This window comes from Terriglobales bacterium (genome assembly GCA_035691485.1).
In the GTDB taxonomy this organism is placed as follows: Bacteria; Acidobacteriota; Terriglobia; order Terriglobales; family Acidobacteriaceae; genus JAIQGF01.
In genome coordinates this window covers 1-42,156 of sequence record DASSIZ010000051.1, presented here as the reverse complement: position 1 = coordinate 42,156, position 42,156 = coordinate 1, and the positions used below count along the sequence as shown (strand labels likewise).

Here is a 42,156-nt window from a genome sequence, read left to right as displayed (position 1 = left end):
CGAAGGCAAAATCACGGATGTGAACCGGGCCACGGAAGCGGTGACCGGCATCTCCCGCGAGCGACTGCTCGGCAGTGATTTCTGCGATTACTTCACCGAACCTCAGCAAGCGCGCGCCGGATACCAGCAGGTGTTTGCCGATGGATCGGTGCGGGACTACCCATTGGCGATCCGTCATGCCTCGGGGCGGTTAACGGAGGTGTTGTACAACGCGAGCGTGTTCAAAGACGCGCGAGGGGAGGTTGCCGGCGTGTTCGCGGCGGCGCGCGACATCAGCCAAAGGAAGCGGGCCGAGGCCGCGCTGCAGAACAGCGAGGAGCGCTATCGCTCGCTGGCGGTTGCAACCGCCCAGGTGGTGTGGTCCACGAACCCGCAGGGGGAGGTGGAGGACATGCCCATGTGGCGGGCGATCACCGGCCAGAGCATAGAGGATGTGCGTGGCTGGGGATGGTTGCAAGCGGTGCACCCGGAAGACCGGGAGCGCACGCACGCGGTGTGGTCGGACGCGGTACGGACGCGCACGCTGTACAACGTCGAGTATCGGGTGCGACGTTGGGACGGCCAATACCGCCATATGTGGGTGCGCGGGGTGCCGGTCATGGAAGCCGATGGCGAGACCATCCGGGAATGGGTCGGCACCTGTAACGACATCACGGAGCGCAAGCAGGCGGAAGAGGACATTAAGCGCTACGCGGCCGAACTGGAGAGGAGCAATGCCGAGTTGCAGGACTTCGCCTCGATTGCCTCGCACGACCTGCAAGAGCCGCTCCGCAAGGTGCTGGCCTTCGGCGAGCACCTGCGCGAGCACTGCGAAGGCAAGCTCGACGAGTTGGGTTTGGATTTCCTGGCGCGCATGCAAAATGCGGCGAAGCGGATGTCGGTGCTGATTGAGGCGCTGCTGGCTTACTCGCGGGTGGCGTCGCGAGCCCAGCCGATGGAGCCGGTCGACCTGCTGAGCGTGCTTTTCGGAGTGCTGCCGGATCTGGAAGAGCGGATTGCGAAGACGCACGCTCGCATCGAATTTGCACCCTTGCCGAAAGTTATGGCGGACCCGATGCAGGTGCGGCAAGTGATCCAGAACCTGTTGGGAAACGCGCTCAAGTTCCAGGCGCCGGGCACGACGCCGCAGGTGGAGATCACCGGCAAGATCAATGAGAGAGGCTGGTGCGAACTCAGTGTTCGCGACAACGGTATCGGGTTCGACGAGAAGTACCTGGACCGTATTTTCCGGCCCTTCCAGCGGCTGCACGGGCGCAACGAGTATGAAGGCAGCGGCATGGGGCTGGCGATCTGCCGCAAGGTGGTAGCGCGGCATGGAGGAACAATCACGGCCCACAGCCGGCCCGGCGCCGGGGCGACGTTCGTAGTAACTCTGCCGGCCAAGACTGAAGCAGCTGAGCCCGGCGAACCCGAGAGGAGTGAAGCATGGACTACGGAAATGAAAATGGCGGCGAGCTAGTACGAATCCTGCTGGCCGAGGATGACGACGACGATTTTTACCTTACCGACCGGGCGCTCAAGGAGAACCGTCTGCGCAATGAAATTTCCCGGGTCAAGGACGGGGAAGAACTGATGGAGTACCTGCGGCACGAAGGCAAGTTTGCCGGAAGCAACGGCTTTCCGGCGCCGTCGCTGATCCTGCTGGACCTGAACATGCCGCGCAAGGATGGCCGGGAGGCGCTGAAGGAGATCAAGTCGGACCCGAAGCTGCGGCATATTCCGGTAGTGGTGCTGACGACGTCGCGCGCCGAGGAAGACGTAGTGCGGTCGTACCAGCTGGGGGTGAATTCCTTCATCACCAAGCCGGTCACGTTCCTGGGATTGGTGGAAGCGATGAAGGCGCTGGGAGAGTACTGGTTTGAGGTGGTGGTGTTGCCCAGTTAGGAGGCGCGATGGCGACGGAAAAACTTCAAGTCCTGGTCGTCGAGGACGATGAAGACGATTTTCTGCTCCTTCGGCAATTGCTGAAGAAGACGTTGGGCGACGCGGAGGTGGAACGGGCCGCGACCGCGGATGCTGCCTTGGAAATGGCGCGCGACGAGCGCGACGACCTCTGTTTCCTCGATTACCGGCTGGGAGAAAAGGATGGGCTGGAGGTCCTGCGGGAGCTGAAGAAACGCGGTTTGGCCGCGCCTGTCATTTTCCTTACCGGGCAGGGGGATGAGGAGGTGGCGGTGCAGGCGATGAAGGCGGGGGCGACCGACTACCTGCTGAAATCGAAGTTGACGGTGCCCTCGCTGGAGGCAGCGGTCCGTTATGCGCTGGCGTTGCGTACCCAGGAAGAGGCGGTACGGACGGCACGGCGCGCCTTGCATGCCAGCGAGCAGCGCTTCCGGGCGCTGGTGGAGAACAGCTCGGATGCAATCGTGCTGCTGGATGCGGAGGGAATCATCCTGTACACCAGCCAGTCCATGCGCAGCTGCCTGGGATACGCGCCGGAAGAGCTGGTGGAAACCAGCGTTTTCCAGCAGCTCCATCCGGACGATCGGGCGTGCGTGCGCGAGACATTCCTGGCGATGCTGCACACGCCCGGCCTGCCGTGCCGCCTGGAATACCGGTGCCCGCATAAGAACGGAGAACTGCGTTACCTGGAGGCCGTCTGGGTGAATCGGCTTGCAGAACCGGCGGTGGGGGCGGTGGTGATCAATGAACGGGACACCACCAAGCGCAAACGGGCCGAGGAAGCGCTGCAAAAATTGTCGAGAGCGGTAGAGCAGTCGGCCGACATCGTGGTCATGACGGATCCGCAAGGAGTGATCGAGTACGTTAACCCGGCGTTTGAAACGCTGACCGGCTATACGCGGCAGGAGGCTAGAGGCAGGACGCCGCGCATCCTGAAGTCAGGCCGCCAGGACGCGGAATTTTATCGGAAGATGTGGGGCACGCTGCTCCAAGGCAAGGTCTTCCGCGACGTTCTGATCAACCGCAAGAAGAACGGCGAACTGTACTGGGCGGAAAAGACGGTCACCCCGATTGTGGACGAGCGGGGAGAGGTTCGAAACTTCATTTCCAACGACCGGGACATCACGGAACGGCGCGCACTGGAACAACAGCTGCTGCAGTCACAGAAGATGGATGCGGTGGGACAGCTGGCGGGCGGGGTAGCGCACGACTTCAACAACCTTCTGATGGTGATCAGCAGCTACGCTGAGCTGCTCTCGGACTCTATCTGCGCGACGAATGCCAAGGCCCATCACCAGGCACAGGAGATTCTAAAGGCGGCGCGCCGGGCGGCAGCCTTGACGCAGCAACTGCTGGCCTTCAGCCGCAAGCAGGTGATGTCGCCGCGCATGCTGGACCTGAACACGGTGCTGGGCGAAATCGGAAAAATGCTGCCCCGCCTGATCGGAGAGGACATCCAGGTAATGATACGGCCAGGCGCAGCGCTGTGGAAGGTCAAGGCTGACCCGGTGCAGATCGAACAGGTGATCATGAACCTGGCGGTGAACGCGCGCGATGCCATGCCGCGCGGCGGACAACTGGTGTTGGAAACATCGAATGAACGGCTGGACGAGGACTATTGCCGTTTGCACGTGGGCGTCTCGCCGGGCGAGCACGTCATGCTGACGGTCAGCGACACCGGGTGCGGGATCGCGCCGGAAATCCAGCCGCGCATCTTTGAGCCGTTTTTTACGACCAAGGAGCGGGGCAAGGGAACAGGGCTCGGGCTGCCCACGGTGTACGGCATCGTGAAGCAGAGTGGCGGATCGGTGTGGGTGTACAGCGAAGCGGGACATGGAACCGTAATCAAGGTCTACCTGCCGCGCGCCGATGCGGTGGCGGGCAAGGACGACGAGCAGCCGGCGGCAGCGCCTCCGCCACGGGGATCGGAGACCATCCTGGTGGTGGAAGACGAGGAGGCGGTGCGCGAGTCCATGTGCGAATACCTGACTGCGCGCGGCTACACCGTCTTACAGGGAAAAAACGGCGCCGATGCCAAGGAGGTGCTTGCGCACACCAGCGACAAGGTTCACCTGCTGATCACCGACGTGATCATGCCCGGCATGAGCGGGGCGGAGCTCGGCAGATGGGTCCGAGAAGTGAGAGCGGAGACGCGAATTTTGTACATCTCCGGGTATACCGAATCGATGGTGGTGCGGCAAGGGATCGAATCGACTTCCGGATTCCTGCAGAAACCGTTCACGCTGACCGCGCTGGCGAATAAGGTCCGCCAGGTGCTGGATGCGGACGCGACGCAGGCCAAGGCGTCGGACGCGGAGATGGCGGCAGCAAAGTGATCTGCGGTTCTCACCTAAAAGATGGTCTGCTACACTTTGTGCGGCGATGGAGTTCGCCTTAACCGCCTTGCTGCAAGGCTGATAACTCCTACCATTCCGGCCCGAGCCGAATTGAAGGAGAACTCCAGCGTGCTTGCCGTCTTCTGGATTTCCCTGGGCGCCGTGATCGGCGCCAACGCCCGTTACTTTCTGAGCCGACTCATAACCCGCCACATGGACGTGGCATTTCCCTTCGGAACGTTGCTTATTAACGTTACGGGAAGCCTGGTGCTCGGATTCTTCATGATCTGGACGACTGAGCGCGTGCTGGCCGACCCGCGATGGCGGTTGCTGATCGCAATCGGGTTCTGCGGCTCCTATACGACATTTTCCAGCTACGCCTTCGAGACATTCGCCTATTTCGAACAGGGACATTTGCCGTTGCTGGCGATGAACGTGATCGCCAACAACCTGTTCTGCCTGGCGGCGGTGCTGGCGGGTGCGGCGCTGGCGAGGGCGCTGTAGAATGCTTGCCCAAATGGCAGTTCAAGTCACCATCTACCTGAATCAGGCCGACGAGTGGCAGCGCCGCCCTTTGCACATCGAGCTGCTCAATTACTTGCGGCAGGAAAATGTTGCTGGGGCAACGGTGCTGCACGCGGTGGCCGGGTTCAACGGGCGGCAGCGGGTGCACACCTCAACCCTGGTGGACGCTGGAGGAAAACTGCCGCTGGTGCTGACGTTCGTGGACACAGACGAACACGTGCAACGAGTGTTGCCGAAGCTGCGCGAAATGGCGGCGCATCGGCTGATCGTGCGCGAGAACGTGCACATCGAGCAAGGGCTCGATTAGCCGGGCCGACCGGTGGTAGCAATCATCCTCCGGGATGATGCCTTGATTCGGCCCCGCTGATCCGCATCTAACCCCCAGCATGGCTGACGGCGAAAGCGTTTCCATCGACACATCCCGCCCCCAAGTCCACGAAATCTTCGGGCAGGCGGCCGAGAGCGGCCGCGACGAACTCCGGCGCAGCTCGCGCGCCCTGGCGATTTCGGGGTTGGCAGGCGGCTTCACCATGGGTTTAACGGGAATGTCGGTAGCCATTGCGCGCGCGCTGCTGCCCGCGGGGCCGATGACCGATTTCATTTCCTACGTGCTGTATCCGTTGGGTTTCATCGCCGTGATTATCGGCCGGCAACAATTGTTCACGGAGAACACGCTGTATCCTGTCGTGCTGGTGCTCACCGAACGGCGCCACGTCGGTAACACGTTGCGGCTTTGGGGGGTGGTCTTCACGGCGAATGTGGCGGGCGCGTTCCTGTTTGCTGCGCTGGCCGTGCTCACTCCGGCGCTGGAGCCGAAGGTGATGGAAGAACTGGTCAAGCTGGGCACGGACATGGTTGCGGCTTCGACAAGCAACGTCTTCTGGAGCGGTGTGATCGGAGGATGGATGATCGCGCTGGTGGCATGGATTGTGACCGCCAGCCAGTGGACCATCGGCCAGGTGGCGATGATCTGGCTGCTGACCTTCGTTGTCGGGGCGGGCCACTTCTCGCACTGCATCGCCACCAGCAGCGAAATCATCGCTGCCTCGCTCGCCGGGCCGGTGCCGATAAGCAGTTTCTTTCACTGGCTGTTGTTCGCGACCATGGGAAATATTTTAGGCGGAGTGACTATCGTCAGCTTGTTGAACTGGGGCCAGGTGCATGCGGGGAAGGACGAATCGAAACCGCAGCCGAAAAAGTCGCGGCGCGCGGCATGATGGAGCAGACTATGAAAATCAAAAAGACATTGCGGCGGATGGCATGGTTGGGAGCGGCAGGCGCAGTCGGGACGGCAGCGGCCGGCGTGGGGGTTGGGCTGCTCGGCCTGAGCGCGTGGCGTCGGATGACGCGCGGTGAGGAAGTACGAGGCAAGGTGGCGCTGATCACGGGCGGGTCGCGCGGCTTGGGCCTGGCCATGGCTACCGAACTGGCGGCGCAAGGCGCAACGCTGGTGATCTGCGCGCGCGACCTGGACGAACTGGAATGGGCACGCGAGGAACTGGCGCGCACCGGCGCGGAGGTGCTCGCCATCCAGTGCGATGTCGGCAGTCACGACGACGTGGTGCGCACGGTGCGGCAAGCGATGGACCGTTTCGGGCGCATCGACATCCTGATCAACAACGCCGGTGTGATCACGGTCGGGCCCCTGCCTTCGCAGTCGCTGACCGATTACCAGGAAGCAATGGACACCATGTTCTGGGGCGTGGTGTATCCCACTCTCGCGGTGCTGCCGCACATGATGGAGCGGCGCAGCGGGCGGATCGCAAACATTACCTCCATCGGTGGGAAAATCGCGGTGCCCCACCTTCTGCCATACACCGCGGCGAAGTTTGCGGCGGTCGGATTTTCGGAAGGGTTGCACGCGGAAGTGGCGAAGTACGGGATCAAAGTCACGACGGTGGTGCCGGGGTTGATGCGCACCGGTTCGTTCGTGAACGCGTGGTTCAAGGGACAGAACCGCGCCGAGTACGGGTGGTTCAGCCTTTCATCCGCCATCCCGGTGTTGGCGATGAACGGACGGCGCGCAGCACGAAAGATAGTATCGGCCATACGTCGCGGTGACGCCGAGATCATCCTGACGCCGCAGGCGCGGCTCCTGGCAATCCTGAACGGGCTGGCGCCGGGCACGGCGTCGGAACTGATGGCGGCGGTGAATCGCCTGTTGCCGTCACCGGAGAAGACGGACCAGCAGCGGCATCTCGGAAAAGACAGTGAATCCGCGGTATCCGACTCCGTGCTCACCAGCTTCGGCCGGCGCGCCGCCAGGGAGTTGCACCAGTATCCCGAGCGCAGACGGAACGGAGAAGAGCCACTGCGACCGGTCGGACATCCCGCGTAAGGCAACCTGCGCTCGGCGTCTTCGCTCTACCGAAGCAGGCGTTTCGACCCAGGAATGCCGGCTGCTTGCCCATGTCTGCCCGATCGCAATCGCGCGTCTTCGACGCCATCAGGAAATCCGTGCTCGAGTACCTGGTCCTGCTCGCCGTGTGGATGCTGTTCGTCAGCATGATGAAGCGGCAGGAGTTCATCGCCGGGGCGCTTGCAGCGCTGATCGCGTCGGTGGCTGACGCCTCGATCAAGTCCGCGAAGTTCGCCAGGTTCAAGCCAAAAATGCAGTGGCTGCCGCTGATCTTCTGGGAGGCATGGTACGCGCTGGATGGCAGCTGGGCGATTATGGCCGCCATGGTCAAGCATATCGCCGGCAAGAAATCGGAGGCGGAGTTCGTCTCGATCCGCATGCAAGCCGGCGGTGACGACGCGGAAAGCTGGGCGCGGCGCACGCTGATGACCGCCTACCTGACGATCCCGCCGAATTTCATCGTGCTCGGGATCGACATCAAGGAACAGCGCATGCTCGTGCACCAGGTCTCTAAAACCGGGGTTCCGCTGATCGCGCAAAAGCTCGGCGCCAGCAAAGAAGCAATTATGGAGGCGCCGCAAGCCCGGGGTCCCCGGCACGCCCGGCGTGACGGGGTGGAAGCGTGAACGCCTGGCTCATCGCCGCGGCTGCCCTCGTGTTCGCGCTGATTCCGTGTGGAATCGTGTGCTTCAAAGGGACGGCCATGGACCGGATCGTAGGCCTGGAGATGGCCGGAATCCTCGATTGCCTGATCCTGCTGCTGCTGGCGCAGGGGATGAGCAACCCTAACTTCTACGATCTGGCGGTCGCCTTGGCGTTGCTGACGCTTGGGGGAGGCCTGGTTTTCGTGCGTTTCCTGGAGAGGTGGCTGTGAGCGCCGCAACCATTGCGGTGGAGGTGTTGCTGGGGATCGCGGTGGTGGTCGCATGGCTGTGTTGTCTCGGCATTCTGGTCATGCCGAATTTCTATGAGCGGCTGCACTACCTGTCGACGGTGACCACGATTTGCGCTTTTGCCATCCTGGCCGCGGTTGTGATCGAGGAAGGTTGGGGCCAGGCGACGGTGAAAACCATTTTTGTGTGCCTGGTCCTGCTGCTGATTAACGCCATCGTTACACACGCCACGGCCCGGGCCGCGCGCGTCAGGACGCTGGGACACTGGTCGTCGAACCCGTATGAGCAGCTGCCGGGAACCCACGGACGCGGCGGCGCCGAAAGCGACCGGCACCGCCAGGAGAACGAATAACCGTGCTTCTGCTGCAAATCACGATTCTGCTGATGGTGGGGATAGCCGGTACGGCGGTCGTGCTCACGCGCGATCCTGCCCGGCAGGCGATCGGACTTACCTATTACGGGCTCATACTGGCGCTGATGTTTTTTATCTTCCAGGCGCCCGACGTGGCGCTGTCGCAGATTGTCATTGGAGCCGTTGCATTGCCCTTGATGATCCTGCTGACGCTCGCCAAGGTGCGGCTGAACAGCCAGATTGCGGAGTTTCAGGACAAGCAGAACAAGCCGAAAGAAAAGTCCGAAGGCAGGGAGGCGGCGTGACCCGCAGCGCGCGACTGATCGTGTTTACCGTCTCGGCATTCGGGCTAATCCTGCTCTACCTGTGGGGCGCTAGCGGCCTGCCGCCATTGGGTCATTACCAAGGGCCGTACGGCGACCTGATCAACCAGGTAGGCGTCTATGAGCGCCACGCAACCGACTTGGTGACAGCGGTCAACTTCGATTACCGGGGATTTGACACCCTGGGAGAAGAATTCATTTTCTTCGCCTCCGTGATAGGAGTCCTGACCCTGCTTCGTCACCAGCGTGAAGAGTCGAAGCAGGAAGACGAAGCCTTCGCCCGTGACGACCAGCAGCCCGGGCGCCATGCACCTGAGCCCAGCGAAGCGCTCAAGGTGACGACGCTGGCGCTGATCGGGCCGCTGGTTGTTTTTGGAATCTACATCGTGAGCCATGGACAAATTACGCCCGGTGGCGGATTCCAGGGCGGAGTGATCCTGGCCACCGCGCCGTTGCTGGTTTACCTGGCCGGAGATTACAAGACGTTCAAGAAAGTCGCCGCGCACACGCTGCTGGAAGTTGGCGAGGCAATTGGCGCACTGGGATACGCCGTGATCGGATTGCTGGGAATGATCGCCGGGGGAGTGTTCCTGCAGAACGTATTGCCGCTGGGAACAACCGGCAATATCAACTCCGCCGGAACCATTGCGGTGATCAGCGCAAGCGTCGGGTTGGAAGTTGCAGGCGGATTCGTATTGCTGATGCACGCGTTCCTTGAACAAACGTTGGAGCTGCGGCTCCGGGGGCCACAATGACCTTTCTTCCCTACGCGATTGCGGCATGGCTGTTCATCATCGGCCTCTACGGCGTAGTGACCAGCAAGAATTTCATTCACCTCATCATGTGTATCGTGGTGGTGCAATCGTCAACCTACGTGTTGCTGCTCGCAATCGGATACAAGGTCGGCGGAGTGGCTCCCGTGTTTGCCGGACCGCCTGTGGGAACGCCGGCGGTGGATCCGGTGGTGCAAGCGCTGATGCTGACCGATATCGTCGTGGAGGCGACGGTCGCCGCGCTGCTGCTGGCGCTCGCGCTGCAGGCGCAGAAGCGGTTCCGCACTCTAAATCCGGACAAGCTGCAGGAGCTGCGCGGATGACCAGTCAACTTGCGCCGCTGCCGGTGGTGATCCCGCTGAGCGTGGCCGCGATTCTCGCCGGCGCGAATAAGATTGTTCCCCGGCGCGTGGCGGATGGCGCCGCGTTCCTGGCCAGCGCATCGGTGTTGGGAATCTGCCTGGAACTGATGCGAATGGCGGCGCGGCAACCGCTGGAGTACTGGTTTGGCGGGTGGACGCCGCGCGCCGGCGTCGCGCTCGGAATTCTCTTTTCCATCGATACGTTCGGCGCGGGCCTGGCATCGTTTGCGAGCCTGCTGGTTATCGCTGCCTTCATTTTCTCCTGGCACTACTTCGATTCCGTGGGCACGCATTTTCATGTGCTGATGCTGGTGTTCCTGGCGGCGATGTGCGGCTTCAGCCTGACCGGTGACCTGTTCAATATGTTCGTCTGGTTCGAGCTGATGAGTGCCTGCGCGTTCACACTGTGCGGGTATAAAGTCGAGGAAAAAGGGCCCCTGCAAGGCGCGCTCAACTTCGCGATCACGAACACCATCGCCGCCTTCGTCGTGCTCACCGGCATTGCCCTGCTCTACGGCCACACCGGCGCGCTCAACCTGGCGCAGATCGGTCGCGCACTGGGCGGCGATTCCGGACCGCTGGTTGTGACCGCATTCGTATTCATCATGGCCGGCTTCTTCGTGAAGGCGGCGATTGTCCCATTTCACTTCTGGCTGGCGGATGCGCACGCGGTGGCGCCGACGCCGGTGTGCATCCTCTTCTCCGGGGTCATGGTGGAACTGGGGCTGTACGCGGCGGCGCGGGTGTACTGGAGCGCGATGGATGGCCCGCTCGCGCCGCATCGCCCGGCATTGACCGGGCTACTGCTGACGGTGGGAACGATGACCGCGATCCTGGGCGGCGTCATGTGCTTCGGGCAACGCCACCTCAAACGCCTGCTCGCGTATTCCACGATCAGCCACATGGGACTGATGCTGATCGGATTCGCGTTGCTCAGGCCGGACGCATTGGCGGGAGTTGCCCTCTATGTCGTCGGTCATGGGCTGGTGAAAGCGGCGCTCTTCATTGGCTCGGGAATCCTGCTGCATCGGCTGGCGACGGTGGACGAGTTCGAATTGCGCGGGCGCGCCTGCGATCTTTACGCAACCGGAATTATATGGATCTTCGCCGGCCTGGGTTTGGCCGGCTTGCCGCCATTTGCAAGCTTCCTGGGCGAGGCGGCGATTGAGGAATCGGCGCAAAAAGCGGGACAGGGATGGATCTGGATCGTGTTCTTTTTGTCCGCCATGCTGACCGCGGGTGCGGTGTTCCGGGTCGGCGGGCGCGTTTTCCGGGGATGGGGGCCGATAGAAGATAGCGGACCCGAAGGGGCGAAGAAGATCGAAGAAGGCCCCGAAACGTCGGGTGCCGGAAGCCGCGAACACCGCATTCCCGCGGTAATGTTCGGCCCGGCGGCAGCGCTTGCAATCCTCGCGCTGGCGATAGGGTTGGCTCCCGGAGTTCGCCTGGCCGCGCAAGCCGGTGCAAATCGCATGGCTGATGCCGCCGGATACCAGGCGATGGTGCTCGATCACGCATCTCTGCCGATCAATCCGCCACCGGTGGAGCGCGCGTTTCCGACTTCCAGTGTCGGGCGGGCAATGGCAGCGGCACTCCTGGCCCTGGCCCTGGCCGGACTCTCACTCTCACCGTATTGGCCCAAGAAAAAATCTGTTTTCCGGCCGCTGAAGGCGGGGATGGCAGGCCTGCGCCAGCTTCACAGTGGTCATGTCGGCGATTATGTCGCGCTGCTCACGTTGGGAGTGGCCGCATTGGGAGCAGCGCTTTCCTTGCTCATCAAGCTGGGCTTCTAAGCGCGCGAACTCCACAGGGAAGGGCGGGCATCATAGTGACAATGCACTCGGGTTGCCGAACGCCTTATAACTTTCGCGAATCCGATCCCGACAACATGCCGCCGCAACCACCCGGGCATAGCCCGGGCGCTCCAGTCAAGGAGCCTCCCGACAAACCGACTAGTGCGCCGGATGCGCCGGTGCGGGAGCCCGGACCGGAACCGAAGAAAAAAATCGGCCGCTGACAGACTAAGTCCAACACTGGCTTGCAAAGCGATGGCGCGGAGAAGTTTTAGCCGCTCACTGCCGGCCACTCCCGGATAGGTCGGAGCTTCCCTTTTTCCAAGATGAATTCATCGCCACGCCATGCAACCGTGTGTCCGGCGAAGCTGGCGAACCAAACCATCATGGCAACGAAGTCGCGTAAGGGAAGCAGGAACAAAAGTCGCGCGACATCTACGTCGTGAAGAATGGTTCTGCCAACCGTCGTCGCCATGGCCAGCCGCAGACCCGCAGCCACGGCGAGCATTCCCCACGCCCAGGCAGCGCCGCCCGACAACAGCAGCGCCACCATGGCCCAGGGTAGGCCGAATGTCAGCCCAACGCCGGTATAGCCCCAACGCCGGGAATCGCGCGTGCTGCGCGCCCAGCGCAGTTGATGCTGGAGAAAACCGCGCAAAGTGTAGTCAGGCAGATGGTGGTCCACGACGACGTCCGATAGCCGGACCTCGAACCCGGTCTTGGCAATGCGCGCGCCAAGTTCGAAATCGTCGGCCAAGTAATCCATCAGCGGCTCAAACCCGCCAATGGCTTCCAGGGGCTTGCGCGGGAAGGCGAGTGTCGATCCGAGCGCGAACCGGATGCCTTCAAGCTGCCGGGCGGCAAGCACGCCGGCGCTGAAATCGGTGCTGATGCCGATTGCTTCCAGCTTCGAACCCAGGGTCCTGCCGGCGATGCCACGGTAGAGGCAAGTGACCATGCCAACCCGCGGGTCGGAGAACTCGCGCACGATCCGGCGCAGGTAATCGCTGTCGACGCGAATATCGCTGTCATTGACGATCAGGTAATCATGGCGCGCCAGCGGCAGCATCTGTACCAGGTTGCTGACCTTCAGGTTCGTGCCCAGCACCTTGGGGCAAACCGTGAGCCGGATATCGCGGGTGGGGAACTCGGCTTGCAGCCGCTCCACCAGTTGCACGGCGGGGTCGTCGGGATCGCTGACGCCGAAGATGAGCTCGTACTCGGGATACTCCTGCAGGCAATGACTGCGGAAGCTTTCGTATATCTCGGGATCGGTACCGCGCAGCGGCTTCAGAATGGAGACGGGCGGCGTCCACGTGGGCGCGGCGGCGGCTTGCCGGCTGACGCGAAGAAAGTTCAGTGCCCCGACCAGGCAAAGAAGGTAGTAGCCGCAGCCACACACAGCGCCGGTTGCTGCGACTACAAAAAACAGATTGAATAAGAACTGGACCATCTTTCTTTCGCGCGAAAAAGCGTGTATCCGCCGCACAACAGCTTACCAAAGGCGACCAGCGGACACCACAATCGTTGCGTTTCTGCTTCCGGGCTGGGGCCGATTTGTCCCACCTGCTCCGTACCACAGTGTAGAACCAGGATTGTTCCACACTTAGAAACGCCATCCTGATCGGGGCGGTGATTCCTCTGCTGGTGCGGAACTGCTCTGATTGATGTCACATTCCTGTTGCGCTAGAAGAATTATTCGTAACGAAGCGCCTCGATGGGATCAAGGTTGGAGGCCTTCCATGCCGGGTAGATGCCGAAGATAAGCCCGGTAGCGCATGCGATCCAGAAGCCGGTCATGGTCCAGAAGACGGACATGGTTGCCGGCAGAGACGACCAGATCACACGCACCAGGTAAGTGAGAATGGCTCCTAGCGCCACGCCCAGCAGGCCGCCCAGCGCGGTCAGCGTAACTGCTTCCAGCGTGAACTGAAGCATGATGTCGCGCCGGCGCGCCCCGACCGCCTTGCGTACTCCGATTTCGCGCGTGCGCTCGGTCACCGAGACCAGCATGATGTTCATCACGCCTACGCCGCCCACGATCAGGCCTACGCTGGACACGGCAAACATGAAGATGAACACCGCGCCGGTCACTTGGTTCCAAATGTCGGAGAGGGAGTCCTGGGTAAAGATGGCGAAGTTGTCGGGAGCGCCCGGAGGAACATGGCGGCGGCGGCGCAGCAACTGGCGCATCTCGTCGATGGCGCGCGGCATGTCCTCGTGAGAGGTGGCTCTGACCGTGATCCAGTGGTCCTTCAACTCGGGATGGAGCTTGCGAAACGTGCTCAGCGGGAAGCGAACGATGTTGTCGTCCGGATTCTTGCCGCCGGCAAAGGCGCTCTTCACCGGACCCATGACGCCGACGACGCGGAACAACTGGCCTTCGATGTTGATGTCCTTGCCGACCGGATTGCCTTCCGGGAAAAGGGTTAGCGCGGTGTCAGCGCCGAGATTGATAACTGGCGTGCGGTGCTGGTCGTCAAACTCGTCGAACCAGCGTCCTTCCGCGATCGGCAGGTCATAGACGATGCGCGCGCTCGCCATGTCCCCCTCCAGAATCACGTTCTTCGCCTTCTGGCCGTTGTACTTCACCACGTAACTGCCGGTGCCGAACTGCCGCGAAAAATAGCGTACCCCGGCGGTAACCGATTGCACGTGAGGAAGGTCACGCATGGCGAGCGCGTCGTCGGCGTTCAGTTCCTTGCGCTTTCGCATTTCGTCGGGAATGCGGCCAAAGATAAAGGGCTCCATGTGATAGGCGATGACCAGGTTGGAGCCCATGGATTGGATGGCGCCGGTAACATTGGTGTTCAGCCCGTTGACCACGGAAGAAATCCCGATCACGACTGCGACGCCAATCACGACGCCGAGAATCGTCAGCGTCGAACGCATCTTGTTTTTGCGGATGGTCTCCCACGCCATGCGGACAATCTCGCCGTAGTCGCGTTTCTGGATCATCTACAGTTCAAACCTCAGGGCGGCGATGGGTTCCAGGTTGGCGGCGCGCCGCGCCGGGTAAACTCCGAAGAAAATGCCGACGGTGGCGGAGACCAGCAGGCCGGCGGCAACCGCCCACAGCTTGATGACCGAAGGCATGCCGATCAGCAAAGTCACCGTTTTGGCCACGCCCACGCCGAGCGCGATTCCGAAGAAGCCGCCCACAATGGCCATCGTGCTGGACTCGATGAGGAACTGCCGCAGGACGTCATTGCGGCGGGCGCCGAGCGCTTTGCGGATGCCGATCTCGCGCGTGCGCTCGGTCACGGAAACCAGCATGATGTTCATGATGACGATGCCGCCGACGACCAGGGAAATGGCGGCGATGGCAATCATCGCAATGAAGAAGCTTCCGCTGATGTTCGACCAGATGCCGAGGAAGCTGGCGTTGGTTTCGACCGCAAAAGAATCGGGCGCACCTGGCAAATCATGGCGGCGCGAGCGCATGATGGCGCGCGACTCGTCCATGGCGGTTTCGAACTGCGGCCCCAGGCCGGAGGATTTGGCCACAATTCGAATGCTGTTATGGGAGCCGTATTTCCTGGTCCAGGCGGTAATCGGCATGATGACGTAATTGTCCCGGCTCTGGCCCAGCGTTTTCCCTTCTTTCTTTCCCAGCCCGATGACGGTGTAGACCTCGCCGTCAACACGGATCTCACGGCCGATCGGATCCAGCCCGGGCATGAGTTTCTCCAGGATGTCATTGCCGATTACGGCGACGCGCGAGGAGTTTCTCAAGTCAATGTCGTTGACCATGCGCCCGGCGACGATGTCGAGGTCGAGGATGGGCGCCATGCTCGGCGTCATGCCGCGGACCATGGTGTCGGTACTGGACTGGTCCGCGTATTTCACCTTGCCGTTGAAGCTGTTGATGCTGGCGCCGACGTACTTGCAGTGGATGCATCCGGCCAGCACGGCCTGGTAATCGTCGAGCGTAAAGTCCTTGCGCTTCTCGCCCTCGATCAACTGGTCAATGCTGGTGATGACGGGAGAAATCTTGCTGACAATGAAAACATCGGCTCCCAAGTTGAAGATCTTGGTGGCGACGTAGCCGTTAATGCCGTTGACGAAGGTCACGACAGCGATTACCGCCGCCACGCCAATGACGACGCCGAGCAGGGTCAGGGTGGAGCGCAGCTTGTTTGCCCATAACGAGTGCAGGGCAATACGGATGCCTTCGCCAATATTCATGCGGAAACTGGGTTCAGGATACTAGAGAATTGATGAAAAGCGTGATAGGGAAGCTCCAGATGAGTCGGCCGGTCCGCCTGATATCAAATATAATGAACAAGTTGGTAGCCGGACCGGACGGTCGCTGTCGCTCGCAAGGGAGATAGAGGAAAGTCCGAACTCCGCAGAGCAGTGTGCCGGATAACGTCCGGGAGGCCGGCTTCAAGGCTGGTCGACGGAAAGTGCCACAGAAAACATACCGCCCGCAAGGGTAAGGGTGAAAAGGTGCGGTAAGAGCGCACCGCCCGTCCAGTAATGGGCGGGGCAGGGCAAACCCCACACGGAGCAAGACCAAATAGGGGAGGAGCCGCCGCAAGGCGGCGCGTGCCGGCTCGGCGCGTCAAACTTCCGGGTAGGTCGCTAGAGCCGTGCAGCGATGCGCGGCCCAGAGGAATGACCGTCCCGCCTGCAAGGGCGGACAGAATTCGGCTTACAGGTCCGGCTGCCAAACTATTCATTGAAGGCAACTTACATCTGTCTGCCTCGTCGTAGTGTCCACTGCATGAGAGACAATTCTAGGTCCGCAGACTGTGAGCTGGGTGAGGCAAGTCTCGTCGCCTAATGATCACTTCGGTTAGCCCGTTATACGGAGCGTGATCACCGCGACGATGTGCGGATGTTGATAGCACGCGTATACATCGCGAACAAAAAGACATGGGTGCGAAAAGGCGCCGCTCACAGTCTGTACTCTGTGGCAGCTCCGGTTGCGTCTCAGCGGTGGACCGTAAGACTGATCGTTGTCTGATGTCTCAAAGCGCCCGAAGCACCGGTAATCGTGACAGTAGACGTTCCCACGTTGGCCCCGTTGCTCGTAGTCAACGTCAACGTGCTCGTGGACGTGGCCGGATTTGGAGTGAAAGCGGCCGACACGCCTTTTGGCAATCCTGAGACAGAGAATGTCACATTACTGTTGAAGCCGTTCACAGGCACGACGGTAATGTTCGTGGTCTGTTGGCTGCCACGTGCAATGCTCATACTCGTAGGTGAGGCCGAAAGATAAAAGTCCGGTGCGAGCGTCACGGTGAGAGAAATCGTAGTGGACGCAGTCAAGCTACCCGACGTCCCAGTGATGGTAACAATGACACTCCCGGTGACGGCGGTCGCGCCGGCGGTGAAGGTCAGCGTGCTTGTACCCGTGGTACTGGCCGGGTTGAAGGACGCAGTCACGCCGCTGGGTAAACCGGAGGCGGACAGCGCGACGGTACCGCTGAAGCCGTTCAGGGGATTGATGGTAATCGTGCTGGAGCTCTGGCCTCCCTGAATAACGTTCAGCGAGCTCGGCGAAGCAGAAAGTGTGTAACTCGGCGGCGGATTAACAGTAAGAGTTATCTGCGTTTGCCGCGTCAGGCTGCCCGAGGTGCCGGTAATGGTCACGACGGTCGTGCCGATGGCAGCCGTGCCGGAAGCGGCAAACGTCAGCGTACTGCTGGTTGCGGCAGTGGCCGGATTGAATGACGCGGTCACCCCGCCAGGCAAACCGGAGGCGGACAGCGCGACGGTACCGCTGAAGCCGTTCAGCGGAGTAATCGCAATGGTGCTGAAACCCTGACTCCCCTGGACTATGGTCAACGAACCCGGCGATGCAGAAAGCGTGTAGCTGGGCGCTGGATTAACCGAAAGGGAGATCTGCGCTTGCTGGGTCAAGCTGCCAGAGGTGCCGGTAACGGTCACGGTGGCTGTACCGACAGCAGCAGTTTCAGATGCGGCAAGCGTCAGGGTGCTGCTGGTGGTAGTGCTGGCCGGATTGAAAGACGCGGTTACGCCGCTGGGTAAACCGGAGGCGGAGAGCGCCACGGTACCACTAAAACCGCTCAGGGGATTGACGGTAACCGTGCTGGAGCCCTGGCCTCCCTGAATAACGTTCAGCGCGCTCGGCGAAGCCGATAGTGTGAAACTGGCTGCTGGATTGACGGTAATAGTGAGTTGAGCCTGTCGTGTCAGGCTGCCGGATGTGCCGGTGATGGTCACATTTGCCGTGCCAGTAGCAGCGGTGCTGGAGACGGTAAGCTTCAGGGTGCTGCTGGTTGTCGCACTGGCCGGATCGAAAGACGCAGTCACGCCGCTGGGCAGACCGGAGGCGGCAAAGCTGACGCTGCCACTGAAACCATTTTGCGGAGTGATGCTGATGGTGCTGGACCCGCTGTCGCCCTGCGTAATGCTTAAGCTGGCGGGCGACGCCGAGATCGTGAAGTCCTGCGGTGGCCCCGACACTGGCCAGTTGTTTACCAAGTTGGCGGCGTTGATCGTGCCAATGCCCGTGGCAAAGTCCCAGCCGGTCGTTGTGCCATAAGCAGGGGCGAACGCTGCGTTGGAAGTGGAGAGCACGCCAACCGAGCCGCCACCCAGATAGCAGTTGGGGCCGACACAGCTCACGTCCATGTCGCCGAAGGTGACGTCGTAGAAGGTGCAGTTCGGGGACACTCCTGTGCCGTTGGATGAAATGCAAACCGTGCTGCCGGCGGAGCCATATTCGGCAGCGGCGAGCTGATAGTAAACGGGGGCTGGATTGCCCTGCGGGCCTCCCGCCTTTTGATTGATGAGCGCCTGGATCCCGGCCAAGATCGGCGATGAGAACGAAGTACCGCCCGCGCCCGACCAGGTGCTGGGGTCACTGCCGCAAGCGGCGCCGCCGTTTGCCGTGTCCGACCAGCAGAAAATATAGAAATGGCTCCATAGGCCGTCGGCAGCAAACAGTGAGACGTCGGGTGTGTCGCGCACACCGTCGCTGGGGTTGCCGAACACAGATTGCCAGGAGGGCTTCGGCCATCCCGCACAGGAACCGCTCACCACGCCGCTGGTCGAGGGCGTACCCGTGGCGCATTGGCTGGGACCGCCGCCGCCGGCCACCGTAGTCATAAAGAAAGAGCCAAAGAGCGGATCGTTGCAAAGGCTGCTCGGACCGTAAGTGGGGAAATAGCCAAGATAAGCGGACAGCAACCCGCCGGCGCAGGAATCGTTCCACGGGATTTCGGGAATATAGAAAAGCGCGGAGCCGAAGTCTGCCGTGTTCCCGAGGCTCCAGTAGGTATCGTTGGTGCCGTCGAAGGTATCGCTGAAATCGGTGCCGCCGACGGCAACGTTGTAGGGAGTCGAAGCGAAGGCGTTGACGCCGATGCCGTGTGTGGCTTCGGCGGCGCTGTTGTCGCATCCGGCAGCGCCGCTGTCGCCGGCGGCTACGAAGATGGATACGCCCTCGGCGACCGCTTGCTGATAAGCCGAGTTATAGGCGGCATTGGCGGCCGCTCCGTTCACGGTCTCGCACTGGCCGTAGCTGATGCTCATAATCGACGGCGGCGCCGTGCTTGCGTTGATCAAGTTCTGGAGAGCGATGAGACCGCCGAAGGTGGTGCTGGTATCCGCACAAGCGGCCATCTCAATCGCGGCGCTGGGCGCAGCCGCGCTGGCCCATTCCGCGTCAAGGATGGCTTCCGCGTCGTTGGGCGCAATAACACCGGGTGCGCCACAGTTGTTGGTAGGAGCTGGCGCCGGCGGATGCACCTGCGTGAATGAGGCTGAACTGTACTTGCTGAGGCCGAATGTCGAGCGGAATGTGCTCCAGTCGGCGGCGCGGTAGACGTCTGTGTCCTCGATCAGAACGATAGTCTGCCCCTGGCCGGAAATGCCGGAGGCAAAGACAGGATTCAGGTTGTAGATCGTGGCCAAATCTGCGGGAACCACAGCGTAGTTAATTCCGCCAAGGAAATCTGTAAAAGTGAATTCTGGTTTTACTCTGCGCATGCGATGCAAGGCGTGCGGGCGAAAATCGTGCAGCGAAACGACGCCGGAGATCACCGGGGCGAGAGCGGCGGGTACGCGCGGGTCGCTCATGTTGGCGAGGTGCCGCTCGCCTTTAAACTCGATGTGATGTATCTCCGTCTGGAATGCCGCGCCCACCTGGCCGGCAGTGCCGGAAAAATCAATGAGCATGCCACTCGGGTAAACCACGTTGACTTGGAAACCGTGGGACTCGAGCCACGCGGTAACAGCGTCCAGGTCTGACGGTGCAACACCGTACCTTTCGCCGAATTCCTGGGCAGTCAGCCAGTGATGAAAATTCGGCGAGCCCTGGGTGTGGAGCTCGTCAATGAATTGCTGGAGGGCCGCTTCTTGTTCGGGGGAGCGCTTTAGTTGGAGCAGCATGTGCTCCAAGGGCAGCGAGTCCGGCACTCTTCCGCGGTCGTTTTCAGGCATCGCCTCGGGACGCACGTTTCCGGGCAGCGCGATTCGGTCTGATTCTTGAACCGCCTGGACGACCCCAGGGCGAGAGCGAAGTCCTGATTCGACTTGCGCGGTGGCGCAAGGAACAGCGAGGAAAAGGGCAACAACGACGGACGCGACTCCCAATTTATGGATCACCGCTCCCCCCTCTCAAAATGGATTCCCCCGTTTTGCGAAACAGAGTAGTTCAATGGTGAGCGAAGGCAAGGTTTCGGAGGGACACTCTTGGCAGATGCCGCCTGTCTTCCTCGCCAATGAACAGAACCGCAAGTCATTGACAGATAATGAGGTACATGATTCATCAGGCATAGGAATCCGGCGTTTTGGAACGCTGGTATCGCGCCCTTTGCGTCTACAGGCTTGCGAAATCCTGAGCGTCCTACTTCCTCCCAGTAACCCTTGACCGAGCGCCTCAGGCATTCGCAGTGGAGCGAGGTGGTGGGTCCTGTTACGAGAATCGACGCAAGCCGCTGTAATCGCGTTGTTTGGAACCTAAACAGCAGTCCGGCAGGAATTTAGCTGGAAACGGCTTTATATAATTTGGCTTACAGGTCCGGTTACTATCAGCTCTGTATTTTTCAGTTGTTTACACAGTTCTTGTTGGTAATTGTGACCGCCGGTGTGGCACTAGGGGCGCGTGTCGGCCTGCTCCAAACCGCCCCGGGAAGGCGTATTGCGTCCTCACTCCGGCCATGGCAATCTTCCTCAGCTAAGCTGCACGTTGGCCTTTACTTCGCCTCGAATAATCAGCCATGAACTGCCTCGCCGCCGCCTGAGCTTTCGATCGCGAGCGGAATTGTCCCAACATGAGGATTTCGGTCGAACCGTGCCTTTGCACTATCGCGAAGAATAGAGCAGGGTGGCTGCGGCGGTCTTGGATGATTTCGGCGAACAGGTCGCCTCTGAACAGTCGTGTGCGCGGGATCGAAGCTGGCACGATCTGCTTGCGCTGGTCTGCTCCGAATTCAAATCGGCTCGACGACACAGTGCCGCCTCTTGGGTCCGGCAACTAATACCGCGCTGACGATAGGCGTGATGCAGTTCGTACTCTGGCCAGAGTGGGTACGAGCCGGTGGGGAACCTGCCTGAATCTGTCGGACGGCGCATCTTGGCGTGGAGTTGCCTGCTTGTCATCAATGTTGACATTATCGGTAGCGGCGAACAATCACACCGATTCAGCACGCTGTCAGATCGCGTAGCAGAGTTGGTGGATATTGCCCCCGGACGACATCTGAACAACACACTGCGCAGATCGACGGCTTATCGACGAGAAAGAATCTCTTCACCATGAAACGTGACGGCGATCACTGACAAGATGCCGAAAGCGTAGAACACGCCACTGAGGAAACCACGTCATCCATCGCAGTGCAAAGTGTTGAACTCATTAGCTGCTCGGCCGGTAGCGCGCGAGAGGCGCGATTTTTCACAGAGTTCTCCACAGCAATGTGGAAAAATCCGACGTGGAAAACTTGTGAAAAAATGACGACTGCTTCCGCGATCATCCTGCCAGATGCAGCGCGGTTCACCTCTTGGATCGCCTCTACTTCACGGACTGCGCCGAGTTCGAGGCAATGTCCCCTTAGCGACAAGTTCAGCAATCGCAAGAATCAGCAAGTCCCTGAGTCGGGATCGCCGGGAAAATCGGGACGCCGGGGGATGGGCTCGGCAATTTCTTGTGAGATGGCGATTTCTCAATAATCAGAAAAGTGTTCAATTTTGCACAGAAGCAATTCCGGGTGGAGTTGGACAATCCCATGGCATTGAAAGTTTCCAGCCGGAGTTTCCCATGGCTTCAAGCATCGCAGCCGAAGAAATCGAGTCTCTCAGGCTTCTGCTTGAGAAATCACACGCCCAACACGCCGATGCGAATGGATACGCCACATGCAAGGACACAAATTGCGTCGAAGCAAAGTTGGCAATCGCGTGGTTGACTCAGCGGCTTCACGAACGCGCTAACCGGAGTTTCACGAGAAACCCGTTCTCAGTGCGCTCCATTCTCCCCCAGTGTCGACACGACGAAGCGGTCATCGACAGCTTTCGATGCAGCCAATGTGCGTGGCTTTACCAGATCAAGAACCCGCAAACCAACCGTGTGCATGAGCAAGATGCTTACCAAGCTTGTCGCGTGTTCGAGGCGCACGATTGCAGGGACTATCCAGTTGCGAGCGTGGCTGCGAATCGAGACCAGCGGTCCATGGCGCGAGAACAGAGGTCGTCTCCAAATTAGAGTGAGGACATATTCGAAAACTCCTCTAGCGGTCCCACAATTACGGAATGCCGAAATCGTTCGGGTCGCGTCCTTCCGACATTACCTCGCCCAACCTGGTAATGCTGAATAGCTCCTTCAAACGCTGGTTCAAGTTGACGAGCTTCAACCGGCAGTGGGCAGTTTTCGCCGAAATGTACATTCCGACGATAGTGCCCAAGCCCGAGCTGTCCATGTAACTCACATCAGTCAAGTCCAACACCAACGTTTTGCCTTGTTCAAAAAGAGGCTTGACGGACGTCTTGAGGTGTTCTGTCGTTTCTGAAGTTATTCTTCCCTTGCAGTGAACGATGGTCCCGCCCGGTATGTGATCGGTAGCCAGGTCAAGCTCGGGATTGGGGAGAGGATTCGCGGCCATAACACACTCCTTGATTGAATTGACTTACGCGTGGCCCCTATGAGCGCGGCACTCCAGCACACGAAAATCCGTGATCTTAGAACGTCAGCTTGACGGCCAATTGAATCTGCCGCGGATTGAAAACTGCCCGAGGCGTTCCATAGCCGGGGTTCGGCGAACCTTCCTTGAATAGAGGTCCTATGCAGCCGTTGGCGGCGCCGCCGGCGGGGCAAAAATCCGATGCGCCGTAGGCGGTGTTAAAGAAACGCACGTTGAGCGTATTGGTCAGGTTGAAGGCCTCTGCCATTGCTTCCAGGTGGGTCCGCTCGCTGAAGGCGAACGTACGCGATAGGCGCACGTCGGCAGCCTTGTAGCTGTCCCCCTTGAAGGTGTTGCGTGCTTCGATGCCGACCCGGTCGTTGTTGCCGAAGATGTCGCCGTTGGCGTCGAACCCGGCAAACTTGGTGAAGTAGTGCGGCGATTCCAGGGTGAGGATGAAGGAGAACTGGAAGCCGTTGACGAGGGGATTCACGTGCGTGGGTCCCTGCAGCGTCATGTTAGCCACGAAACGATGCCGCACGTCGTCCGCCGAGCTCGCGCGTTCGGCCCTGAAATTCGAGCTGTCCTGCGGAATCAGCACGAAGCTTGGGTTCGGGCCGTTGTCGATACCGTGCGACCAGGTGTAGCTGATGCCGCCGGCGACGTGCTTGCTCATGCGCTTGTTGAAGTTCACCAGCAGCCCGTCCCATCGCGAGTCCCACTTCGAGTCCGCCTCGAAGTCGATGGCGAACGGGAAAGTGCGGATGTTGGGGATGATTCCCGAACCCACGTCGGGGAAGCATGGGAAGTTGGCGCAATACATGTTCTTCAGCCCGGTATTGCCGTTGGAATCGTGCATCAGCAACTGGCCGGAAGGGTTCGGCTGGTTGACGTTATAGAAGCTGCCGAGATGGATGCCGCGAACGTGCAGGTAGCTGACGTCCAGGATGGCATCGTGGAACGGCTCGAACTCCAGGCCGAGGCTGGCCTGCTCGCCGTAGGGTGGCTTGTGTTTCTGTGCGAAACGGACAACGGTGGCGTCCAGCGCGACCGAGGGCGGAGCGCCGGGGAAAGGAGAGGGAATCAGCAGCGGATAGTTGCCGTTTAGGATTCCGCCGAGCGCGATGTTCATGGAAAGCGGGTCGGAACCGAACGCGGAAAGCCGGGTGGTGGAGTTCAGCCCGTCCTGAATGTTTTCGCGGCCGGGATACTTCGAAAGCCCGCCGCAGGAAGGAATCTGGCACATCAGCAGGGGCGAGGGGATGGTGCCGTGGAACAGGCCCGCTCCGCCGCGCAGGATCACGTTGTGGCTGGTGCCGAGACTGTACGAGAAACCGGCGCGGGGATCGAAGTTCTTCATCGGGCTGTCCAGGGCAATGCTGGGCCAGGTTTCGCCCTCCCACCTCAGGCCGTAATTCATGGTCAGACGATCGGTTGCGTGCCATTTGTCCTGGATGTAGAGGCCCTCGTAGGTGTGTCCCAACTCGCCGCGCGCCTGGTTGCGCACGGCCTGCGAGATCCGTTGACCGGTGAAGACCGAGGTATTGAACGAGGTTTCGTTGAAGCCGTTGGCAGCATTGAAACGCTCGAAGAAAATCACGAACGGGTGCGGAATCGGGTTTGCCGCCGTGCCACACAACGACGGTACCGCCGGACCGAACAGGCAATCGGTCCCCAGGAAGGCGCTCAAGCTGGGGAAATCCGCCTCGAAGGGATAGAACAGCGGGAACGATTCGATCGTGTTCACATGGTCGAAATTCCCGCCGAAGCTGAGGGTGTGTTTGCCCCAGGCCTTGGTGACGTTGTCCACGACTTCCCAGCGGCCCTCTTCGTAGTAATCGGGATTGCCGCGGTTCACGCCGAGCGTGAACGTGTTCGAGACCTCCAGGTGCGGCTGCGTGGTATCGGTCGGGAAATTGAAGTAGCGGTGGGCATACTGGACGCGCAGTTCGTTGACCAGGGTCCTCGACAGCGAAGAGGTCAGCGATGCCACCAGCGACTGGTCGCGGAAATTATTGTCCTTGAAGCCGGAGGGCAGGTCGAAGCCATCGTTGAGCGGCGACAGGTTGGTGGCGCGCTGGTCGTTGAAAAAATAGCGCACGAACATGTTGTGCCGCTCATTAAAGGTGTGGTCCAGCCGGAACAGCATATTGTCATAATCGGTGTTGCGCGTGACATTCAGGTTTTCCGGCGCAAGGTGATAGAACTGGGTCTTGACGCGGTTGATCGCCGGCAGGTTCGCGAGGATGATCGAGTTGTAGAACGGCGATTCCCGCCGCCGCTGGCCCTCGTAGTTGCCGAAGTAAAATGTCTTGTCTTTGCGGATGGGACCGCCGAGGGTGAACCCGAACTGGTTCTGCCGCAGCTTGTCCAATCCGGGCGATGCCAGGATGCTGCGCGCGTCCATCGCGTCGTTGCGGAAATATTCGTAGACCGAGCCGTGCGTCTGGTTGGTCCCGCTCTTGGTGATGATGTTAATGATCCCGCCCACCGCGCGGCCCGCCTCGGTGCTGTACTCGCTGTTGATGACGCGGAATTCCTTGACCGCTTCCTGCGACGGCGTCGTTTTCTGGATGCCGGAGGCGGTGGACATATTGTCGGCGCCATCGATGGCCACGAAGTTGTAATGGATGTTCTGGCCCGCGAATGACAGCTTGGTGACGGGCTCGATGATCACGTCGGTGGAGCCCGAGGTGGTGTCGCCAATCGTCACCCCGGGTGCCAGCAGCGCAAAATCGATGAACTGGCGCCCGTTCACCGGGAGCGTCTCGATCTCTCGTTCGGCAATGACCTCGCTGACCATGCTCCGCGTCGGTTCCACCGCCTCCGGCTGCGCCTCGACGTTGATCTCCTGGGTCACCTGCCCCGGCGGCAATGCGAAGTCAATCGTTGCGTTGGCGCCGATATCCAGGTGGACGCTCCTTACCATCCGCTTCAAGCCTTGGGCCTCGGCCGATATGCGGTAATCGCCGACCGGCATGGCGGTCAACTGGTAATCGCCGGTGGTCGAACTGGTCGTGTTACGACTGAACCCGGTCTGGGTGTTGACCGCCTTCACCGTGGCATTCGGCACCACGGCGCCGGTCGTGTCGCTGACGCGGCCTCCGACGGAAACGGCTACTTGTTGTGCCGGCAACGGCAGCACGCAAGCCAGCAGAATGGAGACCAGCAGGAAATGCAGCTTCTTGGCCATGGAGACCTCGTCTTTCAAGATGGCCTACCCCGAATGAAAAAGACGCAACGGATTTAAAAATACCGGCTACGGAAAGATGAGCAAATGCTGCACCCGACCCACGCGGATGGACAGCATGGATTTTTTCGCTTGCAGGCCGGTTCCATCGGCTTGCAAATTGTGGGCGGGATATTAGTTGGGCGAGAGCACGGAAGTCAATGCCGCTTCCAGCGGGCATTTGAGCGGGCCGGCGGAAACGCCGAATTGGAGAATGATCTACCGCGGCAGTCTAGTCGCCGGCGGCCGCGTTCTCCCGCTTTTGATCCGTCGCGATAGGGACCGGTGGAGCGATTTGCACCAGGTTATCTGCGCGCGGCGCGCCAGCCGCGAGGTCACGTTCCCAGCGCAGGGCCTCGCGAACGCCGGGACGGAAGTTGGCGGCGAACTTGCCAATCCCAACCGAACCGCGCACCAGGTGCCCGACCGTGAGCGGGCCGGCCAGTTGCCGGTGCCCAATCCAGTGGAGCGCTGAACTGATCGCGCACCCGCATTTACTGCAATCCGGATCGCCGCCGAAAATGCATGGCTCCACGCGCGTGCGCAGGTCGGCGGTGTAATTCACCGACATCTTGGAAAAAATACAGTCGTCCGGATTGCGCGGCGGCGCCAGCAGCGTACGCGCGATCTCCTGGTTGAACAGGAACTTCGGATATCGCCGCCGTAGTTCCGGCGCCTCGCGAATCAGGCGCTGGTAGTGTTCGGGCTGGAGCATTTCCGCGGAATCTTCGCCGCGTTGCGGTGAATACGTGCTGACCCAGATGAAATTCACTTCCGGGCGCTCGCTCCAGAATCGTACGTAGTCTTCCAGGTAGCCGTCGCGCTCGAACATGGGCCGGGTGAGCGTCCAGTGCACATTCACCTCACAACCCGCGATGTTGCGGAGGATGCGCTCGTACGTCGCCGGTTTGCGCCGGACATCGTGATGTTCGGGCAACCCGTCCACCGAGATGGTGGTGCGGAAGTCTTTGAATTTCATCCAGTGCTTCGGGATGGGAATGACCGCGCTGGTCACCAGCATGACAAAGCTTCCCAGCGCGGTGAGCCGCGGGATGATCGTTTCCAGCTCGCGGTGGCGCATCATGGGCTCGCCGCCGACGAGCGACACGTGCAGCGGGCGGTAGCGTCGAACCAGGTCCACCACCCGTTCCACCAGTTCGTCACCCTTGAAGTCGCTGAGGTCGCGCAGATTCTTCTCGCCGCCGAGGTGGTCTTCTCCATAGGCGTAGCAGCCAGGACAACTCAACGGACACTCGCGCGTGATTTCAATCGACATTAGCGGTGAGCGGCCGGTCAGGATCCCGCCCCAACCTTTCACCAGGTGTATGGCCCGAAGGCTGCTTTTCTTCTTCATGGAAATTGCCTCGACCCCGAGTTTGGGCTTCGGGACGCCGCCGGAGAATCTTGGTTTATGGCCCGATGAAAAAATGAGAGACGGAGCGCTTTAGCAAAGAAGGGTGATCAAGCGCAGCGGATGCGTGTCAGGAAAATGGCCGGCCGGCGGCCATACGCGCTCAGCACCCCGCAACGGCTGCCGATTGGCAGCCATCTCCCAGCAAACGCTCATTACTGCCAGGACGCCCACTGCGATTTGCCGGGCGCGTAAGACAGTCAGGGGCGGGTCAACATAAGGCGAAATCACGAGGAAGACAACAACACAGACGAGCAGAACTCCCAACGCCGCGCGTAGCACACCCCACATCATCCCATTATGACGTATCCCGCTGCTCAGGTGGTTGCTTTTTGTTGGTATGCGGCCCAAAGCGATGCTGGCACGTTCCCGCGCCGCCGCTTAGTGCTGGAAGGTCCCGAGCACGGCCTCCGCGCGGCGGAAAGAGCGCCTCGACTGCTGGGCTCGAGTGCCCGCAACTTCCGCCACCGTCGATCCGGTTCGGACCCTGATCGCATTCTCCTGCAGCGTGTGCGGGCCGAAGACCCGAACGTCCGCATTCGCCGTGGTGTGCGTCTTCATCCACATGCCGCTGACGTCGCCGAAGTCGAGAGTGACTTCCACGGACTTGATCCACCACGAGGGCATCTTTGCCATCTCTCCCTGCACCCTGCGCACCAGGTAGGTATTCTTATCCACCCAGGCGCGACCGACGATCAAGTTCTTTTCCTTGTGTTTGGGTGTAAGTCCGAGCACGAAGCAGTCGTGTTCATCCACGCGCTGTTCGCCCTGGAGGGTGAATTCGTAATTCTCGCGGGTCACCGCGCCCGGCGCCTGGCCCGTCTCAGCCGCTCTCTGTTCGTTCTCCAGGATGTGGCGCACCACGTTTTCACCGCGGGCACTACCCTGGGTTTCCGTGATCTTGAATTCCTGCGTCTTGGGAGGAACGAAGCTGATATCGGCCACCACCGTCGAGCCCGGCTTCTGCTCACCGCCGCCGTACATGCGGTATTCGCGCGTAATGACGTAAGCCCGGTATTTTTCCCGGTTCTCGCGCGCCGCCTGTTCCATCCGCTGCACGATGGTCTGCAACTCTGGACGGGGTTCCTGCTGGGTGAATTGGGCTGGAACCTGCGGAGGCTGGGGTGCCTGGGCTGCCGCCAATGCGGCGATTAGGAAAATTAGGTAGCCGATTGCCGATTTTTTATATTGCACGGGACCCTTGGCCTCACTAGTCGTGCCTACCGCTACAGAGTTAGAAGCAAATAAGAGGCCAACAGAGTGTCCCCGGCAGAAATATTCCAGACAACCTGGCGCCGCCCTGGTATGAGCGCCTGCCTCTGAAATTGGGAGTAGAAGCGCAACCGGGCAGAATTGGCGCCCGGCAGCTCATACCGGGTGGAAGCTGAATTCAGACTTGCGCTATGGGGGTCTCCACAGCCGCCGCCGCTGGCGCGCCTGCGACTTCGCGGTACACATCCAGGATTTGCTGCGCCGAGGTGTCCCAGGAGAAACGCTGCACCTGCTCATAGCCCCGCTGCTTCAGCTTCTCCCGCAGCGGTTGGTCCACCAGGACCTTATGCAGAGCGCGCATGATTTCAAACACGTTCTCAGGATTCACCAGCACCGCCGCGCTGCCCACAACTTCCGGCAGCGACGATGTATTCGACGCCACCACTGGGGTTCCGTGCGCCATCGCCTCCAGCGGCGGCAGGCCGAATCCCTCGTAGAGGGACGGGAACACGAAAACTTTCGCCACGTCGTAAAAAATCCGCAGCACCTCGACGGGCACGAAGCCCAGGAAGCGCACGTCATTTTGCACGCCGCTCTTGACCACCGTCCGCCGCAAGTCAGGATGGCGCGAAACTTCGTCGCCGATGATGATTAACTTCAAATCCGGGAATTTGTCTTCCTTCTCCAACTCCGTTTTTAGCGCCGAAAACGCCTCGATGATGCGAACCACGTTCTTATGCGGGCTGATCCTGCCGGCGTACAAGATGAACGGGTAATTGCACTGGTAGCGTTCGGCGATCAGCTCCCGGTCGGCATCGGTGGCGTGGCCAACGCGGAAACGTTCGTCGATCGCGTTGTACACCACTTCGATCTTGTCCTGGGGAATATTGAACAGCCGCTGGATATCCATCTTCGTGAATTGCGAGACCGCCAGGATGCGCGCCGCCCGGCTGAGCACGCGGTGGGTCAGGTAGCGGTGAGCCGCCCGGCGCAAGCCTGATCCGTTATGCGCCCGGTACATGAAATCAAGCAGGTCGTGCACCGTCATCACGTAGGGGCAAGGCAGGTACAGCGGTGTCCAGAACAGGTGCGGGATGTGAACCAGGTCGCAGGCGTAATGGCGCAACACCTTCGCGAATCCGATATATCCGCGCGGCGAATGTTCCTCTTCGGCAAACGGAACGACGTGGAAGTTGGGCGGCAGCTTACCGATCTCGCGCACCCGATCGCGCCCGCCGATCAGGAAATATTCGCCGCTCTGGTCCAGCAGCCCCAGCGTCCGCACTACGTTGCGGATATAAGTGCCGACTCCAAAGTCCCGGATCGGCCGGATGTCAAACCCCACGCGCACGCGGATAGTGTAACGCGGACCGTCGCAACTTGAGCCGAAGAGTGGAACGGAAACTGCGCAGTCAGTCGCGGGCCATCCAAACCGAACTCATCCAACGCCAATGACTCCCGCGTGCAGCGGTCCAGGCTTTGTTCGACAGTACTCGCTGCTACAATTCCTTTCGGCGAAGGTGCTCTGATGCCTGCTACGTATGCCAACGGCAAGATCTGCTACATCGAGATTCCCGCCACCGACATTGCGCGCTCAGCTGAGTTCTACCAGAAAGCATTCGGCTGGAACATTCGCAAGCGGGGCGACGGTGCTACTGCCTTCGACGACGCCGTCGGTGAAGTGAGCGGAGCGTGGGTGCTGGGGCGTCCGCCGGCATCCAAGCCGGGATTCGTCATTTACATCATGGTGGACAGCGTGGAGTCGGCGGTGGACGCGGTCATTGCCTCCGGCGGCAAAATCGTGCAGCCCATCGGCGTTGACGCCCCGGAGATCACCGCCAGGTTCACCGATCCGGCAGGAAACGTGATCGGCCTGTACCAGCAACCCCAATGAGTTGCGCAATTTGGTAATTTCGTAATTGCGCAATCGCCGGAAATGCCTGTCAGTGCATTCCCACCATCGCCCGCGCCCGGCGCTCCGGATACAACGGAAACGCCTCGCAGAGCTGCAGCACTTCGCGTTTGATCCTGCCCAGCGTCTGCCCGTCGGTGCGATTGTTGAGCGCCTCTGCGATCCAGTGGCCGATCTGGCGCATTTCATTTTCTTTCATGCCGCGCGTGGTCAGCGCCGGGGTCCCGATGCGGATGCCGCTCGGCTTCATCGGCGGGTTGGTGTCGAACGGGATGGCGTTCTTGTTGACGGTGATGCCGGCCGCGCCCAGCGCCTTCTCCGCTTCGCTGCCGAGCATGCCCTTGCTGAACACGTCCACCAGCATCAAGTGCGTGTCGGTGCCGCCGGAGATGATGCGGAAGCCGTCGTCGGCGAGCGTCTTCGCCAGTACCTTGGCGTTGCCGACAATTTGCCGCGCATAATCTTTGAATTCCGGCTGCATTGCTTCGTGGAAGCACACGGCTTTGGCGGCGACCATGTGCACCAGCGGGCCGCCCTGGTCGCCGGGAAATACCGTCTTGTCGATCGCCGCTGCCAGGTCAATGTCCTTATCGCCAATCCGCGCCATCTTCTGGCACAGGATCATCCCCGCTCGCGGCCCGCGCAGCGTCTTGTGCGTGGTCGTGGTGACGATCTGCGCGTGCGGCACGGGCGAGGGATGCACGCCGCCCGCCACCAGCCCGGCAAAATGCGCCATGTCCACCAGGTAAATGGCGCCGACCTTATCCGCGATCTGGCGCATGCGCGCGAAATCAATGATGCGAGGGTAGGCCGAGCCGCCGCCAATGATCAGCTTCGGCCGCTCGCGCTCCGCCATCTTCTCCAGGTCATCGTAATCGATGGTTTCCGTTTCCTTGGTGACGCCGTAAGGAACGATCTTGTAGGTCTTGCCGGAAAAGTTCAGGTGATGACCGTGGGTGAGGTGGCCTCCGTGCGCCAGGTTCAGTCCAAAGACGGTGTCGCCGGGCTGAATGACCGCCGCATATGCCTCCATGTTTGCCGACGATCCCGAGTGCGGCTGCACGTTGGCGTGCTCGGCGCCGAACAGTTGCTTGGCGCGTTCGCGGGCCAGCGTTTCCACTACATCGGTGAACTCGCATCCGCCGTAATAGCGCTTGCCCGGATATCCCTCAGCATACTTGTTGGTGAACACCGAGCCCATCGCTTCCAGCACGGCTTCGCTCACGAAGTTCTCGCTGGCGATCAGTTCCAGGCCCTCGTGCTGGCGGCGCTCTTCGTTGTAAATGGCGTTGGCGACTTCCGGGTCTACTTCGTAAAGAGGACGGGACATGGGCTGCTTCATAAGCGCTCTTCCTGTCAGCCGCCGGCGATTCGGGGCGGCGAATCCGGAAACCGTAAAGCATACTCCGCAATCCGGGCGCTTCCAAGTTGGCCGGGCGCGGCCAGCGAAGCGGCGTGCTGAAACGGAACTTCGGTCCCGGCCAACCTGCTCCGAAGTAACGGTTCGTCCATCAGGTAAATTGCTGATGTCGAGTCGGGGTGGTGTTTGCTACTATCGCTGCTCGCCACGCAGCGTCGATATGACAAATGAAGAAAGCACTGGTGATATTAGTCTGCCTGCCGCTGGTGGTGTTTTCCGGAGCCGCGAAATCGAAGAAGCCTGCGACGCTGGTCGCGAGTGCCGATCCGCAAGCTTTGCTTCCGTCGACCAAAGATCAGGAAAGCGGACTGCTTCTCAGGAAAGTGGGTAGTCCGTTCGACATCTGCGCCGGCATGCGTTTGCGCGACAGTTCTACCGTCGGCCTGCTTCTGAAAATCACGAATGCATCCGCTAGACCCCTGGTTTTTGCCCCCAGCGAAATCGTGGTGATTTTGCCGAACGGACATTCCTATCGACCCTTCAGCCAGAACGATGTCCTGCAAGAGGCGTACGCGGTGGAGGCAGGCGCCCGTTCCGAATCAGTCGCGGAAGAAACCCCGACGCTGTCTGCGAAGCGCGCTTCGGTATCGGAGGCGGGCTCTGCGAGCAGTTGCTCTGTCCGAGGCGAAAGCGCCGCCTGCTCAACCGCGGCGGACGTATCGACCGAACGGTGGCGCGCCCGCCGGGTTGCGCTTCGCTACATGACAAGAGCTGTTCTCCAAGACGTTAAGTGGAAGCACTATGTTCGCGCCGTCAAAGAGCAGTACCTGGTGGCCCAGAAACTTGCTCCTGGCGCTACCGCGAGCGGCTATGTCGACATCTATGTCGAAAACGTGCGCCAGGGGCCATTCACGGTGAGAGTTCCGGCGGGAGGCACGAACTGGATCGCGCCGGCGCCAGGAGAACTAGCGGTGCCCGTCAGCGCCTACAATTTCAGCTTCGGGCCGGAAATCAGGTGATGGCACACCCGGGAAAGCACGGCTCATTGCTTAGCTGGTCGGGACACGCTCTTCGCGCTCGATTTGGGAGATCTTTTCCACCCGCCGCTGGTGCCGGCCGCCGGCAAACTTCGTGCGTAACCACATATCCAGGATGCTGTGCGCTTCCTCGTCGGTCATGACGCGCGCGCCCAGCGTCAGCACGTTGGCATCGTTGTGCTCGCGTGACATCTGCGCCTCATAAACCGTATGCGCGTTGGCGGCGCGGACCCCGGGAACTTTGTTGGCTGCTATCGCCATGCCAATCCCGCTGCCGCATACCAGCACGCCGCGATCGGCTTTCTTCGCCGCCACCTCTTCGCCAACCTTGCGCGCATAGTCCGGGTAATCGACGGAGTCGCTGGACAATGTGCCCTTGTCATCGACCTGGACACCCTGTTCGGTCAGCCACTGCTTCACTTTTTCTTTGAGCGGGAAACCCGCATGGTCGGCGCCGAGTGCGATTTTCATTTGCTGATTGTATCCCTTTAAGCGAAAACGGCTCACGGTCAGATTCTGTGAGCGCTCCGACCGTGAGCCTCTATCGCAGCAATGCCCGTGGTTAGTGCTTGTCCTTCTCGTGGCGCTCTTCGTCCTTGTCGTGCTTCGTGTCGTATCGCAGTCCTTGCTCCACCTGCTGGATGGCCTGGTTGACGAGTTGCTGCGCCCTGGCGCGATGCCCGCCCTTGTCGTGCTCCGCCTTGGCCAGTTCGGCCTGCGCTGCTTTCAAGTGTTCCAGTGCTTCCCTCATGTGCGGCTGCTCTTCCGCCCGGGCGGCGGGAACGAACATGCTGCCGGCCAATGCCAATGCCATCAATCCTGCGGGGACTTTGAAGTTCAATGACATCCTCACCCTCCAGGCACGGTTGGTGCCGTCGGATATTATCCGGCACGTGTCAACCCGTTACTTGTACGCTCCCGGATTTCGTCACATAATGCGACCCTCGGGACAATTCTGGAGGAGCAATGCCCACGCTGAAGCGGGTCGCACAAGAATTCAAGTACATCAAGTTCGACCACAGCACGTTCGCTGCCCACATCACGCTGAATTACCCGCCGTACAACGTGCTGACGATACCGATGATGAGCGAGTTGGCCGAAGCCATCGAGAGCCTCAATGGCCGCGCCGACGTGAAATGCATCCTGCTCGATTCGTCGCAGAAGACTTTCTCCGCCGGCATCTCGGTCGAAGACTCGCGACCTGAGCGCGTCTTCCAGACGCTGGACGCCTTCAACCGCGTGTTCCATGCCATCGGCGAAATTTCAAAGCCGCTTATTGTTGTGGTGAATGGCCCCGCCATCGGCGCCGGCTGCGAACTGGTCGCCTTCGGCGACATGGTTATCGCCACTACCAACGCCCGCTTCGCTCAGCCCGAGGTGAAGATGGGGGTCTTTCCTCCGTTCGCTGCCATCATGCTGCCCGCGCTCATCGGTCCCAAGAAAACCTACGAGCTCATCCTCACGGGCAATCCATTGACCGCGGAAGAAGCGCTGGCGTTTGGCTTCGTCAATAAGGTGGTCCCGGAGGCCGAACTTCCCAAAACTGTGAACGAGGTCTTGATGCGCATCGGCGAGTTCAGCGGCCCGGTGCTGGAGATGACCAAGCGCGTGATCGGCAGCTCGATCGGCAAACCGCTGGCGGAAGCGATGAAAGAGTCGCAGGACATTTACTTGAACCAGCTCTACGACTTGGAAGATGTTGCCGAAGGTTTGCGCGCGGTGGTGGAGAAGCGCAAGCCGGTGTGGAAGAACAAGTAAAGATTTGCGCACAGGTTCCGCGCGGAACATCTGTGGAAATGCCCAAAACAGAACGAGGGCGCGCTTTTCGGCGCGCCCTTAACGTTCTGGGGGAAGGTACATGAGAAACGGCCGTGGACCAGCCGAATCCTTGCCTCTTGGTACTGACGTTACGCTACGAAAAATCCTGCTCACGTTCAGCCAAAATCTTGCCGTAGTACTTTCGAGCTACTATCGCCTCACGACATAATTCACGACGGAGCAACGCGCGGGGCTGTCCAGCGGCCCGACTCGAGATCACAGTGCGCTGTTGAGGAAGCGCACCAGGTGCCAGGCGTCGAGGAACTTGTACGGGGTTTCGCCGGTGGTGTAGTGGCCGCAGGGAAGCACGGCGACGCGATGATCGAGATGGCGACGGCGAAATTCGGCGACCACTTCGCGGGAAAACTCCGGCAGGAACGTCAGGTCATAGGTGGCATAGACGATCAGCGACTTTTTGGGGAAGCGAGCGTACTGCTCGAAGTAGGACATGGGGCTGATCGCCAGCCAGCAATTGCGCAGGCTGTCGAGGGAAATTTCACGTTCGACGCCGGCGCGGACGTGGCGCGTGGACTGGCCGGTCCACACCACGTCGGCAAAATAGGTGGAAGCGTGGTTGAAGGCGTTCACGCGCAGCCGCTGGTCGTGGGCGCTGGCAATGAAGGCGTAACAGGAACCGAGGCTGGTGCCGAGGATGCCCAGCTCGCGGTAGCCCTGCGATTCCAACCAGTCGAGGCAGCAGCGGATGTCGAGAATCGCCTGCCGCGCGGCGGCGATGGTGCGGCCGATGTTGGCGGAAACGGCGTAATCGGCGCGTTCCAGTTCGGCGGGCCGGCGCACGTCGTGGTACGGCATGCTGAGGCGCAGGCCGGCGATGCCGCAGAAATTCAACATGCGGCAAAGCGCGTTGTGACCGAGCGCATCGGCATTCCACTGCGGCAGCACGATAACCGCGCGCCGGCCGCGGGCCGGGAACCAGCGGGCATTGGCGGTGTTGTTTTCGCGGTAGGGAGTCTCGGCGGCCGAGGTGAAGCGGAGGAAGTTGCCGCTGCCGCGCTCGCGGTCGTCGCCATTGTTCCCGCCGGAGGCGTGCAACCTTACGGGATGCTTCTCGATGCGGAAGTCGGTAGGAGTGCGGTACGAGAAGAATTCGTCGCTGTGGGCGATGATGTGGTGGTTGAGTTCTTGGAAGAATCTTTCGGGATTGCTCGCGACCGCGGGCCGGTCAGCGCTTAAGCCGGGCCAGTCACGCGTCCATTCTTCGCCCCACTCGAACGGACGCACGATGCGGTTGGTGTCGCGGGTGGTGAGACGAGTCTCCCACTCGTGCATCCAGTTCTGGTAGCGGCGACGCATGGATGAAAAAGAATAACAAAAGCTCTTGGCTCTTAGTTGTCAGCTCTTAGTCGTCAGCCAGATCTGCCAGTCCATTACCTGGCCCGTGAAAGCTACTCGGTGTAGGTCCTGCGGACGCGCCCGCCCACCCGGCAGAGGACCTCGTACGGGATGGTCGCTTCCAGGCGCGCGTGCTCCCAGGCGTCAATCATGCAATCGCCATCGGCGCCGAGAATGGTGACGTCGTCGCCAAGCGCGGCGCCATTTACGTCGGTCACGTCCACCACCGTGATGTCCATGGAAATAATTCCGACCAGCGGAGCGTAAGTTCCGCGCACGATCACGCGTCCGCGCGAAGAGAGATGGCGCGAGAGCCCGTCGGCGTATCCGACCGGGAGCACACCAAGTTTTGTCGGGCGGTTGGTGACATAGGCAGCCTTGTAGCCGACCGTCTGTCCGGCGCCGACGTCCTTCATGGAAATGATTTTCGTCTTCCATGAAAGCACGCGCTTCACTGCCAGGGGATGTGGAATTTCGGGGTCATCCTCGGTACGCATCAGCGGCAGGCCATAGCCGTAGAGCAGCATCCCGGGACGAACCATGTTGCGCCACAGCGAGGGCCGCCCCCCTACTGCGGCACTGTTGGCGATGTGGCGGTAAGTCGGGGAGAAACCGTGCTCGCAGACAAATTGCTCGAATTCGGCGAAGCGCTGCGCCTGCTGCCTGGCGTCGGTCGCATCGAGAACTTCGGCGGATGCGAGGTGGCTGAAGACGCCCTCGAGCGCCACCGCTTCGGCGGCCTGGATACGCTTCAGAAAAAGGCCCATGAAGTAATCGGGAACACCGAGGCGGGCCATGCCGGTGTCCACCTTGACATGGACGGGAAACGATCGCGGCGGAGCATTGACCTTGGCAAGCGCGGCTTCAAGAGCGCCGATTTGCCACCACTCCCAGACCGTGGGCGTGAGCTGGTGACGCACTACGTCGTCCTGCTCGCCGCGCCAGAAGCCGGTCATCAACAGTACGCGCCCGGTAACGCCGGCTTCGCGGACCTTGACCCCTTCCTCCGTCGAAGTCACCCCGTACCAGGTGGCGCCGGCTTCCTGCAGTGCGCGAGCGCACTCGGGCGACCCGTGGCCGTAGGCGTCGGCCTTGATGACGGCGCAGACGGTCACCTTGTCCCCGACATGTTCCTGGATAAGGCGAAAATTGTGTCGCAACGCGCTGAGCGAAATCTCCGCCCAAGTAGGTCTCATGAATTTGCAATTTGAAATTTAAAGATTTGCAATTGCTCGATGATTGTAAACGACGGCCTCATTCGCAAGCGTGGGAACCAGGATCGCGAACAAAAGTGTGCAAGAACCGCAGGGGAAGAGATTCCAGAGGAGGAGAAGCCTGTCCTGCAGGAGGAGACCATGAAGCTGGAATCCCTTGAACAGATGGTGGCGGAACGAGGCCGGTGGAAGATGACCGCGATCTCGCTGCTGATCGCTCTGGCCGCGGTCCTGGCGCAAAACGCGCGTGCGGACCTGCCGTATCCGGAGCGCGTTCGGGCGCGCACGGTGGAGGCGGAGGAGGTCGTGCTCAAAGACAGCAGCGGGAAGGTCCGGGCGCGCATGGAGGTGCAGGGAAGCGCGGCCCGGCTGGTGATCTTCGACGAAGACGGGAAAGCCATTGCCGTGCTGCCGGAGCGAGCGCGATGGAGGGACCTGGGAAAGTGACGGTGGCGCTCAGGCAGATTCCTGGCGCGACTTCGGGAACAGCGATCGCCACTGGTCCAGGTCCGCGGGCGGATGCGCTGTTATCTTTACGTTCGCCTTAACGTGTTCAGGGCGGCCCATGCCGACCAGTGCGGTCACCAATCCCGGGGCGGAGCGCGCAAACTGAATGGCATTTTCGGCGGAGGTTCTCATTCCCAGCCGCTTGCTGACGACTTCCGGCAGATCGCCGGCCAGTTGTCCCTGGGCAAGGGTGCCGCTGCCGATAGCGGCGATGCCAACGCGGTGCACGAACTCCAGCGCCGATATGGTTTCCTCGTTGAATTGATGATTGTTCGAGGACCACGCCTCGGTCATCGCCAGGTTGAAGGGGAGCTGGATGAAGCGGCAATGATTGCCTTCCCCGCCGGCCTCATAGGCGCAACGCAGCACGGCTTCGAGCGGCATGTAGCCGTTGTCGCCGGGCGCGACACGGAAGGCATTCCAACTGGCCACGCCGTACCACCGGATTTTGCCCGCGTCGGCGGCTTGTTCCAGCTCGCGAAAGGCCGCTGCCAGCCGCTGAACAAACTGCGTGGGCGGCACTGAGGCGAGCTGCGTCTCCGGGTTGTGGACATAAAAGACGTCAATGGTTTCCAGGCCGAGATTGCGGCGGGAGCGCTCCAGTTGGTCGGCAAGGAAGCGCGGTGCCATGCAATGCATGCCCCCGGCGATCTCGGCCGGATCGAGAATGCCCGGCTCGATGTACTCTTTCATGAAATAGGCGCGCGGATCGGACGGCATGTCGCCGTCGAAGGTCAGATATCCGGCCTTGGTGCAGACCAGCACCTCGTCGCGACGGAGCTTACCCTCTCCAATCAGCTGCGACATCGCAGCGCCAATGTTCCGCTCGGAGCGCTGGTGTCGGTAATTGATGGCGGAGTCCACAACGTTGATGCCGGAAGCAAGCGCTTCGGCAAGGGCAGCGGTGTAGGCGCGGTCGGCGTCGTCGTCGGGCTCTCCCAGGTAAGTGCCGATGCCCATGGAGGAGAGTGTCAGCTCGCCGACACCCTGCACCCACTCGGGACGCCGGAAATTAAGGTGAGCCTGTGGAAAATGCTGTGCAAAGCGCGCACAGCCTTCGGCAGTGGCGAAGCCTGAGATCATGACCGCCTAGTGTATCAGCGCGTTAGGCACGAATCCTTTTTGGGAAACTTTTCCGGAGCTGCACCAGTTTTGCGGCAGCAAACTTCTCCGCCGCTTTCGCATCTGTAAGTAGGCGAACGAACCAATTGTCTCCGGGGGATTGCCGGGGCTCGGGCCCGGGCGTAGTCTTTGGCTGGCGGACCGCAAAGCGAACAAGGAGAGAATTTATGAAAGCGTTTCTATTCGGGTTGGGACTTGGCGTCGGGCTGGGTGTTCTGTTTGCGCCCATGAGCGGGCAAGAGGCACGCAACACGTTGCAGGAGCGGGCGCAAGACTTGGCCAGTTCGGCGCGTGAAACCTTTGAGCAAGGCCGCGACCGTGTGCAGCGTACGGTAAGCAGCATTCGCGGAGAGGCCGGCGTGCGTCCGACCGGCACCGAAAGCAGCATTTAAGGGGTTACTAAGTACCGAGTACCAAGTACCTGCTGTGCTTAGGTACTTGGTACTTGTATTCGTGCACTGCGACATCCCGCAGCGGCTAAGCCTCACGGGTCAAAGACCCGTGCCACACGGTCGTTCGGAGCCGGGCTTACCGTCCTTAAAGCGGGAATATGTTAGATGCCCCCAAGCAATGGCGCTTGGATTCCACTTTGCCCTTACATATTGTGAGCCGCAAGGATAGCAATGCGGTGGCAAGGCGGGTCTGGCTTATCGAAACCCTGGCGGCGATGGCCATTCCCAACTTGATCCGGTCGAAGATGTCCGCCCAATGAGGCTTCCGCGTCGTCGTCGCTGCACGCCATTTCCAACGCCCAGGCGAGTTACCAGATTACCTATCCGTATATTGGCTATGCCGAGCAGAGCAGTAGCGAGCTCTGCTGGTTTGACACTGCCGCTCTCCGGCCTTTATTCTTGATGTTTGCGCCGAGGTAGTTCTGCTGCTTGTACGACCGGGTGATTGTTGGAAGGCTTAGTCTGTTGGTCTGCGATGTTCATCAGCCTGCAAGTTCTGGAACAAAAGGAAATTAATTTTCGGGAGGAATATCCCCCCGACACGGTTGACTTGGGTCCAGATATGCGCCAGTCAGCGCCGCTGCGAACCAGCGGGCGGGCGACGCTGATTGAGGAACATCACGGGCACAAGGAAGTGATTCAAGACATCCGGGTGCTCGGCGAGCTGGCAACGTCGGTGGAGACCGCTTGTGCCCGGTGCCTGGTGCCGGTAACCCGGGAGGTGGCGCGGAAGTTCGAGCTTCTGTACCGGCCGCGGGGCGTCGATGGCGGCCGGGCAGAGATTTCCGTCACCCAGGCGGAGGCGGAAATCGGCTACTACACCGGCGACGGAATCGAGTTGCGGGACGTCCTGGGGGAGCAGATCCTGCTGACCGTGCCTATGAAGGTGGTTTGTCGCGAGGGATGCAAGGGCCTGTGCCCGCATTGCGGACGCGATCGTAACCAGGGCGAGTGCAATTGCGCGGCTTCCGTTCCCGACCCGCGATGGGAAGCGCTGAAAGAGCTGAAAGACAAGCTAGGGCAATGAGAATTTGAAATTTGAAACTCGAAGTTTCGAATTTCCAATTTTCAGTCGCGGAGAGTTTCAGTGCCGCCACTGTCCTGATCGGAATATTTATGGCGAATCCAAAGAGACGACATTCCAGGGCGCGGACCTCGACGCGGCGCGCTCACGATTTCCTGACCGCGCGCTCGCTTTCCGAGTGCCCGAACTGCCACGAGCAGAAATTGCCTCATCGCGCCTGCCCGAAGTGCGGCTACTATAAGGGCCGCGAAGTGCTGACGATTAAGGAAAAGGAATAGGTCGCGGGTTGGAGAGGAAGAATCGCAGGTGCAGGGTGCGCGCCCGGCCCGCAGCCTGGGAACCTGAGGACCTCTACGCCGAATGCCCACGGTCATAGCCGTCGACGCCATGGGCTCGGATCGCGCGCCGAAACCGGAAATCGAAGGCGCGATTCTGGCCGCGCGTCACCACGACGTCCACGTTCTTCTGGTCGGGCCTGAGAACGAGGTCCGAGCGGAACTCCGCCACCATCCCACCGCGCCCTTCGAACAGATCCAGGTGGTTCATGCCAGCGAAGTCATCGGCATGAACGAAAAGGCCGCGCAAGCGGTGCGGGCAAAGCGCGATTCCACTTTACGCGTGGGACTACGCATGGTGCGCGACGGCAAGGCCGCGGGATTTATCACTGCCGGCAATACCGGCGCTGCGATGGCAACGGCCAAGATGGTGCTGGGCGCGCTGCCGGGCGTGGACCGTCCCGCGCTGGCGGCGGTTTTCCCCACCGCGCAGGGAACGGCGAGCATCATGCTGGACGTGGGCGCCAACGTCGATTCCAAGCCGCACAACCTGGAACAGTGGGCGGTGATGGGCGACATCTATGCGCGCGCGATTTTCGGCGCTGAGCGCCCGCGCGTCGGGCTGCTCTCCATTGGCGAAGAAGAGGCCAAAGGTAACGATCTGACGCGCGCCGCGCACCAGCTTCTAAAGCAACTGCCGCTGCAGTTCGTGGGCAACGTGGAAGGCCGCGATCTGTACAACGGCAATGTGGACGTCATCGTCTGCGACGGCTTCATCGGCAATGTTGCGCTGAAGGTTTCCGAAGGACTGGTGGAGACCGTCAGCTACATCCTGAAGGATTCCTTGCGCGCCACCATCACGCGGCAGGTCGGGTTCTTGCTTTCGCGCCGGGCGTTTGAAGAATTCAAGAAACGCCTGGATTATTCCGAATATGGCGGGGCGCCGCTGCTCGGGCTCAAGGGCGTGTGCATCATCAGCCACGGGTCATCGAACGCACACGCCATCAAAAACGCCATCCGCGTGGCCGCCGAATTTGCCAATGCCGGCATCAACGCCGAAATCGCGCGCGGACTGACGTCGGCTCGGGGAAAGAGCGCTGCCATCCCAGTGGCTGATGGCCTGAACCGCTGATTGACCGCAGCATGAGCGCACATACTCCAGAACAGACCGCATTCATTTTTCCCGGCCAGGGATCGCAGAGCGTCGGCATGGGCCGCGAGTTGGCCAGCCTGCATCCGGTCGCACAGCAGACCTTCGATGAGGCAGACGCGGCGCTCGGGTTCAAACTTTCCCAGGTGTGCTGGGAAGGTCCGGACGAAAAGCTGCGGCTGACCGAGATCACGCAGCCGGCGATTTTGACGATGTCGATCGCGGTGCTGCGGGTGTTGCGCGAAAAAGGAATCGCGCCGGCCATCGCGGCCGGGCACAGCCTGGGCGAGTATTCGGCGCACGTTGCCGCCGGCACGCTGGAATTTCAAGACGCGGTGCGGACGGTGCACCACCGCGGCCGCTACATGCAGGAAG

General features: G+C 60.8%; 38 protein-coding genes, 1 other RNA gene and 1 riboswitch. Of the genes, 24 read left to right on the top strand and 15 right to left on the bottom strand.

Annotated features, from left to right (window positions below; genetic code table 11):
- The 14 genes from VFI82_06600 to VFI82_06535 all read left to right on the top strand — a co-directional run.
- Positions 1 to 1,459 (top strand): PAS domain S-box protein (locus VFI82_06600; protein ID HET7184335.1); only part of this gene is annotated, 1,459 nt, incomplete at its 5' end.
- Positions 1,426 to 1,884 (top strand): response regulator, encoded by a 459-nt coding sequence (locus tag VFI82_06595; protein HET7184334.1) that lies wholly within the window; start codon positions 1,426 to 1,428, stop codon positions 1,882 to 1,884. The genes VFI82_06600 and VFI82_06595, both read left to right, overlap by 34 nt.
- An 8-nt stretch (positions 1,885 to 1,892) precedes the next feature.
- Positions 1,893 to 4,238, top strand: coding sequence for a PAS domain S-box protein (locus VFI82_06590; protein ID HET7184333.1), 2,346 nt, complete (start codon positions 1,893 to 1,895; stop codon positions 4,236 to 4,238).
- 33 nt (positions 4,239 to 4,271) lie between these two features.
- Positions 4,272 to 4,336, top strand: a riboswitch (Fluoride riboswitch).
- Between the two features lie 13 nt (positions 4,337 to 4,349).
- Positions 4,350 to 4,742, top strand: coding sequence for a fluoride efflux transporter CrcB (crcB, locus tag VFI82_06585; protein ID HET7184332.1), 393 nt, complete (start codon positions 4,350 to 4,352; stop codon positions 4,740 to 4,742).
- A gap of 13 nt (positions 4,743 to 4,755) precedes the next feature.
- A complete protein-coding gene (locus tag VFI82_06580) occupies positions 4,756 to 5,070 on the top strand; it encodes a DUF190 domain-containing protein (GenBank protein ID HET7184331.1) in 315 nt (104 codons plus the stop codon).
- A gap of 79 nt (positions 5,071 to 5,149) precedes the next feature.
- Positions 5,150 to 5,980 (top strand): formate/nitrite transporter family protein, encoded by an 831-nt coding sequence (locus VFI82_06575; GenBank protein HET7184330.1) that lies wholly within the window; start codon positions 5,150 to 5,152, stop codon positions 5,978 to 5,980.
- A gap of 11 nt (positions 5,981 to 5,991) precedes the next feature.
- The gene (locus VFI82_06570; protein ID HET7184329.1) at positions 5,992 to 7,101 is read left to right on the top strand and encodes an SDR family NAD(P)-dependent oxidoreductase; all 1,110 of its coding nucleotides are present in this window, start codon (positions 5,992 to 5,994) and stop codon (positions 7,099 to 7,101) included.
- 71 nt (positions 7,102 to 7,172) lie between these two features.
- Positions 7,173 to 7,748 (top strand): Na+/H+ antiporter subunit E, encoded by a 576-nt coding sequence (locus VFI82_06565; GenBank protein HET7184328.1) that lies wholly within the window; start codon positions 7,173 to 7,175, stop codon positions 7,746 to 7,748.
- A complete protein-coding gene (locus tag VFI82_06560) occupies positions 7,745 to 7,996 on the top strand; it encodes a monovalent cation/H+ antiporter complex subunit F (GenBank protein ID HET7184327.1) in 252 nt (83 codons plus the stop codon). The genes VFI82_06565 and VFI82_06560 overlap by 4 nt, the downstream gene beginning before the upstream one ends.
- On the top strand, positions 7,993 to 8,367 hold the full coding sequence (locus tag VFI82_06555) for a monovalent cation/H(+) antiporter subunit G (protein HET7184326.1): 375 nt from the start codon (positions 7,993 to 7,995) through the stop codon (positions 8,365 to 8,367). Before VFI82_06560 ends, VFI82_06555 begins: the two co-directional genes overlap by 4 nt.
- A gap of 2 nt (positions 8,368 to 8,369) precedes the next feature.
- Positions 8,370 to 8,672, top strand: a complete 303-nt coding sequence (locus tag VFI82_06550; GenBank protein HET7184325.1) for a DUF4040 domain-containing protein — start codon at positions 8,370 to 8,372, stop codon at positions 8,670 to 8,672.
- On the top strand, positions 8,669 to 9,445 hold the full coding sequence (locus VFI82_06545) for an MnhB domain-containing protein (protein ID HET7184324.1): 777 nt from the start codon (positions 8,669 to 8,671) through the stop codon (positions 9,443 to 9,445). The genes VFI82_06550 and VFI82_06545 overlap by 4 nt, the downstream gene beginning before the upstream one ends.
- A complete protein-coding gene (locus VFI82_06540) occupies positions 9,442 to 9,786 on the top strand; it encodes a cation:proton antiporter subunit C (GenBank protein ID HET7184323.1) in 345 nt (114 codons plus the stop codon). The genes VFI82_06545 and VFI82_06540 overlap by 4 nt, the downstream gene beginning before the upstream one ends.
- Positions 9,783 to 11,618 (top strand): proton-conducting transporter membrane subunit, encoded by a 1,836-nt coding sequence (locus VFI82_06535; protein HET7184322.1) that lies wholly within the window; start codon positions 9,783 to 9,785, stop codon positions 11,616 to 11,618. Before VFI82_06540 ends, VFI82_06535 begins: the two co-directional genes overlap by 4 nt.
- A gap of 271 nt (positions 11,619 to 11,889) precedes the next feature.
- On the opposite strand, the gene hpnI is transcribed toward VFI82_06535, so the two are convergent.
- From hpnI to VFI82_06520, 3 genes are all read right to left on the bottom strand, one after another.
- A complete protein-coding gene (hpnI, locus tag VFI82_06530; protein ID HET7184321.1) occupies positions 11,890 to 13,071 on the bottom strand; it encodes a bacteriohopanetetrol glucosamine biosynthesis glycosyltransferase HpnI in 1,182 nt (393 codons plus the stop codon).
- A gap of 242 nt (positions 13,072 to 13,313) precedes the next feature.
- Positions 13,314 to 14,576, bottom strand: coding sequence for an ABC transporter permease (locus VFI82_06525; GenBank protein HET7184320.1), 1,263 nt, complete (start codon positions 14,574 to 14,576; stop codon positions 13,314 to 13,316).
- The gene (locus tag VFI82_06520) at positions 14,577 to 15,806 is read right to left on the bottom strand and encodes an ABC transporter permease (GenBank protein ID HET7184319.1); all 1,230 of its coding nucleotides are present in this window, start codon (positions 15,804 to 15,806) and stop codon (positions 14,577 to 14,579) included. It lies immediately after the preceding gene.
- 105 nt (positions 15,807 to 15,911) lie between these two features.
- On the opposite strand from VFI82_06520, the gene rnpB reads away from it, so the two are divergent.
- Positions 15,912 to 16,294, top strand: an RNA gene (gene rnpB / locus VFI82_06515) — RNase P RNA component class A.
- Between the two features lie 262 nt (positions 16,295 to 16,556).
- Here rnpB and VFI82_06510 read toward each other — a convergent pair.
- The 6 genes from VFI82_06510 to VFI82_06485 form a co-directional block, all read right to left on the bottom strand.
- Complete coding sequence (locus tag VFI82_06510) at positions 16,557 to 20,036, bottom strand: protease pro-enzyme activation domain-containing protein (GenBank protein ID HET7184318.1); 3,480 nt, start codon at positions 20,034 to 20,036, stop codon at positions 16,557 to 16,559.
- A gap of 2,294 nt (positions 20,037 to 22,330) precedes the next feature.
- The gene (locus VFI82_06505; GenBank protein HET7184317.1) at positions 22,331 to 22,687 is read right to left on the bottom strand and encodes an STAS domain-containing protein; all 357 of its coding nucleotides are present in this window, start codon (positions 22,685 to 22,687) and stop codon (positions 22,331 to 22,333) included.
- A gap of 76 nt (positions 22,688 to 22,763) precedes the next feature.
- Positions 22,764 to 25,898: a carboxypeptidase regulatory-like domain-containing protein gene (locus VFI82_06500; GenBank protein HET7184316.1), complete on the bottom strand. Its 3,135-nt coding sequence runs from the start codon at positions 25,896 to 25,898 to the stop codon at positions 22,764 to 22,766.
- 268 nt (positions 25,899 to 26,166) lie between these two features.
- Positions 26,167 to 27,288, bottom strand: coding sequence for a radical SAM protein (locus VFI82_06495; GenBank protein ID HET7184315.1), 1,122 nt, complete (start codon positions 27,286 to 27,288; stop codon positions 26,167 to 26,169).
- A 438-nt stretch (positions 27,289 to 27,726) separates the two neighbouring features.
- Positions 27,727 to 28,539: an outer membrane lipoprotein-sorting protein gene (locus tag VFI82_06490; protein ID HET7184314.1), complete on the bottom strand. Its 813-nt coding sequence runs from the start codon at positions 28,537 to 28,539 to the stop codon at positions 27,727 to 27,729.
- Between the two features lie 196 nt (positions 28,540 to 28,735).
- On the bottom strand, positions 28,736 to 29,908 hold the full coding sequence (locus VFI82_06485) for a glycosyltransferase family 1 protein (protein HET7184313.1): 1,173 nt from the start codon (positions 29,906 to 29,908) through the stop codon (positions 28,736 to 28,738).
- A 177-nt stretch (positions 29,909 to 30,085) separates the two neighbouring features.
- On the opposite strand from VFI82_06485, the gene VFI82_06480 reads away from it, so the two are divergent.
- Positions 30,086 to 30,451, top strand: coding sequence for a VOC family protein (locus VFI82_06480; protein HET7184312.1), 366 nt, complete (start codon positions 30,086 to 30,088; stop codon positions 30,449 to 30,451).
- A 49-nt stretch (positions 30,452 to 30,500) separates the two neighbouring features.
- Here VFI82_06480 and glyA read toward each other — a convergent pair whose 3' ends face one another.
- Entirely contained in the window at positions 30,501 to 31,811 is a 1,311-nt protein-coding gene (gene glyA, locus VFI82_06475; GenBank protein HET7184311.1) for a serine hydroxymethyltransferase, read from the bottom strand.
- A gap of 245 nt (positions 31,812 to 32,056) precedes the next feature.
- Here glyA and VFI82_06470 point away from each other — a divergent pair, with 245 nt between their 5' ends.
- On the top strand, positions 32,057 to 32,848 hold the full coding sequence (locus VFI82_06470; GenBank protein HET7184310.1) for a hypothetical protein: 792 nt from the start codon (positions 32,057 to 32,059) through the stop codon (positions 32,846 to 32,848).
- A gap of 30 nt (positions 32,849 to 32,878) precedes the next feature.
- On the opposite strand, the gene rpiB is transcribed toward VFI82_06470, so the two are convergent.
- Together rpiB and VFI82_06460 are read right to left on the bottom strand one after the other, a co-directional pair.
- Positions 32,879 to 33,337 (bottom strand): ribose 5-phosphate isomerase B, encoded by a 459-nt coding sequence (gene rpiB, locus VFI82_06465; GenBank protein HET7184309.1) that lies wholly within the window; start codon positions 33,335 to 33,337, stop codon positions 32,879 to 32,881.
- Positions 33,338 to 33,428: 91 nt separating this feature from the next.
- On the bottom strand, positions 33,429 to 33,713 hold the full coding sequence (locus VFI82_06460) for a hypothetical protein (GenBank protein HET7184308.1): 285 nt from the start codon (positions 33,711 to 33,713) through the stop codon (positions 33,429 to 33,431).
- A gap of 119 nt (positions 33,714 to 33,832) precedes the next feature.
- Here VFI82_06460 and VFI82_06455 point away from each other — a divergent pair, with 119 nt between their 5' ends.
- Entirely contained in the window at positions 33,833 to 34,624 is a 792-nt protein-coding gene (locus tag VFI82_06455; GenBank protein ID HET7184307.1) for an enoyl-CoA hydratase/isomerase family protein, read from the top strand.
- 276 nt (positions 34,625 to 34,900) lie between these two features.
- On the opposite strand, the gene VFI82_06450 is transcribed toward VFI82_06455, so the two are convergent.
- Positions 34,901 to 35,998 carry an alpha/beta hydrolase family protein gene (locus VFI82_06450; GenBank protein HET7184306.1) on the bottom strand — a complete coding sequence of 366 codons (1,098 nt, stop codon included), beginning with the start codon at positions 35,996 to 35,998 and terminating at the stop codon, positions 34,901 to 34,903.
- Positions 35,999 to 36,090: 92 nt separating this feature from the next.
- Positions 36,091 to 37,233: an alanine racemase gene (gene alr, locus VFI82_06445; GenBank protein HET7184305.1), complete on the bottom strand. Its 1,143-nt coding sequence runs from the start codon at positions 37,231 to 37,233 to the stop codon at positions 36,091 to 36,093.
- A 159-nt stretch (positions 37,234 to 37,392) separates the two neighbouring features.
- Here alr and VFI82_06440 point away from each other — a divergent pair, with 159 nt between their 5' ends.
- A complete protein-coding gene (locus tag VFI82_06440; protein HET7184304.1) occupies positions 37,393 to 37,698 on the top strand; it encodes a hypothetical protein in 306 nt (101 codons plus the stop codon).
- Between the two features lie 9 nt (positions 37,699 to 37,707).
- Here VFI82_06440 and VFI82_06435 read toward each other — a convergent pair whose 3' ends face one another.
- On the bottom strand, positions 37,708 to 38,841 hold the full coding sequence (locus tag VFI82_06435) for an aldo/keto reductase (protein ID HET7184303.1): 1,134 nt from the start codon (positions 38,839 to 38,841) through the stop codon (positions 37,708 to 37,710).
- Between the two features lie 206 nt (positions 38,842 to 39,047).
- On the opposite strand from VFI82_06435, the gene VFI82_06430 reads away from it, so the two are divergent.
- The 5 genes from VFI82_06430 to VFI82_06410 form a co-directional block, all read left to right on the top strand.
- Positions 39,048 to 39,272 (top strand): YtxH domain-containing protein, encoded by a 225-nt coding sequence (locus tag VFI82_06430; GenBank protein HET7184302.1) that lies wholly within the window; start codon positions 39,048 to 39,050, stop codon positions 39,270 to 39,272.
- Positions 39,273 to 39,807: 535 nt separating this feature from the next.
- Positions 39,808 to 40,359 carry a DUF177 domain-containing protein gene (locus VFI82_06425; protein HET7184301.1) on the top strand — a complete coding sequence of 184 codons (552 nt, stop codon included), beginning with the start codon at positions 39,808 to 39,810 and terminating at the stop codon, positions 40,357 to 40,359.
- An 89-nt stretch (positions 40,360 to 40,448) separates the two neighbouring features.
- Positions 40,449 to 40,634, top strand: coding sequence for a 50S ribosomal protein L32 (gene rpmF, locus VFI82_06420; GenBank protein HET7184300.1), 186 nt, complete (start codon positions 40,449 to 40,451; stop codon positions 40,632 to 40,634).
- 82 nt (positions 40,635 to 40,716) lie between these two features.
- Entirely contained in the window at positions 40,717 to 41,763 is a 1,047-nt protein-coding gene (gene plsX, locus VFI82_06415; protein HET7184299.1) for a phosphate acyltransferase PlsX, read from the top strand.
- A gap of 11 nt (positions 41,764 to 41,774) precedes the next feature.
- On the top strand, positions 41,775 to 42,156 hold a 382-nt coding region (locus VFI82_06410; protein HET7184298.1), incomplete at its 3' end, for an ACP S-malonyltransferase.

What these genes read in the sequence shown, in the direction of transcription:
- VFI82_06595 (HET7184334.1), top strand. Translation starts at nt 1,426, where the DNA reads ATGGACTACGGAAATGAAAATGGCGGCGAGCTAGTACGAATCCTGCTG.
- VFI82_06590 (HET7184333.1), top strand. Translation starts at nt 1,893, where the DNA reads ATGGCGACGGAAAAACTTCAAGTCCTGGTCGTCGAGGACGATGAAGAC.
- VFI82_06580 (HET7184331.1), top strand. Translation starts at nt 4,756, where the DNA reads ATGGCAGTTCAAGTCACCATCTACCTGAATCAGGCCGACGAGTGGCAG.
- VFI82_06575 (HET7184330.1), top strand. Translation starts at nt 5,150, where the DNA reads ATGGCTGACGGCGAAAGCGTTTCCATCGACACATCCCGCCCCCAAGTC.
- VFI82_06570 (HET7184329.1), top strand. Translation starts at nt 5,992, where the DNA reads ATGAAAATCAAAAAGACATTGCGGCGGATGGCATGGTTGGGAGCGGCA.
- VFI82_06565 (HET7184328.1), top strand. Translation starts at nt 7,173, where the DNA reads ATGTCTGCCCGATCGCAATCGCGCGTCTTCGACGCCATCAGGAAATCC.
- VFI82_06540 (HET7184323.1), top strand. Translation starts at nt 9,442, where the DNA reads ATGACCTTTCTTCCCTACGCGATTGCGGCATGGCTGTTCATCATCGGC.
- VFI82_06535 (HET7184322.1), top strand. Translation starts at nt 9,783, where the DNA reads ATGACCAGTCAACTTGCGCCGCTGCCGGTGGTGATCCCGCTGAGCGTG.
- hpnI (HET7184321.1), bottom strand. Translation starts at nt 13,071, where the DNA reads ATGGTCCAGTTCTTATTCAATCTGTTTTTTGTAGTCGCAGCAACCGGC.
- VFI82_06525 (HET7184320.1), bottom strand. Translation starts at nt 14,576, where the DNA reads ATGATCCAGAAACGCGACTACGGCGAGATTGTCCGCATGGCGTGGGAG.
- VFI82_06520 (HET7184319.1), bottom strand. Translation starts at nt 15,806, where the DNA reads ATGAATATTGGCGAAGGCATCCGTATTGCCCTGCACTCGTTATGGGCA.
- VFI82_06510 (HET7184318.1), bottom strand. Translation starts at nt 20,036, where the DNA reads ATGCCTGAAAACGACCGCGGAAGAGTGCCGGACTCGCTGCCCTTGGAG.
- VFI82_06505 (HET7184317.1), bottom strand. Translation starts at nt 22,687, where the DNA reads ATGGCCGCGAATCCTCTCCCCAATCCCGAGCTTGACCTGGCTACCGAT.
- VFI82_06500 (HET7184316.1), bottom strand. Translation starts at nt 25,898, where the DNA reads ATGGCCAAGAAGCTGCATTTCCTGCTGGTCTCCATTCTGCTGGCTTGC.
- VFI82_06495 (HET7184315.1), bottom strand. Translation starts at nt 27,288, where the DNA reads ATGAAGAAGAAAAGCAGCCTTCGGGCCATACACCTGGTGAAAGGTTGG.
- VFI82_06480 (HET7184312.1), top strand. Translation starts at nt 30,086, where the DNA reads ATGCCTGCTACGTATGCCAACGGCAAGATCTGCTACATCGAGATTCCC.
- glyA (HET7184311.1), bottom strand. Translation starts at nt 31,811, where the DNA reads ATGAAGCAGCCCATGTCCCGTCCTCTTTACGAAGTAGACCCGGAAGTC.
- VFI82_06470 (HET7184310.1), top strand. Translation starts at nt 32,057, where the DNA reads ATGAAGAAAGCACTGGTGATATTAGTCTGCCTGCCGCTGGTGGTGTTT.
- rpiB (HET7184309.1), bottom strand. Translation starts at nt 33,337, where the DNA reads ATGAAAATCGCACTCGGCGCCGACCATGCGGGTTTCCCGCTCAAAGAA.
- VFI82_06460 (HET7184308.1), bottom strand. Translation starts at nt 33,713, where the DNA reads ATGTCATTGAACTTCAAAGTCCCCGCAGGATTGATGGCATTGGCATTG.
- VFI82_06455 (HET7184307.1), top strand. Translation starts at nt 33,833, where the DNA reads ATGCCCACGCTGAAGCGGGTCGCACAAGAATTCAAGTACATCAAGTTC.
- VFI82_06450 (HET7184306.1), bottom strand. Translation starts at nt 35,998, where the DNA reads ATGCGTCGCCGCTACCAGAACTGGATGCACGAGTGGGAGACTCGTCTC.
- alr (HET7184305.1), bottom strand. Translation starts at nt 37,233, where the DNA reads ATGAGACCTACTTGGGCGGAGATTTCGCTCAGCGCGTTGCGACACAAT.
- VFI82_06440 (HET7184304.1), top strand. Translation starts at nt 37,393, where the DNA reads ATGAAGCTGGAATCCCTTGAACAGATGGTGGCGGAACGAGGCCGGTGG.
- VFI82_06435 (HET7184303.1), bottom strand. Translation starts at nt 38,841, where the DNA reads ATGATCTCAGGCTTCGCCACTGCCGAAGGCTGTGCGCGCTTTGCACAG.
- VFI82_06430 (HET7184302.1), top strand. Translation starts at nt 39,048, where the DNA reads ATGAAAGCGTTTCTATTCGGGTTGGGACTTGGCGTCGGGCTGGGTGTT.
- VFI82_06425 (HET7184301.1), top strand. Translation starts at nt 39,808, where the DNA reads ATGTTCATCAGCCTGCAAGTTCTGGAACAAAAGGAAATTAATTTTCGG.
- rpmF (HET7184300.1), top strand. Translation starts at nt 40,449, where the DNA reads ATGGCGAATCCAAAGAGACGACATTCCAGGGCGCGGACCTCGACGCGG.
- plsX (HET7184299.1), top strand. Translation starts at nt 40,717, where the DNA reads ATGCCCACGGTCATAGCCGTCGACGCCATGGGCTCGGATCGCGCGCCG.